General features: G+C 45.0%; 48 protein-coding genes, 1 pseudogene and 2 CRISPR repeat arrays (1 of these 51 running past the window's edge). Of the genes and pseudogenes, 32 read left to right on the forward strand and 17 right to left on the reverse strand.

Annotated elements, in window-relative coordinates:
* Positions 1 to 292, forward strand: partial view of an alpha/beta fold hydrolase gene (locus ACE1CM_RS00615; protein WP_374875465.1) — the 3' end only. The gene continues 587 nt to the left of window position 1, outside the view; only the last 292 of its 879 coding nucleotides appear in the window; its start codon lies off the left edge, out of view; it ends in the stop codon at positions 290 to 292.
* A 370-nt stretch (positions 293 to 662) separates the two neighbouring features.
* On the opposite strand, the gene ACE1CM_RS00620 is transcribed toward ACE1CM_RS00615, so the two are convergent.
* Positions 663 to 2,786, reverse strand: a complete 2,124-nt coding sequence (locus tag ACE1CM_RS00620; protein WP_374875466.1) for a CHAT domain-containing protein — start codon at positions 2,784 to 2,786, stop codon at positions 663 to 665.
* A 594-nt stretch (positions 2,787 to 3,380) separates the two neighbouring features.
* Here ACE1CM_RS00620 and ACE1CM_RS00625 point away from each other — a divergent pair.
* Genes ACE1CM_RS00625 through ACE1CM_RS00635 form a run of 3 tightly spaced genes read left to right on the forward strand, consistent with a single transcriptional unit; the run spans position 3,381 to position 4,451 of the window.
* On the forward strand, positions 3,381 to 3,695 hold the full coding sequence (locus tag ACE1CM_RS00625) for a DUF433 domain-containing protein (protein WP_374875467.1): 315 nt from the start codon (positions 3,381 to 3,383) through the stop codon (positions 3,693 to 3,695).
* Between the two features lie 26 nt (positions 3,696 to 3,721).
* A complete protein-coding gene (locus ACE1CM_RS00630; RefSeq protein ID WP_374875513.1) occupies positions 3,722 to 4,054 on the forward strand; it encodes a DUF5615 family PIN-like protein in 333 nt (110 codons plus the stop codon).
* Between the two features lie 4 nt (positions 4,055 to 4,058).
* The gene (locus ACE1CM_RS00635) at positions 4,059 to 4,451 is read left to right on the forward strand and encodes a hypothetical protein (protein WP_374875468.1); all 393 of its coding nucleotides are present in this window, start codon (positions 4,059 to 4,061) and stop codon (positions 4,449 to 4,451) included.
* Positions 4,452 to 4,610: 159 nt separating this feature from the next.
* Here the strand turns inward: ACE1CM_RS00635 and ACE1CM_RS00640 are convergent, their stop codons facing one another.
* The 6 genes from ACE1CM_RS00640 to ACE1CM_RS00665 all read right to left on the reverse strand — a co-directional run bounded on the left by ACE1CM_RS00640 (position 4,611) and on the right by ACE1CM_RS00665 (position 8,782).
* A complete protein-coding gene (locus ACE1CM_RS00640) occupies positions 4,611 to 5,207 on the reverse strand; it encodes a Uma2 family endonuclease (RefSeq protein WP_374875469.1) in 597 nt (198 codons plus the stop codon).
* Positions 5,208 to 5,218: 11 nt separating this feature from the next.
* Positions 5,219 to 5,455 (reverse strand): hypothetical protein, encoded by a 237-nt coding sequence (locus ACE1CM_RS00645; protein WP_374875470.1) that lies wholly within the window; start codon positions 5,453 to 5,455, stop codon positions 5,219 to 5,221.
* Between the two features lie 81 nt (positions 5,456 to 5,536).
* Positions 5,537 to 5,764: a hypothetical protein gene (locus ACE1CM_RS00650; RefSeq protein ID WP_374875471.1), complete on the reverse strand. Its 228-nt coding sequence runs from the start codon at positions 5,762 to 5,764 to the stop codon at positions 5,537 to 5,539.
* Positions 5,765 to 5,876: 112 nt separating this feature from the next.
* Positions 5,877 to 6,869: a patatin-like phospholipase family protein gene (locus ACE1CM_RS00655; protein WP_374875472.1), complete on the reverse strand. Its 993-nt coding sequence runs from the start codon at positions 6,867 to 6,869 to the stop codon at positions 5,877 to 5,879.
* A gap of 21 nt (positions 6,870 to 6,890) precedes the next feature.
* Positions 6,891 to 7,253, reverse strand: a complete 363-nt coding sequence (gene folB / locus ACE1CM_RS00660) for a dihydroneopterin aldolase (protein ID WP_374875514.1) — start codon at positions 7,251 to 7,253, stop codon at positions 6,891 to 6,893.
* A gap of 212 nt (positions 7,254 to 7,465) precedes the next feature.
* The gene (locus ACE1CM_RS00665) at positions 7,466 to 8,782 is read right to left on the reverse strand and encodes a glutamate-5-semialdehyde dehydrogenase (RefSeq protein ID WP_374875473.1); all 1,317 of its coding nucleotides are present in this window, start codon (positions 8,780 to 8,782) and stop codon (positions 7,466 to 7,468) included.
* A gap of 773 nt (positions 8,783 to 9,555) precedes the next feature.
* On the opposite strand from ACE1CM_RS00665, the gene ACE1CM_RS00670 reads away from it, so the two are divergent.
* On the forward strand, positions 9,556 to 11,028 hold the full coding sequence (locus tag ACE1CM_RS00670; protein WP_374875474.1) for an aldehyde dehydrogenase family protein: 1,473 nt from the start codon (positions 9,556 to 9,558) through the stop codon (positions 11,026 to 11,028).
* A 185-nt stretch (positions 11,029 to 11,213) separates the two neighbouring features.
* Here ACE1CM_RS00670 and ACE1CM_RS00675 read toward each other — a convergent pair whose 3' ends face one another.
* Positions 11,214 to 11,633 (reverse strand): peptidylprolyl isomerase, encoded by a 420-nt coding sequence (locus tag ACE1CM_RS00675; RefSeq protein WP_374875475.1) that lies wholly within the window; start codon positions 11,631 to 11,633, stop codon positions 11,214 to 11,216.
* Positions 11,634 to 12,247: 614 nt separating this feature from the next.
* Between ACE1CM_RS00675 and ACE1CM_RS00680 the strand changes: the two genes are divergently transcribed.
* On the forward strand, positions 12,248 to 14,692 hold the full coding sequence (locus tag ACE1CM_RS00680) for a phosphoketolase (protein ID WP_374875476.1): 2,445 nt from the start codon (positions 12,248 to 12,250) through the stop codon (positions 14,690 to 14,692).
* Between the two features lie 506 nt (positions 14,693 to 15,198).
* Here the strand turns inward: ACE1CM_RS00680 and ACE1CM_RS00685 are convergent.
* Positions 15,199 to 15,594 (reverse strand): low molecular weight protein tyrosine phosphatase family protein, encoded by a 396-nt coding sequence (locus tag ACE1CM_RS00685; RefSeq protein WP_374875477.1) that lies wholly within the window; start codon positions 15,592 to 15,594, stop codon positions 15,199 to 15,201.
* A gap of 131 nt (positions 15,595 to 15,725) precedes the next feature.
* Here ACE1CM_RS00685 and ACE1CM_RS00690 point away from each other — a divergent pair, with 131 nt between their 5' ends.
* Positions 15,726 to 16,742, forward strand: coding sequence for a 2-hydroxyacid dehydrogenase (locus tag ACE1CM_RS00690; RefSeq protein WP_374875478.1), 1,017 nt, complete (start codon positions 15,726 to 15,728; stop codon positions 16,740 to 16,742).
* 95 nt (positions 16,743 to 16,837) lie between these two features.
* Here the strand turns inward: ACE1CM_RS00690 and crn3 (ACE1CM_RS00695) are convergent, their stop codons facing one another.
* Positions 16,838 to 17,779 carry a CRISPR-associated ring nuclease Crn3/Csx3 gene (crn3, locus tag ACE1CM_RS00695; RefSeq protein ID WP_374875479.1) on the reverse strand — a complete coding sequence of 314 codons (942 nt, stop codon included), beginning with the start codon at positions 17,777 to 17,779 and terminating at the stop codon, positions 16,838 to 16,840.
* 39 nt (positions 17,780 to 17,818) lie between these two features.
* Positions 17,819 to 18,184, reverse strand: coding sequence for a CRISPR-associated ring nuclease Crn3/Csx3 (gene crn3 / locus ACE1CM_RS00700; RefSeq protein WP_374875480.1), 366 nt, complete (start codon positions 18,182 to 18,184; stop codon positions 17,819 to 17,821).
* A 175-nt stretch (positions 18,185 to 18,359) separates the two neighbouring features.
* Here crn3 (ACE1CM_RS00700) and ACE1CM_RS00705 point away from each other — a divergent pair, with 175 nt between their 5' ends.
* The 3 genes from ACE1CM_RS00705 (at position 18,360) to ACE1CM_RS00715 (ending at position 21,729) form a co-directional block, all read left to right on the forward strand.
* Positions 18,360 to 18,968, forward strand: a complete 609-nt coding sequence (locus ACE1CM_RS00705) for a Uma2 family endonuclease (protein WP_374875481.1) — start codon at positions 18,360 to 18,362, stop codon at positions 18,966 to 18,968.
* Between the two features lie 281 nt (positions 18,969 to 19,249).
* Positions 19,250 to 19,653: direct repeats of the CRISPR family, unit length 36 nt; unit sequence CTTTCCACTTACATCACCCCGCAAGGGGACGGAAAC.
* 74 nt (positions 19,654 to 19,727) lie between these two features.
* Positions 19,728 to 21,140, forward strand: coding sequence for a TIGR03985 family CRISPR-associated protein (locus tag ACE1CM_RS00710; RefSeq protein WP_374875482.1), 1,413 nt, complete (start codon positions 19,728 to 19,730; stop codon positions 21,138 to 21,140).
* Positions 21,133 to 21,729 carry an HD domain-containing protein gene (locus ACE1CM_RS00715; protein ID WP_374875483.1) on the forward strand — a complete coding sequence of 199 codons (597 nt, stop codon included), beginning with the start codon at positions 21,133 to 21,135 and terminating at the stop codon, positions 21,727 to 21,729. The genes ACE1CM_RS00710 and ACE1CM_RS00715 overlap by 8 nt, the downstream gene beginning before the upstream one ends.
* 38 nt (positions 21,730 to 21,767) lie before the next feature.
* Here ACE1CM_RS00715 and ACE1CM_RS00720 read toward each other — a convergent pair whose 3' ends face one another.
* Together ACE1CM_RS00720 and ACE1CM_RS00725 are read right to left on the reverse strand one after the other, a co-directional pair.
* Complete coding sequence (locus tag ACE1CM_RS00720; protein WP_374875484.1) at positions 21,768 to 22,169, reverse strand: type II toxin-antitoxin system VapC family toxin; 402 nt, start codon at positions 22,167 to 22,169, stop codon at positions 21,768 to 21,770.
* Positions 22,153 to 22,443 (reverse strand): prevent-host-death protein, encoded by a 291-nt coding sequence (locus ACE1CM_RS00725; RefSeq protein ID WP_374875485.1) that lies wholly within the window; start codon positions 22,441 to 22,443, stop codon positions 22,153 to 22,155. Before ACE1CM_RS00725 ends, ACE1CM_RS00720 begins: the two co-directional genes overlap by 17 nt.
* Before the next feature lie 525 nt (positions 22,444 to 22,968).
* Positions 22,969 to 24,177: direct repeats of the CRISPR family, unit length 26 nt; unit sequence ACATCACCCCGCAAGGGGACGGAAAC.
* Between the two features lie 175 nt (positions 24,178 to 24,352).
* On the opposite strand from ACE1CM_RS00725, the gene cas10 reads away from it, so the two are divergent.
* The 17 genes and pseudogenes from cas10 (at position 24,353) to ACE1CM_RS00810 (ending at position 38,594) form a co-directional block, all read left to right on the forward strand.
* Positions 24,353 to 26,704 carry a type III-B CRISPR-associated protein Cas10/Cmr2 gene (gene cas10 / locus ACE1CM_RS00730; RefSeq protein ID WP_374875486.1) on the forward strand — a complete coding sequence of 784 codons (2,352 nt, stop codon included), beginning with the start codon at positions 24,353 to 24,355 and terminating at the stop codon, positions 26,702 to 26,704.
* Positions 26,701 to 27,411, forward strand: coding sequence for an RAMP superfamily CRISPR-associated protein (locus tag ACE1CM_RS00735; protein WP_374875487.1), 711 nt, complete (start codon positions 26,701 to 26,703; stop codon positions 27,409 to 27,411). Before cas10 ends, ACE1CM_RS00735 begins: the two co-directional genes overlap by 4 nt.
* A complete protein-coding gene (gene csx10, locus ACE1CM_RS00740; protein WP_374875488.1) occupies positions 27,408 to 28,652 on the forward strand; it encodes a CRISPR-associated RAMP protein Csx10 in 1,245 nt (414 codons plus the stop codon). The genes ACE1CM_RS00735 and csx10 overlap by 4 nt, the downstream gene beginning before the upstream one ends.
* A gap of 2 nt (positions 28,653 to 28,654) precedes the next feature.
* A complete protein-coding gene (locus ACE1CM_RS00745) occupies positions 28,655 to 29,167 on the forward strand; it encodes a hypothetical protein (protein WP_374875489.1) in 513 nt (170 codons plus the stop codon).
* Between the two features lie 38 nt (positions 29,168 to 29,205).
* A complete protein-coding gene (locus tag ACE1CM_RS00750) occupies positions 29,206 to 30,366 on the forward strand; it encodes a putative CRISPR-associated protein (RefSeq protein ID WP_374875490.1) in 1,161 nt (386 codons plus the stop codon).
* Between the two features lie 57 nt (positions 30,367 to 30,423).
* On the forward strand, positions 30,424 to 30,993 hold the full coding sequence (locus ACE1CM_RS00755) for a Uma2 family endonuclease (protein ID WP_374875491.1): 570 nt from the start codon (positions 30,424 to 30,426) through the stop codon (positions 30,991 to 30,993).
* 21 nt (positions 30,994 to 31,014) lie between these two features.
* Entirely contained in the window at positions 31,015 to 31,875 is an 861-nt protein-coding gene (csx7, locus tag ACE1CM_RS00760) for a CRISPR-associated RAMP protein Csx7 (protein WP_374875492.1), read from the forward strand.
* 28 nt (positions 31,876 to 31,903) lie between these two features.
* A complete protein-coding gene (locus ACE1CM_RS00765; protein ID WP_374875493.1) occupies positions 31,904 to 32,524 on the forward strand; it encodes a hypothetical protein in 621 nt (206 codons plus the stop codon).
* A 27-nt stretch (positions 32,525 to 32,551) separates the two neighbouring features.
* On the forward strand, positions 32,552 to 33,502 hold the full coding sequence (locus ACE1CM_RS00770) for an RAMP superfamily CRISPR-associated protein (protein WP_374875494.1): 951 nt from the start codon (positions 32,552 to 32,554) through the stop codon (positions 33,500 to 33,502).
* Entirely contained in the window at positions 33,499 to 33,987 is a 489-nt protein-coding gene (locus tag ACE1CM_RS00775) for a hypothetical protein (RefSeq protein WP_374875495.1), read from the forward strand. The genes ACE1CM_RS00770 and ACE1CM_RS00775 overlap by 4 nt, the downstream gene beginning before the upstream one ends.
* The gene (locus ACE1CM_RS00780) at positions 33,984 to 35,018 is read left to right on the forward strand and encodes an RAMP superfamily CRISPR-associated protein (RefSeq protein WP_374875496.1); all 1,035 of its coding nucleotides are present in this window, start codon (positions 33,984 to 33,986) and stop codon (positions 35,016 to 35,018) included. Before ACE1CM_RS00775 ends, ACE1CM_RS00780 begins: the two co-directional genes overlap by 4 nt.
* 19 nt (positions 35,019 to 35,037) lie before the next feature.
* Positions 35,038 to 35,673 (forward strand): hypothetical protein, encoded by a 636-nt coding sequence (locus ACE1CM_RS00785; protein ID WP_374875497.1) that lies wholly within the window; start codon positions 35,038 to 35,040, stop codon positions 35,671 to 35,673.
* A gap of 72 nt (positions 35,674 to 35,745) precedes the next feature.
* On the forward strand, positions 35,746 to 36,051 hold the full coding sequence (locus ACE1CM_RS00790; RefSeq protein ID WP_374875498.1) for a transcriptional regulator: 306 nt from the start codon (positions 35,746 to 35,748) through the stop codon (positions 36,049 to 36,051).
* A gap of 350 nt (positions 36,052 to 36,401) precedes the next feature.
* Positions 36,402 to 36,647 carry a helix-turn-helix domain-containing protein gene (locus ACE1CM_RS00795; RefSeq protein ID WP_374875499.1) on the forward strand — a complete coding sequence of 82 codons (246 nt, stop codon included), beginning with the start codon at positions 36,402 to 36,404 and terminating at the stop codon, positions 36,645 to 36,647.
* A 50-nt stretch (positions 36,648 to 36,697) separates the two neighbouring features.
* Positions 36,698 to 37,042, forward strand: a pseudogene (locus ACE1CM_RS00800) (RNA-guided endonuclease InsQ/TnpB family protein); the annotation flags it as partial.
* Positions 37,025 to 37,222 carry an HNH endonuclease gene (locus ACE1CM_RS00805; RefSeq protein ID WP_374875515.1) on the forward strand — a complete coding sequence of 66 codons (198 nt, stop codon included), beginning with the start codon at positions 37,025 to 37,027 and terminating at the stop codon, positions 37,220 to 37,222. The pseudogene ACE1CM_RS00800 and the gene ACE1CM_RS00805, both read left to right, overlap by 18 nt.
* Positions 37,223 to 37,604: 382 nt before the next feature.
* Positions 37,605 to 38,594, forward strand: a complete 990-nt coding sequence (locus ACE1CM_RS00810; RefSeq protein ID WP_374875500.1) for a glycosyltransferase — start codon at positions 37,605 to 37,607, stop codon at positions 38,592 to 38,594.
* 210 nt (positions 38,595 to 38,804) lie between these two features.
* Here ACE1CM_RS00810 and ACE1CM_RS00815 read toward each other — a convergent pair whose 3' ends face one another.
* A complete protein-coding gene (locus tag ACE1CM_RS00815) occupies positions 38,805 to 39,941 on the reverse strand; it encodes a glycosyltransferase (protein ID WP_374875501.1) in 1,137 nt (378 codons plus the stop codon).
* Between the two features lie 490 nt (positions 39,942 to 40,431).
* Here ACE1CM_RS00815 and ACE1CM_RS00820 point away from each other — a divergent pair, with 490 nt between their 5' ends.
* On the forward strand, positions 40,432 to 40,995 hold the full coding sequence (locus ACE1CM_RS00820; RefSeq protein WP_374875502.1) for a DUF4126 domain-containing protein: 564 nt from the start codon (positions 40,432 to 40,434) through the stop codon (positions 40,993 to 40,995).
* 138 nt (positions 40,996 to 41,133) lie between these two features.
* Here ACE1CM_RS00820 and ald read toward each other — a convergent pair whose 3' ends face one another.
* Entirely contained in the window at positions 41,134 to 42,234 is a 1,101-nt protein-coding gene (ald, locus tag ACE1CM_RS00825; protein WP_374875503.1) for an alanine dehydrogenase, read from the reverse strand.
* A 310-nt stretch (positions 42,235 to 42,544) separates the two neighbouring features.
* Here ald and ACE1CM_RS00830 point away from each other — a divergent pair, with 310 nt between their 5' ends.
* The 4 genes from ACE1CM_RS00830 (at position 42,545) to ACE1CM_RS00845 (ending at position 44,812) form a co-directional block, all read left to right on the forward strand.
* Positions 42,545 to 42,736: a hypothetical protein gene (locus ACE1CM_RS00830; protein WP_374875504.1), complete on the forward strand. Its 192-nt coding sequence runs from the start codon at positions 42,545 to 42,547 to the stop codon at positions 42,734 to 42,736.
* Between the two features lie 207 nt (positions 42,737 to 42,943).
* Entirely contained in the window at positions 42,944 to 43,240 is a 297-nt protein-coding gene (locus tag ACE1CM_RS00835) for a hypothetical protein (RefSeq protein ID WP_374875505.1), read from the forward strand.
* Between the two features lie 94 nt (positions 43,241 to 43,334).
* A complete protein-coding gene (locus ACE1CM_RS00840) occupies positions 43,335 to 43,769 on the forward strand; it encodes a heavy metal-responsive transcriptional regulator (protein WP_374875506.1) in 435 nt (144 codons plus the stop codon).
* Complete coding sequence (locus ACE1CM_RS00845; RefSeq protein ID WP_374875507.1) at positions 43,766 to 44,812, forward strand: WD40 repeat domain-containing protein; 1,047 nt, start codon at positions 43,766 to 43,768, stop codon at positions 44,810 to 44,812. Before ACE1CM_RS00840 ends, ACE1CM_RS00845 begins: the two co-directional genes overlap by 4 nt.
* A 52-nt stretch (positions 44,813 to 44,864) precedes the next feature.
* Here ACE1CM_RS00845 and ACE1CM_RS00850 read toward each other — a convergent pair whose 3' ends face one another.
* Positions 44,865 to 45,158 (reverse strand): hypothetical protein, encoded by a 294-nt coding sequence (locus tag ACE1CM_RS00850; protein WP_374875508.1) that lies wholly within the window; start codon positions 45,156 to 45,158, stop codon positions 44,865 to 44,867.
* A gap of 97 nt (positions 45,159 to 45,255) precedes the next feature.
* A complete protein-coding gene (locus tag ACE1CM_RS00855) occupies positions 45,256 to 46,005 on the reverse strand; it encodes an SIMPL domain-containing protein (RefSeq protein WP_374875509.1) in 750 nt (249 codons plus the stop codon).
* Positions 46,006 to 46,489: the final 484 nt, after the last annotated feature.

A 46,489-nucleotide genomic window follows, 5' to 3' on the forward strand; every position in this document is an offset into this window, starting at 1 on the left:
GGCGGCAAAACGCGGGGCAATGACTGCAATGTTGAACTATTACCGCAATGTTTTTCAGCATGGACTCTTAAATCGCTCTTGGGGCGTTCTCGACGTTCCTACTTTGATGATTTGGGGGGAAAAAGATATGGCATTGGGTAAGGAACTCACTTACGGGACAGAAAATTTTGTGCAGGATTTCCAAATTAAATATATTCCTAATTGCAGTCACTGGGTGCAGCAGGAACAGCCGCAAGTGGTCATTCAGTATATGCGGGAATGGCTAATTCAACAGTTGACAGTTGACAGTTGACAGTTGACAGTTGACAGTTGACAGTTGAAAGGTAATATCATGTCCGGTCGATTACCCATAATCGGCTGCCGGGACACGGCATGATTAACGTTATATGTTTGTCCGAAACATCTCTTTAGCCTTAGTCCCTACGCAACGATGGGGTGAGGTTTTTTTATTATGGGAAATTCAACGGATATCCTATAAAATCTATCAAATCATATTATGTTTGCTTGTATGGGCATCGCGCGCGGGGCGGGTTTATCGACACAATTCGCTTGGTATCAAATGTGTCTCGTAAAACCCGCCCCTACAATGCCATTAACCGTACAATTCCGATGGAACCTAACACAATATAACTGTCCACTGTCCACTGTCCACTGTCCACTGCTTACAGTCCATTGCCAATTAAAATAAATGCTGACCAGTAGTAGGGATGAGTAAATTGCGACCGATTGCCTTGCAGTAAACTGAGTTGTGCTTGTCGCAATGCTGCGGTTTTTGTTATATTCCCATTCGCTAAATTGCTGGATAAATTTTGCATTAGCAGACTGGTACTTGCATCGCTTACTTGCCATAGAGATGCCATTACTGCTTTCGCTCCCCGATTGATAAAATAATAGCTAATGCCTGCTATTTCTAAACCATCGGCGTCGGGGCCTCCTAGTGCTGTTTCGCAAGCGGATAAGACGACTAAATGAATGTCGCTTAAATCTTGCAATGTTTCAATTTGGGGAATGGTTAGCTTTTCACCCGTGCCTAATAAAAGAAACGAATCTTCTGGGCGTCCTCGGACGAAATCTCCGTGGGTGGCGATGTGTAATATCTTTTTTCCTAATAAGTTATCGCGCAATGTGGGAAAGTCAAAGGCATTGTTGAGGAACTCTGTACCGGGATATATTCCTTTGGTATCGCCCGGTTGTTTTCGGACGATCGCATCTAATTCTGCTGGTACGTTGGGGAGGGAATTAAAGCCAGCAACGGCATTGGATAATCCTAATGCTAGAACGCGGGTGTTTTGCGTGCCGGGGGGGAGGCGATCGCGCAAATCTGTCAGGTCGGCTGATAGGACTGTGGAAACGCTATAATTTTCAATCAAATATCGTTCGCCATCGAACAAAGCGCCCATCGGTATGTAGCGCGTTACTCGGTCTAATGAAAAGACTAAGTTTTGAACTTTATTCGCTTTTAATTCGGATTCGAGGGGTTTAATTAGCCAGTCGTAAAGTTTTTTCCCGGCTGCCTCTACTTCGTCAATTCCTGAATTAGCATCTTGCACGACTTGGCGAAATTCTAAGACTGCTTCCCCTAGTTGACGCCGAGTGACTGGAACTTCGACGCTTTTGATTATGCCTCCTTGCGATGCCCACAGCAACCAGATTTTGTCATCCAGGACAAAGGGATAAATTAGTACCGTACCGGGTTGAGATTCGACTATTTCTTTGGCTTTGCGACCGGCAAGGGTTTCGGGATTGAGGAAAGCGCGGTCTTGGGCTAGGCGATCGCTTATCGGCTTTTTCAATGCCTGCACGGTCTGATTATACTGCTGGGTCACTGCTTGTAGCTGTTCGTTGAGTTGGCTTAATTGGCTGCACCGGGTTTGCTTGCACTCATCTACCTGCCGTCTAAATGCTATCAAGCTGCCATAGGTTTTAATAATCTGTTCTTCGGTGGGATTTAAGGCAATGCCGGAAGTTTGACCCCCCGCCCTGGCATTGCGGGTGTAGTCGCGTAATTCTTGGATTTTTAGGAGTTCTAAGACTTGTTGGGCTTCTAAAATTCGCCCTTGGGCTATTAATAAATCGGCTAAAGCGCGATAAGTATCTGCAACGGTTTTTGTATAGGATTCCTGTTGTTCCCGTGGTAGGACTCGTAAATCTTGCCGAATTGTTTCTCTCACATTGACCGATTGCTTGTAGAAAACGATCGCTAATTCTGGCTGGTTCTGTTTGGCTAGTAAGAAACCCATGTTGTTGAGGGTCGTGCCTTCCCCCGCCTTGTCGCCTGCTTCTCTGCGAATCGCTAAAGCTTGCTGGTAGAATTCCAACGCTTTGGGATACTGGCTTAGATTGTCGTAAACTGACCCAATATTGTTGAGAGTCTTCCCTTCCCCCGCTTTGTCGCCTGCTTCTCTGCGAATCGCTAAAGCTTGCTGGTAGAATTCCAACGCTTTGGGATACTGGCTTAGATAGTAGTAAACTGCCCCAATGTTGTTGAGTGCAATGGCAGTGAGAGTCTTGTCACCAATTTCGCGGGCTATTACCAGCGCTTGTTGAAATGTTTGGAGGGCTTCTCTAAACTGACTTTGGCGAAACTGCTGTTGACCTTGTTGTAAAAGCCGAGTTGTCTCTGCTTTTCGGTCTTGTAAGGATGAAGCTGGGGATGACTGACCGTTCTGTGCTTGTGCGAGAGCGTTTTTTATTCCCAAGTTGTTCGTTGTGGGTTGTACCGGACAAATCAAGGAAAACAGCAGGGTTGCAGTCACAATGCTGAGGTGGTAAATGCCACGATGCATCGGGCGAGTCCTCCAATAACGGGTTAGCAGATACCTGGTTCAAATATATATATCTCTGGGCGCGCAGAAGGTATGCAATAACCGGGCGTACTGGGTAGGAATCAAGCTGTGTTGAGGTTATGGTAATACGGCGAGTGTTTTGGGAATGCGATCGCCCACAACAGGTTTACCATTTACACAAGATTGCAACTGAGTGACGTACAGCCAAGAGGCTTCGTTTGTGTAGCGGCACCCGTAAGGGTGCCGCTACACAAACGAAGGTGTACCATTAACGGCTGCAATCCGCTGTAATATTTACACAAGCCGGGACACGGCACGATTAACGTTATCCGTTTGTCCGAAGCATCTCTTTAGCCTTAGTCCCTACGCAACGACGGCAAATCAAGACAATCATCATCAGCCGGGACACGGCACGATTAACGTTATCCGTTTGTCCGAAACATCTCTTTAGCCTTAGTCCCTACGCAACGACGGCAAATCAAGACAATCATCATCAGCCGGGACACGGCACGATTAACGTTATCCGTTTGTCCGAAGCATCTCTTTAGCCTTAGTCCCTACGCAACGACGGCGTTCAACCCAACAAAGCTGGCGTTGAGATGCTACCGTGCGATCGCCTCCCCAGGCAGTTATCATTTATTTGAGTCTAATATTTACACAAATCGGGACAAAATATTTATGTTCGATCGCATTACTTTCGATCGGGAAATCATGGGAGGACGCGCCTGCATTCGAGGAATGCGAATTACTGTTTCTCTCGTACTGAGTTTGGTCGCCAACGGGATGAGTGTTGAGGAAATTTTGCAGGAGTATCCAGATTTAGAAGCAGAAGACATCCGCCAATCGCTCTTGTATGCAGCGTTTCTAGCCAGTGAAGAAATCCGTCCTTTCACTGGGAGTGCAGCATGAAGTTTCTGGCTGATATGGGTGTTTCTATGACTGTTATACAAACTCTCCGCCAGAATGGATATGATGCAGTTCACCTGCGCGAACAAGGTTTACAACGTCTCCCCGATGCTGAAATTGTTCTCAAAGCAAGACTTGAGGAACGTATCGTTTTAACCTTTGATTTGGACTTTGGAGATTTATTAGCTGCTAGTGCTGATATTGTGCCAAGCGTTATAATTTTTCGATTGCAGAATACAACGCCGTCTTTTGTAGCGTCGAGGCTGCTTGAGGTTTTATCAGAATGCAGTCAAGATTTGACAACAGGCGCAATTTTAACCGTTCAGGATAATCGTTACCGATTGCGCCGACTTCCCATTTAATCTGTTGAGAATCGATCGATCGCTCCCTTGTAGTACAAAGTATAGTTGTTTTGCGCGATCGCAATTCTCCCATCATTCCCCGACTTTCACGCACCAAGTATTTTGTCTCGTTAGCGAGTCTCCCAGACTCATCGGCGAGTCTTTTTGCGTTGTTGGCGAGTCTCCCAGACTCATCGGCGAGTCTTTTTGCGTTGTTAGCGAGTCTCCCAGACTCATCGGCGAGTGTTTTGACCTCGTGGGCGAGTCTCCCAGACTCGTCAATGAGTATTTTGATCTCGTGTGCGAGTCTCGCAAACTCATCGGCGAGTCTTTTGACCTCGTTAGCGAGTCTCGCAAACACATTGGCGAGTCTTTTTACCTCGTGGACGAGTCTTTTTACCAGAAAAAATGGGTTTAAAGCCCCCCCTTTAAGGGGGAAAGGAAAAATTAATTTCCCTGGTTCGCAATCCTATAAGCTTGAGGGAGAGGTAACTGTCAACTGTCAACTGTCAACTGTCAACTGTCAACTGTTGAACTAGTCGGCGAGTCTAATCACGACGAAGCAGACTGATTTTGCTCAATCGTTGCGGATAACTTGCACAAATTCGTTTACGGCATCGTACTGATCGAGATATCCCATGTATTTCACCAGTAAATCTAAATCTAAATCGGGGAAAAACTGGCTGTGGGAGACTTCTTCATATTCTCCCGACTCCTGCAAATGGAAAACTCGCAGTTGGTCGATTTTCCAAAACCAAACTTCTGGTACTTTTGTGGGTTCGTATAACTCTCGCCGGTCAATCGTGCCGCTGGTCACGATAATTTCAATTGCGATATCGGGAATTTCTTTATCGTTGCCAATACAGTAAGATTCATCGGGCGTACCATAAGCATACCCAAGTTCTTCTAAAGTAAAGCCGCCGCGCTTATAAAACCTGATGTTTTTTGAGCGCATGTAAGCTTCTAGCAGCAATCCAAGGGTGCTTTTGATATACTCGTGGGTCTTGCCGATTGGCGACATAATTTCCATTACTCCAGCTAAGTAGGAAAGTTTGATTTCCCGTTTATCTTCCAACTGTGATTCTATAACTTTAAACTGCTCCCAGTTGATGCCTCGCAGCGTGACTAATTTACATTCTAGTGGATCCTTAGCTGCGTTCTCTGGAGGTTCCATGGGATCTTTAGTTAATTTTGCCATGTTTTATCTATGTTAAATTTGCGGGGATTTTTGAGCATAAAAGTCTTGTTGTCTTTGATTAAGTCTCCCGTACAAATGATGGGACACCGCTCTTGATAAGCTTTGATTGCTATGATATAGTCTCGTTCTACCAGTTCGATGTCAATTTTCCGCAGCCGATCGACTACCACGCCAAGCAGTGTAATTTCTCCGCGTTTGTCAGGATTAGGAGTTTTAATTTGCATCACAACTCCCTGAACGGTAATATTGGGAGCCTTGGTAATTAGTTCGCTAATAATGTCTATTTGAGATCGGTTTTCTGCTTTTTATAAGAGATTCAATAATTCGGATATTCGCCAAGGATAATCGTCAAATTCCATGTCTAAAGGAACTTGTATTTTTAATCTATCTTCTGCGAATGTGTCTCTTTTCCAAATAGAAACTTTATCGGTAATGCGGTTTTTCATTTCCCATCCAGTTGCCTGTAGGTATGCCTCTACAGCGTCAGGTTGCAGATGCTTCAGCACCTTTACATCGGAAACGTTAGCTTTCATAATATCCCTCCTGTTTCAAGGCGCTGCATTAGGGTTTTTAGGGCATCGATTTAACATAAAATAATTCATCGGGTATGGTTTCCTACAATCAGATTTTTCGGAGAGATTCTAATCATTGGCTTTTTTCCAAAAATCTGCCGATCGCATCTCTTTTCCCTTCAATAAATTCTTGCCCAATTCTCGCTAATCTATAGATATTTTCCTGACTGGCGTCGTCGATGCGATCGCGCACAATTTCTGGTTGCAGGCGCAGGTAAGGCGGACTCCCTCTCCCCTCTAGTTCTGGTGGATTCATAACTTGGGTGGTTATATAGTCGTTCACGTTAGCAGAGGCGTCTAATAAGACTCTAATTAAACGTCCTTCCCATATCCATTGAAACACACCCCAGCCACTCGCCCTCGCCCATTTTGTTTGTTCTTGAGGTTTTAGCTTTGGCATTCCCGTTCCAATAGAAAGAACGCTGATATCTTTGATAAAATGTCCTAAATAAAGCGCTTCTGCCACCGCACATGCCGTAGGATTATTTGCTGCAATTCCCCCATCAATAACAACGTAGGTTTTTGACCCTTTTTCTAATTCAACAGTTAGTTTGTGCGCTGGAAAAAAAGTCGGGGCTGAAGCCGAACAAACGCAGGCTTCCCATACAGGAATGTTCGCCCAAGAGTCGAATTTTCTCCAGCTTTTGAACGCGATGAATTGGCGTTCAATTGTATCGTAAGCTGTAATTAAAAGTCGGGGCGATTTATCAATTTCCGATAGTTTTGTCTCACCAAACTCCTCTTGGAGAACTGCAATCAACCCTCGATCTGAAAATTTCGGGGCTGAAACTCCATATTGCATTATCACTTTCAGTCGTTCTAATGAAAAAATGCTGGTATAGGGGAAGATTCTTTTGCCTTTATTTCTGTAGAGTTGAAGAATATTTTCGCTGTTTAATCCTTTGGCGATCGCGGCGGCTAAAATAGACCCGGTGGAAGTTCCGGCAATTAAGTCGAAGTATTGATTTAAAGGAGAATCGACCATTTTTTCTACTTCCGACAAAATCGCTGCCGAAATTACGCCCCGAATACCGCCGCCGTCTAAACTCAAAATCCGAAAAGGCATTGTTTATCTCTTCCCTTACGATTACGGCTGTTTGATTCTGGTGATCTCCACGGCGATTTTACCGCTAAAGTCGGGGATGGGGGGTGCGAGTTTACTGACTTTAACTTTAACTTGCTCGACTCGCTGAAGTTCCAGCAAGCTGGTAGCGATCGTTTCTGCCAATTTTTCTACTAAAGCATATTTAGTCACCTGCACCAATTGTTGCACGGTAGCGATCGCATTGCGATAATCCAAAGTATGTTCTAGGGCGTCGGTTTTTCCCGCCTCGGACAAATCTAGCCATAAAGTCACATCGACTTCAAACCACTGTCCGAGGATTTGCTCTTCTGGTAAAAAACCCGTGTAGCCGTAGCAGCGAATGTTCGACAGGTAAATACAATCCATAGTTGGTAATTGGTAATTGGTAATTGGTAATTGGTCATTGGTAATGGGTAATTGGTAATTGGTAATTGGTGATTGGGAGGGGCTATTCAAATATTTAATTTTGACCTACTCTATAACAGCGATGGCGAATAGCCGTTACAAGTCATTAGTCACAGTCAGACAAACTTTAATTAACTAAAAATTATTACCCATTACCAATTACCAATTACCCATTACCAATTACCCAAATCTTTGTGCGTAAAAGGTTTGGCGTTGGTGCCGGTGTAAGTGGCGACGATATGACCGTTACCAATTACCTGATATTTGTAGGTTACCAGTCCTTCGAGACCAACGGGACCGCGTGGGGGCATTTTTTGGGTGCTAATTCCGACTTCGGCGCCAAAACCGTAGCGGAAACCATCGGCAAAACGGGTGGAACAGTTATGATAAACTCCGGCAGAATCGACATTGGCAAAAAAGCTAGCCGCAGCATCCGCATCTTCGGTGATAATGGCATCAGTGTGACGCGAACCGTAGGTGTTGATGTGAGCGATTGCTTCTGCTGTGGAATCGACTATTTTAATCGCTAACACCAAATCGCAATATTCGGTTGTCCAGTCTGTTTCCGTCGCGGGTTGAATCTGATGTAAAATTTCCCTACTGCGGTCATCTCCCCGCAATTCTACGTGACGATTTTCTAATGCAGCGGCAACCAAAGGCAAGAAATCTGGCGCAATAGCGCGATGGACTAATAAAGTTTCAATTGCATTGCAAGCGGCAGGGTATTGGGTTTTAGAATCAACTGCAATATCGACTGCTTTGGGAATATCTGCTGCTGCATCTATATATAAATGACAAATCCCATCCGCATGTCCTAAAACCGGAATGCGGGTATTTTCTTGTACGTAGCGGACGAAGGAATTGGAACCTCTGGGAATAATCAAATCCACATAGCGATCCAGTTTTAACAGTTCGAGAGTTTCTTCTCTAGTCGTTAACAATTGCACCGCAGCGCTTGGTACTTCTGTTGATGCCAATCCTTGATGAATTGCCTTTACTAAAGCAACGCAAGTTTGTACTGCTTCTTGTCCGCATTTGAGAATAACGCCGTTGCCCGATTTTATTGCCAAACTGGTTATTTGCATCACCGCATCGGGACGTGCTTCAAAAATCACGCCCAAAACCCCCAAGGGACAGGTGATGCGCTTCAATTTAAGTCCTTCATCGAGTTCGCGGTGAATTTCCACTTCACCTACCGGATCGCTTAAGCGTCCCACATCGCGCACACCCGCGATCCCAGCTGCTAGTTTATTCTCGTCTAATTTCAGCCGCGCGATTAGGGGTTTGGGGATGTTATTAGCGATCGCCGCCTCGCAGTCTGCCGCGTTCGCTGCCAGTATATCAGCTGCGGCGGATTCTAGGGAGAGAGCGATCGCCACAAGAGCAGCATTTTTCGACTCAGTTGACAAAATTGCCAAACGCTGTGCTGAAGCGCGAGTTTCTTGCGCGATCGAAGTTAAAGAACGGGAAGCTATCTGCGAAGCGGTCATGGCTTAAGGTTTGGCAGATTGTACTACTTTCCAGCTTATCCTTAATTGTCCTACTCCTGTTCAATCGGTCGCGTCTAACTCGTTGAGTCAAGCACGTGGGATTGTTAGTATCCTCCGTAACTTTACTTATTCTTTGGCGCCACTTAAATTATTAATCGTGCAATAAACCGCTTTAAAGCTTTCAATACAAGGGATTTTTCACATGCTGTTCCGTTTGCTAAAATAGCCCAGAATCACCCTTGCTTTACTCGCGGCAGCCGTAGTATGCTTTACCCCACTGCCAGGTAGGGATAACACCGACGCCCCCGCCTTTCTCTCACCAAAGGTAGATGACAATTTCGCTAATCTTCCGCAGCATGAGAAGCAAACACCAGCCATCCTGCGTACTGTAGCCTCGAGAGGCAGCGGTCGCATAGGACTACCGAAAGCAGAAACCCGGTTTCCCATGAGTTATATCATGTCCTTAGGTATCGGTAGTGTATGGATGGCTAATGGCTAATAGCTAATTGCTAGCTTGTCAATTGCCTCCAAAACAACCATTAGCAATTAGCTATTAGCAGTTACACAACCGTTGCTACTGGACATGATATTACCGGGTTGATCAATCGACGAATATTCGCTTGGCAAACAAAAGCCGCCAGCCAAGGGAAAGATTGTTAAATTGCTTAAAGCAAATAAAAAAAAAATCTAAAGACCCTCGCGATTAACTGTCTGTAGGCGTCAAGCTAATGATCGGTTTAAAAAAAAGTTAATTTAGTGGACGGAGTAAAGTTATGGTCACTGCCACCAGACCAGACCAAAAGGTTAAGATCGGCCCGACTCAGCTATTAATTAATAACGAATGGGTAAACAGCGTCTCTGGGAAGAGATTTCCGACGCTCAACCCCGCGACGGGGGAAGTCATTTGCGAAGTTGCAGAAGCGGATGCTGCGGATGTGGATAAAGCTGTTAAAGCCGCAAGGGCAGCATTTACCAGCGGAGAATGGTCTAAAATGTCGGCAACGCAGCGGGGCGAATTACTTTATAAACTCGCTGACTTAATCGAACAGAATATCGAAGAATTAGCGAGTTTGGAAACCCTAGATAACGGCAAACCGTTAAACGATTCCCTGAATGCAGATTTAGCATTAGTTATCGCTTGTTACCGCTATTATGCCGGTTGGGCAGATAAAATCCAAGGCAAAACAATTCCGATTAATGGACCTTACTTCTGCTACACGCGACACGAACCTGTAGGCGTTGTCGGGCAAATTATTCCTTGGAATTTCCCGTTATTAATGCAAGCGTGGAAATTAGCCCCCGCGTTAGCAACGGGAAACACCGTAGTGTTAAAAACTGCCGAACAAACACCGCTGTCGGCGTTGCGAATTGGGGAATTAATTATCGAAGCGGGGTTCCCTCCCGGTGTCGTTAATATTTTATCCGGTTACGGCCCGACGGCAGGGGCGGCGATTTCCCACCACATGGATATCGATAAGGTAGCATTTACCGGATCGACAGAAGTGGGACATTTAATTATGGAAGCTGCGGCAAAAAGTAACCTAAAACGGGTGACTTTGGAATTAGGCGGGAAGAGTCCAAATATTGTATTTGCCGATGCGGATATGAACGCGGCGATCGCAGGCGCGCACAATGGGTTATTCTTCAACCAAGGCCAGTGCTGCTGCGCCGGATCCCGCTTATTTGTGGAAGAATCTTGCTACGATGAATTTGTCGAAAGAAGCGTCCAACGTGCCAAAGATCGAATTGTCGGAGATCCCTTTGAGGATAAAACAGAACAAGGGCCGCAAGTAGACCAAGAACAATTTAATAAAGTCATGAGTTATATCGAGTCCGGAATGCGAGAAGGCGCGCAAATGTTGTGCGGTGGTTCTCAAATTGGCAATCGAGGATACTTTATCCAACCGACAGTTTTCGCCGATGTTCGGGATGATATGAAGATAGCCCAAGAAGAAATATTTGGCCCGGTGATGAGCATTATCAAGTTTAAAGATATCAACGAAGTCATCGAACGAGCCAATAAAACCATGTACGGACTCGCCGCCGCAGTCTGGACGAAAGATATTAGCAAAGCACACACGATCGCCAACAGCGTCCGCGCTGGTACAGTCTGGGTAAACTGCTACGATGTCTTCGATGCAGCCGCACCCTTCGGCGGTTTCAAACAATCTGGAATCGGTCGCGAATTAGGCGAATATGGATTGCAACAATACACCGAAGTTAAGACCGTAACCATCAAATTGTAGTTAATGGCTAATTGCTAATGGCTAATGGCTAATGGCTAATTGTCAATCTTTTGGGGCGGGTTTTACCAACCATTGTGTGGAACCACGAGATATGCAAGTTAAACCCACCCCTACAACCAATAAATCCAATTACCAATTACCAATTAGCAATTAGCAATTACCAATTAGCAATTAGCAATTAGCCATTACCGCTCAATCTTGACCGAAAGAATCTTATCACCTTGGCGGATAGCGTTGACTACATCCATATCCTCAGTTTTGCCAAAAGTGGTATGCTGTCCATCTAAATGGGGTTGGGGAGAGTGACAAATAAAGAATTGACTCCCACCTGTATCCCGACCAGCATGTGCCATTGACAAAGTTCCCGCTAGATGTTTGTTGGGGTTAATTTCACATTTGATTTTGTAGCCAGGACCGCCCGTTCCAGTCCCCAAAGGACACCCACCTTGAATCATAAAGTTAGAGATGACCCGGTGAAAATTAAGTCCATCGTAAAAACCCTTTTCAGCCAGGTCTACAAAATTTTTCACAGTATTAGGAGCATCCTTATCGAACAATTCCAAGTGGATCGTGCCTTTTTCGGTTTCCATTATAGCGCGGGTCATGATTTCTCCTGTCCTTAATAAAAATTGAATGATTGACAGTTTTTGTGGCTGGTAATAGCCAAGATCCTAACTATAAACCATATTATGTCTCATGCATAGCGGCTAATGGCTAATGGCTAATGGCTGAATCGGGAAAAATGTTATATGACGAGCAGAACGCAATTAGCAATTAGCCATTAGCAATTAGCAATTAGCATTTTACCATTATTATCAATGCTTAAGGGAGTATTGGGAAAATTGCTATGGGTTAGCTGACGGAGCAGGAAATCTAAAATTTTCCTAAAATTTACATGCCGGAAAATTTAATCTTAAATTAACCCAATTTTAAACAAATTAACGCTACAGTTTTTTACTTGTATAAATCTCTTCTTTAAACCTCGGCTATTGGGGCAGGCACGGGGACACTGCCCATACAGATTTGCGGTTCATTAATTAGCAAAAATTAAAAAGGATTGCTATAGTATCCAAGGAAACGTGCGAAGCCTCAAAACCATCAGATTGAAAAGTAAAAATTGTTTTGATAGTTACAAAAACAAAATCTAACCGATGGTAGAGGTTAAATGTGTCAAATTCGCACAACGATTAAGCAACCCTATAAACGGAGATGACAAAAAATGGTAGCAACGCCACCAAAACCAACTTTTGACATCAGTGCATTCGGAAAGGCCAAAGCCACCGTTGACGGGTCGCCCCTGAGTCCTGAAGAACTCCGCAAAATTGATGCCTACTGGCGTGCGTGTAATTACTTAGCCGTCGGCATGATTTATCTGCGGGGAAATCCCCTATTAAAAGAACCCCTCAAACCCGAACATGTGAAAAATCGGCTTTTGGGACACTGGGGTTCCGATCCCGGCATGAGTTTAGCCTACATCCACCTCAACCGGCTGATCAAAAAATATGACCTGAACATGATATTTGTTACAGGTCCCGGTCACGGCGCCCCGGCGATACTAGCACCTGCTTACCTAGAAGGAACCTATTCGGAAATCTATCCCGACAAGAGCGAAGATGAGGAAGGGCTGCAAAAGTTCTTCTTGCAATTCTCCTACCCTGGGGGGATTGGTAGCCATTGCACCCCCGAAACCCCCGGTTCGATCCACGAAGGCGGCGAGTTGGGTTATAGCCTCTCCCACGCCTATGGGGCGGCATTTGACAACCCAGATTTGATTGTGACAGCGATCGTGGGAGATGGGGAAGCCGAAACCGGACCTTTGGCGACTGCTTGGCACTCGAACAAGTTCATCAACCCGATACGGGATGGTGCGGTGTTGCCGATTTTACACCTCAACGGTTATAAAATCGCCAATCCTACCATCCTCGCCCGAGTGAGCCACGAGGAGTTGCAAAAACTGTTTGAGGGTTATGGTTACACGCCCTACTTTGTCGCCGGGGATGACCCGGAAACGATGCACCAGGCAATGGCTGCAACTCTGGAACATTGTATAAAAGAGATCCGCGAGATTCAACAAGAAGCCCGCGCTAGTGGGGTGGCGACTCGTCCGCGTTGGCCTATGATTGTTTTGCGATCGCCCAAAGGTTGGACAGGACCAAAAGAAGTAGACGGACACAAAACCGAGGGATTTTGGCGTAGTCACCAAGTGCCAATGTCAGATGTGCATAAAAATCCCGGTCACTTGAAGATACTAGAAGACTGGCTAAAAAGTTACAAACCAGAAGAACTCTTTGATGACCAAGGTAGACTGATTCCCGAATTAAAAGAATTAGCCCCAACCGGACATCGCCGCATGAGTGCCAACCCAATTACCAACGGCGGACAAGTGCGGAAACAATTGCGGATGCCCGACTTCAAAAAATACGCCGTTGATGTGCCCAAACCCGCCTCAACTGAAACCGAAACTACCAAGCATTTGGGCTTTCTGTTGCGCGACGTGATGCGGCAAAACATGACCACTTTCCGCGTATTTGGCCCCGATGAAACCGCGTCCAATCGCCTCACCGCGATCTACGAAGTCAGCAAAAAAATGTGGCTGGCGGAATACCTGCCCGAAGACTTAGACGGTAGCGAACTATCGCCAGAAGGTCGGGTGATGGAAATGTTGAGCGAACATACTTTAGAAGGTTGGTTAGAAGGATATTTACTAACCGGACGCCACGGCTTTTTCCACACCTACGAAGCCTTTTCCCACGTGATCGACTCGATGTTCAACCAACACGCCAAATGGTTGCACATCAGCAAGCGGCACGTACCCTGGCGATCGCCGATTTCCTCGTTGAATATCCTGCTGTCTTCCACAGTTTGGCGTCAAGACCATAACGGATTTTCGCACCAAGACCCCGGTTTCCTCGATTTGGTGACGAATAAGAGTCCCCTCGTCACGCGGATGTATCTACCTCCAGATGCTAATTGCTTACTTGCGATCGCAGATCGATGCTTGCGGAGTACAGACTGCGTCAATGTCATCGTTGCTGACAAGCAAAAGCACCTCCAATACCTCAACATGAACGAAGCGATTAAACATTGCGCCAAAGGTATTGGAATTTGGGAATGGGCGAGTAACGACGACTGCGGCAAAGAACCCGATGTCCCCGATGCGGTAATCGCTTGCTGTGGCGACGTTCCTACTAAAGAAGCCCTAGCTGCAACTGCTATTTTGCGCGAAGAATTCCCCGACCTCAAGATCCGGTTTATTAACGTGGTTGACTTGTTCAAACTAATGCCAGATACCGAACACCCCCACGGCTTATCAGATACGGATTTTGATACATTATTCACCCCCGATAAGCCGATTATCTTTAACTTCCACGGCTATCCCTGGTTAATTCACAAACTCACCTATCGTCGCACGAACCAGCATCGCATCCACGTGCGAGGGTATAAAGAAAGGGGAAATATCAACACTCCTTTAGAGTTAGCGATCGACAATCAAATCGATCGGTTTAATCTGGTAATTGATGTCATCGATCGCGTTCCTAAATTGCGTTCCGCTGCTGCTTACGTCAAAGAACGGATGAAGAACGAAATTTTGGATAATCTCAATTACGCTTACGAACACGGCATCGATAAGGAAGAAATGCGCGACTGGAAGTGGCCTTATTGACGATCCCCCCCAACCCCCCTTGCCAAGGGGGGCGAACAGAGGTAGTCCTACGCTTGCCAAGGGGGGCGAACAGAGGTAGTCCTACGCTTGCTTGCCAAGGGGGGCGAACAGAGGTAGTCCTACGCTTGCTTGCCAAGGGGGGCGAACAGAGGTAGTCCTACGCTTGCCAAGGGGGGCGAACAGAGGTAGTCCTACGCTTGCCAAGGGGGGCGAACAGAGGTAGTCCTACGCTTGCCAAGGGGGCGAACAGAGGTAGTCCTACGCTTGCCAAGGGGGACTTTCATATCATGTCCGTTGAATTGCCCATAATAAAAAAACATCACTCTGTTGTTGCGTAGGGACTAAGGCTAAAGAGATATCTCCGACAAACAGATAACGTTAATAATGCCGTGTCCCGGCTTCCGATTATGGGTAATCGACAGGACATCATATCAGAGGTAGTCCTACCCTTGCCAAGGTAGAGGTAGGTTGGGTTGAACGCGAGTGTTACCCAACCATTCCTACCCCTAAAAAGTTCCTAGCAGTGGTAATACTTTTTTCTTGAGTAACTCAACCAGAGATGGCTCCATATATTCAAACTCATCGGGAATATCTAGGCAGATTACTCGTTTATTTTTGAGCCAAGGCTGAAACTTTTTTGATAGTTTGCTGCGATGGGTTTTCTCCATCACAAAAATAATATCAGCCCACTGAATGGCCTCAGTAGATAAAGGTATTTCTGCTTCTCGATCCAATCCGGCTGAGTCAACCTCTAATCCCTCGTACTCGGAAAATACTGCTTCGGCTGTAGGACTGCGGAGTCGATTCTGGCTGCAAACAAATAATAATTTCATAAACAACAGTTTAGCAAAGTAGAGAACCATTAGATGTTGATGCGATCGCACATCGTCATGCAGCGTCACCCAGGAGTATAGATCCCCCCAACCCCCCTTGCCAAGGGGGACGAAGAGAGGTAGGTTGGATTGAATGCGAGCCTTAACCAACAAGTTCTACGCAATTAGCAATTACCAATTACCAATTACCAATTACCATAATGAAAGTTGCAGTTTTTAGTACCAAATCCTACGATCGCCAGTTTCTAGAACCAGCAAATGCCAACTTTGGTCACGAGTTGGTGTTTTTTGAACCGCAATTAAATCGGGATACGGCGATTCTCGCTGCTGGATTTCCAGCAATTTGCGCGTTTATCAACGACCAACTCGATGCGCCTACTTTAGAAATTCTCGCCGCACATGGCACTCGCTTGTTAGCCTTGCGATCTGCGGGTTTTAATCATGTAGATTTATCTGTCGCCGCCGATTTGGGTTTTACCGTGGTGCGGGTTCCTGCTTATTCGCCTTATGCGGTGGCGGAACATACGGTAGGATTAATGCTAACTCTCAATCGCAAGTTTCATCGCGCTTACTATCGAGTGCGGGAAGGGGATTTTTCCATCAATGGATTGATGGGTTTCGATCTGCACGATCGCACGGTTGGAATTGTCGGTACGGGAAAAATTGGTCAAGTGGTGGGGCAGATTTTGAAGGGATTCGGCTGTCATATACTTGGCTATGATGTCTATCCCAACGAGGAGTTTAAGGCGTTGGGAGGGAAGTACGTGGAATTGGCACAATTGTTTGCCGAATCTGATATTATTACCTTGCATTGTCCGCTGACGCACGAAACGCACCATTTGATCGATGAGAGTGCGATCGCGCAAATGAAACCCGGTGTGATGCTAATTAATACCAGTCGCGGTGCGCTAGTTGATACGAATGCGGCGATCGAAGGTCTAAAATCTCGTAAAATCGGTTATTTGGGTTTGGATGTATACGAAAGAGAATCGGATCTGTTTTTTGAAGATATGTCCGATGAAATTATCCAAGACGACGAATTCGAGCGTTTGCTGACCTTTCCCAACGTGATTGTTACCGCGCATCAAGCATTTTTTACCTCAAACGCCTTGCAGAACATCGCCGAAACGACTTTATCAAATATTAGCGATTTCGAGCAAGGTCGTCATTGTCCGAATGAGATTAGCGCCAAACAGAAAACGAAAACACCTGCTTAAGGAATTGGGGGAAAAACGCCTTTCATATCATTTCCGGTTGTGTCTGAATGATTAAACCGCAGAGGCGCAGAGGACGCAGAGAAAGAGAAAAGAGATTAGTAATTCCGATGCCAACGGATTTCCCTTAGAACTGGTTCCAACAACACATCCGGGACGGTTAACATTTCTCCTTCCCGCCAAATACCCGCAACTATTTCTAGGAAAGGATTTGTTGATAAAACCTCTATTGTTTTTTCTAAAACGCTGTGAATGACTGCCAATGGCTGCAATTTTGGTCGGCAAAGTTCGTGCCATTCTCCAATCTTTTCAGGAGATTTGCTGATGATGATATAATGGGTGCATTGCTCTACCAGAGGTATCTTTTCTAGTTGTGGCTTTCCTCCCACATCGACTATTACTAAATCAACTAACTCGCGTAAATTTTTGACATCTCGACTATTTTTTTCAAAATAATCTGGGATTAAATGACGAGTCAGGTCATTTTCATGGATGCGGAATTCATTCTCTCGCACCAGTCTTTCAACTAGCTGTCGATTGGCAGTTTCGTATGCCCAATTTCCTTGTCCATCCCAGTTGGATCGATGCAGAAAGATTTGTTTGTTGAGGTTTTTTTTGAGTAAATCCCAGCGCAATGTATTGGCTAAAACGCTCTTACCGCTATCGGGAAGACCACCGATTAAAATAGCAGGACAAGGGGTTTGGTTGAGCGAGGCAGATATGGTATCTCCGGGTGCTTTTTCTGCTACTTGACTTTGGACGATAACGGCTAGGTTCTTTCGGGCATCATAACAAGCTAACCAAGGAACAGATCGACATCGTTTGGTTAAATTTACGTATAACCAAATCGGTGCTTGACCAAACAGTATTACCTCTCGATTTAAATCTAGTTCTCCCGGTAGTTCTAAGTGAGGTAAAATATCTGGGGCGATCAGTTCTCTTGGTGGAAGTAAGTTGATTAATAGGGTTTGGTAATTTCCCTCGGTTGTTTTTAGTTGGGTTACTTCCAAACTAACTTGTTTTTGCCAGTCCAGATTCATATTGTCCTCGCGCGTTGCTGTGGCGCGAAAAAGCCATCTTTACTTTTGAAATATGGCATCAGGTAAGTCAACTGGCAATACCTGTCCGACTACAACTTCGCGGGTGTGGGCGGCGACGACTATTGCACCTCCAGATTGTGGTTTTGCTTCTCCTAAACGAGGATCGAAGCAAGCTACCCAAGCGGCGGGATGGCAGGCGTGAACGAGATAGGCGTATAACCATATTGGCGCTTTTCCTTCGATGACTACGCCTTGACTCCAAACCATATTTTCAGGTAGGAATAAGGTTTTGAGATCGGCGGGTTCGATTAGTCCATCGGGCGCTGTCATCTGGATGTGCAGGTGTTGGTAGTTGATTCCCGATTCGGTTCGATTGGGGATGAGTTTTAGTTCGATGGCTGTCATTGTATAGGTGCGTTTTTGAGTATGCTGTTACTTTAGCAAGGCGTTGGAAGGATGCTCTTCCAAAGATGGGAGCGATCGCGCTCCGAGATCGCATCCCTTCACGCAATGCTAGACTAACAGCACCAGCAAAGAAACTGGGTTTGTTTCCTCGTTCACCCATCACCCAATAGCGGCAATGGTTCAAGCTATTCCAAAATCGCTCAGTTTTGAGGAGTTTATCGCGGATTATGGCGATCGCGATCGCTATGAGTTGATTGATGGAGAATTAATTGATATGGAACCAACTGGCCCCCATGAGGAGGTTGCAGCTTTTCTGATTCGCAAATTCAATGTAGAAATAGACCGCCTCTGCGTCCGTTGGTTTACACCCACCCGCTGTTTGATTAAACCCCTCGGACAATCTACCGCTTTGGGTCCCGATGTGGCGATTTTGGATAAAGCTGCGATCGCTAACGAACCACTTTGGCAACAGGAACCTATTATTACACTGGGAAGTTCTGTCAAATTGGTGGCAGAAGTTGTCAGCACTAACTGGTCAAATGACTATGCTCGCAAAGTCGAGGATTACGCCGCACTGGGTATTCCGGAATATTGGATTGTAGACTATCTCGGACTTGGCGGACGGCAATTTATCGGTATAGATAAACCGCCGACGATTACCGTTCTCCAGTTAGTTGAAGGGGTGTATCAAGGACAGCTTTTTCGTGGTGGAGAACGCATTATTTCTCCAACTTTCCCAAACTTAGAAATAACCGCAGAGCAAGTTTTTGCCGCTGCGGGGTAGGCGATCGCACCCGAATCTGAAACTAAACTTTCTCTCTTATGGGGGTTGACAAATTTTTGTTGTTTACCTTAACTTGTTTTGTGTAGTGTCATCGACACCACTCGCCAGATCCTTGAAAACCGCATAACTTCGTTGACTGGTGTCGATTGCTTACACAGTCTGGGTTTCAAGCTTTTAATTTTCCGTTTATTGCAAATGACCCCCCCTTTATTGACAGGTAAATTTTCTGGTGTCGATTTGCAGTCTGAAACCCAGTCCTGGTAAGGCTTCCTGGACGAACTCTTTCCACTTACATCACCCCGCAAGGGGACGGAAACTGATTGCATCGTTGATAAAGCCGGATACATCCTTTACTTTCCACTTACATCACCCCGCAAGGGGACGGAAACACGGTCAGGGCCATGATGGCCCAGCCGTGGAATACACCGCTTTCCACTTACATCACCCCGCAAGGGGACGGAAACCTTGAGCAAGAGCCACTAGAAATGCTTGCCGGGGGCAAACCTTTCCACTTACATCACCCCGCAAGGGGACGGAAACTCGTCCCGGAAACGGCGAACCCGGAGATATTTGATCTTTCCACTGACATCACCCCGCAAGGGGACGGAAACCGATAAATGCTCTCGAGACCGGGGTGACAATCCCAGTACTTTACATTCACATCTCCCCGCAAGGGGACGAAAAGCCTAACGAGAAAAATTTGGAATCGCAAACTTCCAACATAAGCGATATTAGAAAAACGATCGCACGAATCCACAAATGCTCAACCAACCTTGGAGCGACCCACCCAGCGTAGAATTGTTGCAATCGTTGGCGCGGGGAAATTTAAAACAACAACTGCTACAGGCGTTGCGCTTGTGGGTGTGGCTGCATTTTCTGTATGGGGAAGCAGCAACAAAGCTCAATTTGCCAGAACCGTTTGGCTATGCGGATTGGCGGAATGCTTTCTTCAGCGAGACGCACCCCAAGGGAGAGGAAAAACCCGGACTGCATGAGAGGGAATGTTTCTGCGGAAAAACCGTTGCGGCATGGTTATTTAGTCCGCATCTCAGTTTCACTCAGTTGGAATGGGAAACTTGGTTGCGAGATTCCACCTTTGCTTCCGCAGTCGAACAACAGCAGCAGCAATTTGCAGACATACTCCGACGACACCACCTTTGTCCGGATAACCTGGAAAAATTGTGGGAAACTCGTCTGTTTAATTTGACTCGCCGCGCCTTGGCGGCGGATTTGCCAGTTTTGGCTGAACTGCAATGGCTCAAACGCAGCGGTCATCTATATTATCGGGTGAGCGATCGCCCTTTCACACCCGGTGCGATCGCACAAGCGGATGCAGGTTTAAGCACCTACAATCTCGAGTTTCTCACGCAACCGGATTTGGCAGCGATCGCAGATAATCTTTCTGCACGTCTCCAAGGACAACAACGCTTTTTCGTCCACGTCGAATATGTCATCACTAAAATAGATCGCGTCGATGAATGGCAAGCACAACTCCGCACCCTCTGGGAACAAAAAGTCATCCCGCCGATTTTGCTAACTTACTGGAATGCTTCGCAGCAAAAAACCCTCGCCGCCGTTGTCTATCCCGTGTGTATCTATTACTACCAGCGCGGCCCCTATCTCTGTGGATTTGGGGAACTGCCGCCGGGAGAAGCCAAACAACTCGACTGGCGCAACTATCGCCTCGACCGCATTGAGAACATCGAACCCCTGAGTTGGGACGCGGCGCGGGTTCCCCCGGCGCTGAAACAGCGGTATAGCACGGGGACATTGCCCACACCAGACGAAATCGAACTGGCAATGGCAGAAGCTTGGGGTTTTGATTATTACCAACCGGCTCTGATGTTATTACTGAGATTTGACCGGGAGTGGGATGACCGTTATATCCGCAACACCTATCGTCACGCCACGTTTAAAGCGGTGGACTATCAAACCGTGGGAAAGCTGATTCGCCAGAGTTTAAACGGAGAACAGCGATCAGCGATGCTGAAAGTGTGGCGCGCGCGATCGCCTAGTGATGCATACTACCGCGCCACCTATCGCCAAAACGACCCCAACGTGATGCAGCGATTGCGGGCGTGGCGACCCCGCGTAGAAATTTTGCTACCCGTGGAACTGCGAGAACGGGCAGCAAGGGAAGTACAACAAGAATGGAAACTTTATCATGAATGAAGGCTCGGTAACAAATTTAACCTCGCGCTTTGAGGCGGCGCTGACTTATGCAACGCAACTCCACGCAAAGCAACGTCGCAAAGTCACGGGCATACCCTACATCGCCCATTTATTGGGAGTAGCGGCGTTGGTATTGGAAGATGGCGGAGATGAAGATGAAGCAATTTCAGCTTTGTTGCACGACGCGGTGGAAGACCAAGGCGGGGCGGCAACCAGGTTAGAAATTTTACATCGGTTTGGGCAAAAGGTGGTGGAAATTGTCGATGGTTGCACCGAACCAGATGCGAGTTTATTCGCGAGTTGGAAAGAACATAAGTTGCAATATTTAGCACAGTTGCGTTGCGCCTCTCCATCGGTGCAGCGAGTGATGCTAGCAGATAAATTGAACAATATTCGCGGGATGTTAATCAATTTGCGGTTAAAAGGAGAGGCGATTTGGAGTCAGTTTCGCGGGAGTAAAGAAGATATTTTATGGTTGCAGCAAGCGCAATTGGAAGTTTATCGTCAGGTAAGTAAGAGTTGGATGGTTGAAGAATTGGAAAAGAGTGTGAGAGAGTTGGGTGGTTGGTTTGAGGGTAGTGGGAGGTAGGTTGGGTCTTTTGATCTTGAGATGCTTGCGGTTCTTTTTTAAGGTTCAGCGAACGGATTTAGCAGCGAAATATTGCAATCGTCAAAATCACGGGTGTTTCGCGTTACCAAAGTGAGTTGATGCAAGTGGGCAGTAGCTGCAATTAGCATATCTGCTTGGGTACGAGGTTTCCCCTGAGTTCGCAAGCGATCTCGCAATTCGCCGGAAAACTGGGCAATTTCAGCAGTAATGGGGATGATTTGGCAATAAGTTTTGAGGAATTGCTCAAACCAGTTTTGCACTCTGGCATTCGGTTTTGAGGCTAAACCGTAAGCGATTTCTTCTACGGTAATTACACTCAATGAAATAGATGAAACTTGGGTACTCCACGCTAATACTCCTGGGTTGGGTTGGGGGCGTGATAGTTCGCTGATAATATTGGTGTCACAAAGAAATGTCACAGAGACTATCTAGAAACGAATTGGCACGATCTTCACGAGCAGGAACTTCTAGATTATAATTTTCCTCTGCACAAATCTGACGCAATTGGGCAAAAGCATCTGCCAGGGAAGGTTTACGGTGCTGTTGCTGCCAAACTAAGAATTCCTGAAAGATTTCAGCTTCTACCACGGCTGCTACCAGTTTGTCTCGATCGTAAATCAGTTGAGGTTCTGCAACTGAGGCATCGATAAGTTCAGAAAATTTCTGTTTTGCTTCGTAAATTTTCCAGTTCATGGATTTCTAAAAAATTGTCAGTTATTAATCTTTATAGCATTTCTGTTCCCATGTATCAGAACTAGCGATCGCTATAGATGCGTTTTTCACTATGCTGTTACTTATTTCTCTAACTTTCCCAAGCTTAGAAATAACCGCAGAGCAAGTCTTTGCCGTAGCGGGGTAGGAGATGCGATCGCAATGGTGCGATCGCACAGTTCGTAGTAGGCACTTCAGTGCCGCACAGTTCGTAGTAGGCACTTCAGTGCCGCGCCCCAAACTGCCACCAAACTTTCTCTCTTCCGGGGGTTGACAAATTTCTCTTGTTTACCCTAACTTATTTGGTATCGTGTCATCGACACACCTCCCCCGATCCTTGAAAACTGCATAACTTCGTTGAAGTGTGTCGATTGCTTACACAGTCTGGGTTTCAAGCTTTGATTTTTCCGTTTATTGCAAATGACCCCGCAATAATTGACATGGTAAATATACCTGTGTCGATTTGCAGCCTGAAACCCAGTCCTGGTAAGGCTTCCTGGACGAAATCTTTACATCCACATCACCCCGTAAGGGGACGGAAACGGTAAAAAACTAACCTAGCGTTATAACAATAAAGTACTTTACATCCACATCACCCCGTAAGGGGACGGAAACACCACGCCGTGCTGGCAAAAATCTTGAGCCATGTTTTTCTTTACATCCACATCACCCCGTAAGGGGACGGAAACGGTTTCTTCTACTTGAATACCTTCAAAATTAAACACTTTACATCCACATCACCCCGCAAGGGGACGGAAACGAGATCCCAAGTTTGCCGGTTTGCGGCTCGGGCTTGGGTGCCTTTACATCCACATCACCCCGCAAGGGGACGGAAACTTGGGCGGCGCTTTTTGCAACAGGAGACAAATTGCGCTTTACATCCACATCACCCCGCAAGGGGACGGAAACAGAATGAAACCCTTTGAGGAGTCATATGGTATCCTTTACATCCACATCACCCCGCAAGGGGACGGAAACCGCAGGAGACTTCAAACCGCACCCCTGCGTTGGTCGCAACCTTTACATCCACATCACCCCGCAAGGGGACGGAAACCAACGGATGTCGGCCAGATCCAGGATGCGGTTGGTCACTTTACATCCACATCACCCCGCAAGGGGACGGAAACGATACCCAGGTGCTGACTTTGGCACATCCGTGCAAAATCGGCTTTACATCCACATCACCCCGCAAGGGGACGGAAACGGCTCGCTTGACACGTGGCAAAGCACTGTTAGCACTTTACATCCACATCACCCCGCAAGGGGACGGAAACGGATGAGCCATTCAGGCGTTCCGGAATGCTCCAGCAGATCGACTTTACATCCACATCACCCCGCAAGGGGACGGAAACGAGCCACCGGCATGGCCGCATAATGCTGGCTGGACTTTACATCCACATCACCCCGCAAGGGGACGAAAACACGCGCTCATCGAAATGGAACGCAAAATATTGCGGCCTTTCCACTTAGATCACCCCGCAAGGGGACGGAAACTGGCGGAGCTTCTGGTACAGGTGGAGCTTGTCCCTGAGCTTTACATTTACATCACCCCGCAAGGGGACGGAAACCTTTTTCGCAGCTTTCTTAACGGTCATTAAATATCACCTTTCCACTTACATCACCCCGCAAGGGGACGGAAACGTGAGGGTGTAGCTGATCGCGTCAAACTGGCTGAAGGTAGTTTGCATTAACATCACCCCGCAAGGGGACGAAAACACTGTTCAGGCGTTGCGTCTATCAAATTCATCCAGGCGATCCAAACATCATTCTGTTTTTGGAAGAGTCTACTTCCAGGGCTATGCCATAATGGCACAACACTAAAAAGAGTGATGGGACGCCTACTCTAACTCAAACTAGCCGCAACCCTAATATGATTGACTCAGACAAATCGATGACAATTGCGCTTTCCTGGTGTCTTGCTTGGGGAGAACAGCGTCAACCTCAATTTGAACTAGCTGTGTTGCAGCAAATGCGAGATGCTTTGCATAATGACGCACAAGTTCCAGAGAACGTAAAAGCAATTGTTGAGCAAGTACGGCAACTGCAAGCTATTCCCAAAGATTACTTCCCTAAAACCCTAACTGAACTCAAAGATAAATATCAAAATTTATGGCAGCAAACCACCCGTATCGGTTTAGTTTATGGTGGAGCAACCAAAATTAAGCAATATGTATTTGAGTCCGCCAAAATCCAGGATGTTCGCGGTGCATCTGCCTTACTAGACAGAATCAATTTAATTGATTTGCCAGCTTTTTTCAACAAAAATCCCCAACCAAACTCAAACACCTACAACGCTCAGTGCATTGATGTTAAAAACTGGCTTAATAATACCATTCCCAACCAGCCCCAAATTTCAGAAGCACTAATTCCAGAACTGGTGATTTATTCAACCGGCGGTAATATACTGGCATTTTGTCCGGCGGCATTTGTTGATGACCTAGCTAATGCGATTGAAAAACGCTACACAGAAGAAACTTTGACGGCAAACTCCTGTGCAGTGGGAGATACATTTAGACTGCTAGAAATCCGCTTTGGATTGTTAAAAGAGTCAATAGAAGAAACCCTTTGGCTAGATTGGTATCGCCAGAACTATCAAAAACCGCTGGTTCAGGCTTACTTTGGCAATATAGACAATAGTAAAACTGAGAAAGATAGTGAATCACCTGTATCGGTTGAAGAAGCTTTCGCAGATAGAAAGAGCTTTAACGAAATCGCCACTAAATTAGCGGTTCTTTTTAATCAAAGGCGGAGTGGCAACAATCGCAACAATCGTCCTAGCCGTCGCTATCCACCCATGTTTGAAACCCATCCTTACCTGATGCGAGATGGAAGCGATCGCCGTTCAGCAGTAAGATTAGTTCAACCGCCAGAATTACCCAGAGAAACGCATTTTTCCGAAACATCGGCGCGGAAACATTTAGTGGGTTACAGAGCCAAAAAAGGTTCGCCTCAAGTTCCTAATTGGTACGAAAACGCTCAATTAGAGTGGCAAAGTATTAGAGTAGAAGGCTGGGTAGATAGATTCGATCGCTTTCTGCAAAAAAATCCCACTTTACAACAGAAATACTATCAAAGTTTTAACCCCAACAAAGTTGAAATTGCCGAAACCCTCAGCCATATAGCAAATGCTAGTAAAGGGTTTATTGCCTATATCTATGCCGACGGCAACAATATGGGCGGCTATATTCAAAAGATTCGCACTCCCCAAGAATATCAGCAGTTTAGTAGAGATGTCGAATTAGCGACAGAGTATGCTGTTTACCAAGCATTAGCAGAGAGTTTGCATCCCCACAAATTGCAAAACTTTAACGATGAAGACTCTACACTTGATAACGGCGATCTAGTCCATCCGTTTGAGATTATTACGATTGGAGGGGATGATATTTTCCTGATTGTACCAGCAGATAAAGCGTTGGCGATCGCTCAACTAATCGGCGAAAGATTTGAACAAATTTTACTCAAGCAACAGCCATTAGTAGAAAATCCAACCCCCGCAGAACAAATCAAGGGAAACTATCAAATCAAACGATCTAATAAACCCATCGATCCGAAAAAAATCCATCGCTACAAACCTACAGACGCTCCCCCTTCCAAATGCCAACTCAGCACCTCCAGCGGCGTACTGATTGCGGCATCTAATACCCCTATATACTACGCCAAAGATTTCGTCGATCAATTACTGAAATCAGCCAAAGAACGAGCCAAAAAGCTCAAAAAAGCAGGATATTGTGGGGGAACGGTAGATGTAATGGCACTAAAATCTGTGACGATGATTTCATCGGATGTGAAAGCATTTCGCCAAGAAGCATTGTTCAAAAAAATCAAACCCAACCTCAAACTTTATGCTACTCCTTATACATTGCACGAACTAGGAGGATTAATCGCCTCCATCGAAGCTTTGAAAACCGCTAAATTTCCCAAATCGCAACTCTACCAAATTCGCAGTTTATTAGAACGAGGAAAGCATACAGCTATTCTCAACTATCGCTATTTCCGCACGCGATTGAAACAAGGAAAACAAGAATTGCAAACACAGTTTGAAGAAGCTTGGTGTCAAGCGAAAAGTAATGAAGGCAATCTTGCTCCTTGGATGTACGACGATGGCAAATTAGATCCAAAAAATCCTGAAGATCCATTTTACGAAACCATTTGGCGAGACATGGTAGATTTATATGAATTTGTTGCCACTGAAGATGACAATATCTTAGAATCAGAGCCAGCGAAAATGGAGGTTAAATCGTGATTTATCTTGACGAATTATCAAACTCTAAGCTGACATCGTACAAAATTACTGCTATAATAGATTCAGCTTTGTGCGTTGGTGCAGGTGGCTCTTCTGGTTCCCTAGCTGATAAACCAATTGTTCGCAATTCAGAAGGAAATTTACTAATTCCTGCCTCTCAAATTAAAGGTCGATTGCGCCACGAGTGCGAAAAGATTGCCAGAGGTTTGCGTTGGGCGGTTTGTTATTCTCCCAATCCTCAAACCATGTGTCCTCAAAGAGCAGGTTTAACCGAAAACTTCGATCGCCCGGAATATCAAGTACCAGGTTACGAGGGGAAACATTGCCTAATTTGTCAAATATTCGGCAATCCAGTTTTGCCTTCTCGCATCTTATTTGATGACTTAATCTGTACCGAAGATCCAGAAAACTTACCAGAAGTATTGCGCCCAGGTGTCACAATCAATCGCCGCCGTCGCGTAGCTGAAGAACAAAAACTTTACCTTCTAGAAACTTCACCAGCAAATGCCCAACTAAACTTTACAGGACACATTCACCTATCTGATACGCCAGATTACGCCGGAGCATTAATTTTAGCTGGATTGCGACATATTCATGCTTTAGGTGGTAGTAAATCTGCTGGTTTAGGATGGCTGCATTGGGAATTTCCTGACATAACTTTGTCACAAGCAGCATGGGATTTTCTAGCAAAAGGAGATGAGAAATGAAAAAGATTAATTTAGAAATTAAAGCCCTATCTCCTTTAGCAATTGGCAGACAAAAACCAGGTGGATCGATAAGTGAAGCAGAAAGCTACATTCCCGGTACAGTGATTCGAGGAGCAGTTGCAGATTACATACTAAAACGAGCTAATACACCTATTACTGCTAGCGACAATTTTCACAGTTTGTTTTTGGGAGATAATCCAGCAATTTTCCAAAATGCCTATCCTGCAAGTTTGAATATTGATGATGATATTGTCATTCATAACAATATCAAAGTCTTACCTAATACTGCACTCAGTTCCAAAAGAAAGCCGGGATTTACGCCCGAAAAAAATGGTGTTTTCGATACACTAATAGATCGATTCTGTGCTGAAAGGTTTGGTCAGCTTTACGATCCCAATTGTCCAAATGATGGAGATCGAGTTGACGCTTTCACTGGCTTTTACAGCGAATATAATGAAGAATACTACAGTTTTTATGCAACTACTCGTTTGCTCACAAGAGTTGGTATTAATCGCCGCAGAGCAACATCAGAAGAAAGGGTACTTTACAGTATTGAAGTTTTGAATGAGTCTAAGAGTAAAGGCAAGAAAGAAAAACCTGTTGTCTATTCTGGGGCAATTATAGTCGCTGATGAACTCGCCAATTCTCTACAAAACTTTATCAATAATCACCAGGAAGATTTGCGATTAGGAGGTTCAATTTCACGGGGATTAGGGCGAGTTAAAATTACAGCCAAGTCGCCTGTAGAGGCAAAAGCTGTTAAGCCATTGGTAGAAGATAGACTCAAGGAGTTTCATGATAAATTGGCTCGGCGATGGAATGAATGGAAAGAAATTTATAAACAACCTCTAGAAGATTTACTACAAAATCGCACTTATTTCACTATCGATCTACAATCTGATGCTATATTAAAAGAAAATTGGCGACGCACTACTGTTATTTCAGAAGATATGCTTCAGGAGTTTGCCGGAGTCAGCGATTCATCTTTGAAACTCCACGCTGCTTACAGTAGTTATGACTATCTATCTGGTTGGAATTCTGCTTGGGGATTGATGAAGGATGTGGAGTTGATTACAAATAAGGGAGGAGTTTATTTATTTAGTACAGCTCAGGCGAAACTATGGATGGAAAAATTAGGAGATTTGGAAGTTAGGGGAGTAGGCGATCGCACTTGTGAAGGCTTTGGTCAGATTCGAGTTTGTGATGAATTTCATTTAATTATGCGTGAGGAGGCAGTTTAGAAATGGATGAACTTCTAGATCTCTTCTTAAGAGAACAATTAGCATTAAGACTTGAACGGGAACTTAGTAACCAAATGGATGATATAATATGCGAAAAAGTAATACCGATAGCTAAAAAATTCTCAATTGCCAGCAAAGATAAAAAATCTCCCTTTAGAAATGTTCTTGCTGTTGCTACTGAACCTAGCTCCTCACTTGAGGTGCTCAAAAACTATATTCGTTATCAAGTCGGGCGTAAAGAGTCAAGTCCAATTTGGAAAAATTCCAAGGATAATGAACTATTTGCGAAAGCAGTAGTTGATGACCTAAATAACTTGAGCCAAGATGCTCGTGAAATTGTGGAACGATTGAGAAGGGCTATTCCAAAAGGTAATTCTTTAGCTCCTTATTTGGAAGATCATCAAAATAGAGAGAAGCTCGAAAAAAATATTCACCTTAAACTTGCCCAACTCTATCTAGGCTATCTGGCGCGTGAGCATACAGCTTTAGTAGGTGAAAGTAAGCCAAATCAATAAATATCAAGAGCGACCAAGTATCAAAAAGGAGATAAATTATGCCTCGTCTAGTTATTTCAACTGTTGGCACGAGTTTACTAACCAATGAAATCCGCGAGCGACGCGATCCAAAAGGTTGGGAAGATATGTTAAAAAAAACTGCTAATCTTACTCACAAACAGATTAGTCAATCTTACCCTGAAGTTTTAGATATAATTCAGGAATTAAAGCACAGGGCTGAAGACAAGCTTAATAATGCTAATACCATCGAAATCAGAGATGCTAGCGCTGAATTGAATGGCATCTATGGCTTATACAAAGAACAATTAAGTCAAGGTAGTCAAGATATTCATTGGTTAATTGCTAGCGACACAGCACAAGACCAAGTTACCGCAAAAATGCTAGAAGAGTTTCTGCGTAAACAGGGTTTAAATGTTAATATATATATACCCAAAGGTTTCTCAGCAAGCAGCACTGAAGTTTTTACCAACGGTATTGATGAACTTTTGAACTGGATTGATAATATTGTTCCTGGTTATAAAGATAGTGGTTATCAAATTTGTTTTAACTTAGTTGGTGGCTTCAAAGCGATTCAAGGATTCGCTAACACCATTGGCATGTTTTACGCTCATGAAATTATTTACATTTTTGAAGGGAATCGAGACATTATTACAATTCCTCGTTTACCGATACAAGTTGATAAATCAGCAATCAAGCCAGTTGAATTTGCTCTGATGGCTTCAGAAGTAGGCGTTTCGGTTAAACTATCAGAACTTCAGAATGTCCCTGAAACTTTGATATTTGTAGTTGGCGAAGAAGTAACGCTGAGCAACTGGGGAAAACTGACTTGGAATAACTGTAAACGGGAACTTCTCGCCCAAGATTTATTAGAATTTCCTTGCTTGGTTTATGAAAAGTCTTTTGTCAAAGACTATCAAAAAAATAATGTCAACGCTCAAAAAAAGTTTGAATTGCACGAGGTACTTGCTGAAGTATCTGGTTCAATGCTCAAATTTAATGGAGACACCACTCGGTTTGATTCTAGGTTGCACTTTACTAGATATGAAGGAGGACAAAAATGTGAAGGAGGAGTAAAAAAGAATCAAATCGATCACTTTTACATAAAAAATACTGGTTGGCGAGTCAGTTGTATTACCAAAGACCGCAAGCTATACCTGCGCCATTATGGAGAACATGATTATGTCAATGACAACCCCTAATTATTGCGATCGCTTCTCCATTCTCCAAAATACCGTTAGTTAAAATTACTCACAACTATGACCTCAATCCAATCTCCGCCTAAACTATCCTTATCAGAATTTCTGGAACTGCCAGAAACCAAACCTGCTAGTGAATACATCAACGGAAACATATACCAAAAACCCATGCCAAAAGGAAAACATAGTGCCGTCCAAACTTTTTTAGCACCGACAATCAATCAAGTTGCTATTCCTCAACGTATAGCTCGTGCTTTTACAGAGTTGCGCTGTACCTTTGGCGGCAGATCAATTATCCCAGATATAACTGTTTTTTCCTGGCAGCGAATTCCTCTAGATGCTAATGGAGAAATTGAGAATAGCTTTGAAATCCATCCAGATTGGACGATAGAAATATTATCGCCAGAACAAAGCCCAACCCGCGTCATTGATAATATTTTATTCTGTTTAGATCGCGGTACAGAATTGGGATGGTTAATCGATCCTCAAGAGAAACTGGTAATGATATTTAAACCAGGAAAACAACCGGAAATTAAGCAAGATGGCGATATGCTGCCTGTTTTGAGTTCTTTGGAAAATACGCTACAGCTATCTGCACAAGATGTGTTTAGCTGGTTAATGTTGAATTAATTTAATTATTTGGGTAAGTTTATGTTTGACACATTCAAAAATAGACTGGAGATCGCAGGAACTCTCTGGACTGTAACTGCACTCCGCATCAGTGCAGGTCGTTCTACTGAACCAATTGGATCGGATTTACCTGTGATTAAAGATGCTTTGGGTAGACCTTTGATACCGGGGTCGAGTTTTAAGGGTGCGTTGCGATCGCGCGTAGAAAGCTTTCTACGTGGTATTGTGGGAAGCGATCGCAAACTCGTCGCTAACCCCGCAATTGAGGATGAGTGGTCGATTACTTCCAAGGAAATGAAAGAACTGAAAGAGCAAAATACTAACGATCTCGATCTCACAAAAGCGATTCTGAACCAAACAGATTTGGTTTCTTGTTTATTTGGTTCTCCTTGGGTAGCAAGTAAATTTCAAGTACGAGATTTAACTGTACAACCTGATGCTTGGTTCGGACAATATCAAGAAAGAGATGGGGTTTCTATCGATCGAGATACCGAAACTGCTGCTGATGGGAAATTATATGATTTCCAAGTTGTGCCAGCAGGAACGCCTTTTGAATTTAAAGCTGTTGTGGAAAATGCTGAGGATTGGGAACTGGGTTTATTAACAATCGGATTGCACCAATTTGAGACAGAACAAATACCATTGGGTGGCGGGCGATCGCGCGGTTTAGGCGTTGTTAAACTGGAAATTGACAAAATGCGCTGGATTGATGTTGAAGGCAATCCAAAATTTTTGTTAGAATACCTACAAAAGCTAGTCAGAGAAGATGAAACCGCCTACGAAGATGCTGCTGACTACAAAGATGAATGGGTAGGAAAACTCATCGAGCATCTGAACAATAAAATCTCTCAAGTATCTAACACTCAAACAACTCAAGCATAAAACACGAACTTGCTTATAGGAGGTAAATATGGGTTTCAGTAATTACAAAGATATCGGTGAAGTTCTACAAGAATTTCAGGTAACTTACACCGAAGGTAATTTTATGGGAGAAGCCGAATTTAGTATTTCTGACTATTTTCGGCAAGACTTACAATTTATGATGCGAGAAGCAGTTGTAGACAATTCAGAGTTTGCTGTTTGCGAAAATTTGATATATCCAGTTCTCAAAGAAGTTTGGAAACTTTATTATAGTAAGTTTGTTTTATGGAGCCATAAGTCTCTTACCTACGACCAGAATCTTTGTGGTTTTCCTGAATATATTTTGGCTAAACGTTCTCCTTTGGGAAAATTCGTTTTTGACAAGCCATATTTCTTGTTAGTTGAGGCTAAGCAAGACAAATTCGACGAAGGCTGGGCGCAGTGTCTAGCTGAAATGATTGCAGCCCAAAAATTGAATGATGAACTAAAAGTTACTATTTTTGGGATTGTTTCTAATGGTAAAGGATGGGAGTTTGGCAAACTTGAAAATCAGAAGTTTACGCATCAACAGGCTTTATATTCTATTCAGGAAATAGATCGCCTATTTGCTCTTGTCAACTATATTTTCCAACAATGTGAAATGCAGCTAAATCAATTAGCAGCTGCTTAATTACTAACAATCGAGCCAACTTAAATCATGCACAAACGATTTGTTAACCAATGCACAATCGATATTAGCATCTTACCTTGTGGCCCCATTTTAATTAAATCGGGCAAAGAAGGAGCAGATCCGACTAAACCCGATATGGAATTTGTCGAAACTTACCACGCGGGGGGACGTTCGATTTATTTGCCGGGAAGTTCTTTGAAAGGAGCAATTCGCGCTCATGCTGAGAGAATTGTTAGGACTGTAGGACGCGATCGCAAACCAAACAATCCTAACACTCTTTGGGCAAGTAACCCGCTCAATCTTGACGAACTGAAATATCTCGATAGCATTACAGATCCCAGAGAAATTTATCGGCAATCTTCCTTTACAGACCAAATGTTTGGCAATACTGCTATTGCTAGTCGGATTAGAATTGAAGATGCTTATCCAGTTGACTCCAAACAGTTGAAATTGGAAGAACGCAATGGCGTAGCAATTGACCGGGTATTTGGTTCGGTTATACCAGGGGCATTATTTAACTACCAAGTTTGCACGAGTGGCGAATTTAAGACCAAAATTCACCTGAAGAATTTCTCTTTAGCTCAATTAGGATTAATTGGTTTAGTATTGCGAGATTTAAATGAAGGTTGGTTTGGTTTAGGGTTTGCTAAATCTCGCGGTTTAGGAATGGTTGAAATCAAACTTAATTCAGCCCTGGTGCGATATCCCGGTTGCGTGTTAGAAAACGAACAAATTTGCAGCATCGGCGCACAAAAACAATGGCCTAATAATCTGCTGTTAGGTGCGGGAGTTTTTCTAGAACCAGACGAACGAGAACGTTACGGTTTTCCTGCTGATGATGAACAAGAAACCCCCGTTATTGCTAACTCAATGCCTCTCGGTTGTGGGGTAGAGTTGCAATGGCAAGGAGATGTACAAGTGCAAGATTTATTTATGAGATCGGTTCGTTCTTGGCGTCGGAGGTTAGAAGTTGTATGAATGCTTTTGTTGGTGTTAGCGAACAACTTTTTACACAGGAAGAGTTGAGAGAACTGTTGCAATCAATGTCTCATCAACCTGGCTATTATTTTTTGAGATGGCCTCACGCAGTTAGCGGAATTTTGGAGAAATTGCCGGAAGAGTTTCCAAGTCCAGAAGGACAGATGTTTAATTTTGATCGCGAACTACGCTGGAAACAACAAAAACCTGGTTTATACACCGTTCTAATCCTATCAAACAACGGAGAAACAGCGGGATTTACTGCGATTGATGGTAACTGGAAAACCCAACAGCGAGACGCTTATGGCTATCGTACCGATGAAACTCGCTTTCCGCGATCGCTCATTTACCCCGAAAGTCTCGCTCCCAGATTTTCCGAAGATAAAACCCAAACAAACAAACCTAAATTAGCGCAACGCTATTTTATTGATGCCAATACTTCAACCGTGCATTTTGTTGCTCTAACTGTGGAAATGCCGCAATGACAACTCAACGACCTCGCCCGTTTAATCAATCCTCTGAAACGCCTGCGCCCAAACCCTACGCAATGGTTTCTTTCCCGAAGGAAAGACCGCAATTACAGCAACCTATTGGGCAGGATAAATATCATGAAAACCGCTGTCACGGAATTTTACACCTGACTTTAAAAGTGCAAACAGCACTCCACGTTGCAACGGGTGTTGTGGTGATGGGAAGCGATGTGGGACAAAAAAGTATTCCCTTGATTAAAACAATGATGCAGGGAACTGAGGGACAATTAATTATTCCCGGTAGTTCGCTTAAGGGTGTGGTGCGGTCGGTGTATGAAGCGATTACAAATAGTACCTTGGCAGTGATTACGCCAAGATACAAAAACGACATTCCGCCCGAACGTTTACCCTGTAGAGATAAACAGCGTTTGTGTCCTGCAAGTCGGGTATTTGGGGCGATGGATTGGCAAGGATTAATTCATTTTACCGATGCTCGCTGCAAATCGGCGGGTTTTCGGGCGGGTTTTATACCTTCTTTATATCGTCCGCGTTCTGAAGCTAAGCATAACTATTTTAAGCAAGGTAAAGTAGCAGGGCGCAAGTTTTATTACCATACAATTAAAGCGGTTGATAAAGGACAGCAACAAGGGTTTCCCATCCAACAAGCGGTGAAGGAATTTGTTTTTACGACTCGATTGCATTATCGAAATTTAACCCAAGCTGAACTCGGAACGCTGTTGATTGTATTAGGACAAGATCAACCAAAATATCCTATTGCTTTAAAAGTGGGAGGCGGTAAACCGATTGGAATGGGAACGATGACGGTAGAAATAACGCTGCTAGAACAACCTCCTAATTTGCGCGAGCGCTATTTATCCTACGAGTCAAAACCAACTCAACTTGCAGGAAACCAACTGCAACAGATGATGCAAAAAGCAATCGCAGAAGCACACCGACAACAGTTAGTTCAATCTCAGCAGTTGCAGGAGTTAGCTGCGGTGCTGAAATATCCCACAGATCGAGAACCTCCAGAAAATATGTACTAACCCTGAGAGATGCCCAACTATGACAGTTGAATTTTTTGCCCAATCTCTGACAGAAGTGCAATGGCAAATTGCTCATGCGATCGCGCAAACTCTGGTTAAAGAGAATGCCGATGCGAACGAATTGGGGAAAGCGATCGCTTACCTTCGCGCTTTTGTTCATCAAGAAAATGCTGGAACCAAATTTTTTGATTATCTCAAAACCCTGGTAAAGAATGGCAGACACATCGGACATAGCAAGCGAACTTCTGAATATTACGAAAGCATGGAAAAAGCTTGCAGCCAATACCTAAAAGCTTATCAAAATGATGCCCCCATGATGCTGCAAATTTTGGGTTGGGCATCTCGTTTAATGCGCTATTACCAACAAAATGCCGAACCAATTGGAGAAATTACCGCCCCAGTCATCGAGTCAGCACGTCAAGCAGAAATCGCTGAAGTCATTAGCGCTCATAATTTTACCATTGGTCAAATCTTAGAAGCCAAGGTTACTGCCGTAAAAGGGAATAAGGTGACATATGAAATTCTGGGAACGATTAAATTGACTGAAAAAGAACCAAAAAAGGCACAATTTCTCTCCGAAGGTCAAGTAGTCAAGGTGGAAGTTTTAGACCTTAAGGAAGACGGCAGCATCAGAAAGGTTAAATGCACTGACTGAAACAACTCTATTTTTTGTTGCTACTTCCTTGCTTCAGAGAATAATAAAGATATTTTAAAATGAAGGATTGATATGAAAACAAAGCCTTTTAGTGAATTGCGAAATCGGATGACACCAGAGCGAAGAGCAAGAAACAAAATTCGCGATCAACTCGCGTTACTCCATCTTACCCTTTTGGAACAGCGAAAGTCTTTGGGTTATACAGATGAGGATTTGGAAAAAGACCTCAGCACTTTTGAGTCTGCTTTTTCTGACCTGGATAACCCAGAAGATATTCAAGTCTCTACCCTCTCTCGCTACATCCAGGATCTTGGTGGCAGTCTAAAATTAGTAGCTAATTTCCCTGACAAGGAAATCGTTCTTGCTCAGTTCGATTAACTGCAACTCAGTAGTATCCAGAAACAAAAGACAAGGGGCAGGAAACTATAATATTCCTGCCCCTTGTCTTTTGCTAATAATGGCTTGACTTTTCTCAAAATGACAGCTATGATTTAAAAGACTAGAGAGTTTAAGTTTCTCAACGACTTTTAGCAGTTTTTAAACTTACCCCGCAAGGGGATGGAAACACGCCTCTAGTATGGTGATTGAACAGTTGATTCAGTTCTCACCACTTCCCCGCAAGGGGACTAAAACAAACCTTCATCCTGTGAGTCAGCGCAAAGCCGACTCGCCCGATTACGGAGCGAGAACAACGAATCATTCAGCTTTACGCTTACTGCGAACTGGCGATGACTCCGCAGGAATTCTACGCCAAATGGGATGTGCCACAAGAAGCGATTGCTCTCATTTGCTCTCGTTCCGTTACTACTGTGCGTCGCTGGTTTGCCCTTGGAGACAACCACCGCCATCCCCAACCGCACGACTTGCGTCACCTCGCGTTGATGAATTTTTTCTTAGAACATTTTGAAGCCATTCCCCCAGAACTTCGGCAACAACTTTGCTTACCTAGTTCGTCATCTGCCATTTTTTACTAGCCACCTGACAAAGCAGGTGGCTTTATGACTTGTACAATATCTAAGTTGACCAGATTAAGCGTGTCAGAGTTGTGAGTCGTAGCGATGGATATTACATTCAGTTGGTGATAGATTCAGAACGTAATATCAGCATTCAACCTACTGGTAAAACAATTGGGTCCGACGTCGGATTGTCAGCTTTCTACACCGATTCTCAAGGTTGGAAGGTAGAGAATCCCCGTCACCTGCGTCAGTCCGAAAAAGCTTGTGATACGTTGCAGCGCCGTGTTTCCAAAAGGAAAAAAGGTTCAAACAACCGCAAAAAAGCAGTTGGCTTACTAGGACGACTGCATCTAAAAGTTTCCCGCCAGCGTAAAGACTTCGCCATTAAAACGGCGTTGTGCGTAGTAAAATCTAAATGCGATTCGTTCTCGCTACAAAAACTTGCCCAAATCCAAAACCATGTCTGCCGATCCGGCGGAGAATCCTTAGACAACGGGGAAGAACTGCACAAGCACGACAAAATACCGAGAAGTCAGGGTGGACTTGATACAGACAAAAACCTAGAATTATTCCACGCATACTGCCATCAGTAAATTCACGCAAATGCCTTGTAGATAGCTATAGCGGCTGGAAGGGAAACTTTCACGAGCCGTTCTTAGGGGGTTCTGGGGCAGCAATGCCCCAGAACTACCCGACAAAGGCTGTCAAAGACAGGACTTACGCACGCGGGGCCAAAAACAAAGGTGATGCGTCAATCGAGCGCCTCTAAACCCACGATTTTTCCTATCACCCTTGTTTTTTTGCCTGGGTCCTGTTTGAGCAGGAAACGCTTGGGGAGAGGAAACCGCTATCTTGATTGCCTCATGCCTGTGAGGACAAGTTTTCTCTTGGAACCAAGAATCCCACGGATGACCGCGAAGCCTAGCCGTGGCAGTATCAAATTTGGCCTATCGTGCTTGCGAGCAAAAGTAACATATGGAACAAATACAAACACCGCTAAACACACAGTTACCCAGTTTTTCGCTGATCTTAGAGACGGAAAATTTAGCAAATGCCGATCTTAAGGGTTTATTTAAGTCTTTAGAAACGCTGGCAAATCAAGACATTTCGCCCACTTGTGCGAATGAGGTTTTGCTGATCGATAGCGGTGACACTCCCACCCACATACTAGAGCATCTATGCGAACAGTATCCTTGGATTAAAGTTCACCACACTCAATTAGCGACTGGCTATTACAAAGCCAAGATGCTGGGTGCCGAATTAGTGACAGGGGAAATCGTAGTTTATTTTGATTCAGACTGCATTTACCAACCTAACTGGTTGAGAAGTATCCTCACTGCATTTACCGCAGGAGAGGATATCCAAATTGTTGCCGGAGAAACAATGACGCTCTCTAAAGGTGCTTACGGCACTGCCATGGCGCTGACCTATATTTTCCCCCAACATTCCGGACACAAAACCCTCACCCCAACTTCTCAATATTTCCTCAATAATGTAGCTTTTCGCCGCGAATTTCTCCTGAGTAATCCCATTCCTACCGATTTACCCCTTTATCGCGGTAACTGCGTCATTCATGCCCGCAACTTGCAAAATGCTGGTTACATTATTTGGAACCAATCGCAAGCGAGGGCAACTCACGCCCCGCCTAATGGCTTATCTCACTTTTTCTGGCGTTTTTTGTTAATCGGACACGATTATTACTGGCAAAATCGCTTGTTAGCTAAAGCAAAAGCTGCGGCCCAAACAAGAGAGCGCGACCCCATGACCAGCTTCAATGGCAAGTTAGAAGTTTTCTCAGATCGAGTCAAGAAAATGTGGGCAAATAACCCCCGTCAATTCATTTATCTACCCCTTGCCATTCCCATCGTTATCAGCGCCTTGGCACTGATTTTTACAGGTTACGTCATAACCGTTTTCCAGCCAAAATACTTGCTGGAGGTCTATAACGATATCCTGGGAGATTGAGGAAATTTAAGATTGCAGATTGCAGATTTCAGATTTATTACCTACCCCCTAGAACATTACCAATATTGTCTCTCTCTTCTTTCTTGGCGTCCTTGGCTTCTACCCTACGGGAAGCCGCTGCGCGTCTATGGCGGTTCATTTAATAGGTATTCTTCCGGCGGGAAACGAGTAGTTAAAATCTGAAATCTCAAATCTAAAATCTGCAATATCTTATTCCCATTGCGTTAAAAGACCATCCTCAATCACTCGCAGTCGCCTTCCCCGCCAGTATACGCCTTGTCCAAATGCACCCATTGCCCAAACGGCAAAGCTGAGTAAGTCCCGCAAAGGTAGCAACCACAGCCAAGGTATAAGTTTAGAACATCCTATACTGAAAATTGCTGCCAGAGATTGGGTATAACGGATAACCAGTGTAACTAGGGTTAGCGCGATTGCCCACTCAGCAAATCCCGACACAATCAACAGGGGCAAGCAATACACTGTCCCGTAACAGAACGCCATCGTATAGTACTGAGAACCGCGATTGTAGCGAATTGTTCTTGCCCAGCGCAACTCTCGCTGAAACACCTCGCCGATACTCTCGCGTCCTGTATCCGACTCCAGAACATAGCGGCAGAATTCCACTCGATACCCTGCCATTGCAGCCCGCTTCCCCAAGTTATAATCTGACCCGATGCGGTTGAGGTGTAACCCGCCAAAGTTAGCCAGGGTTGATTTACGGGTAGCTATTGTTGCACCGACGGCGAACCGAAAACCCCCATCTAAGACCCTTGCGAGCAAAGCACTGGGTATAAAATCAACACAGCGACCGAAGGATGCGATTGCAGCACCCACAGACTGAGGATCGTACCCGACAAAAGCACAACTCACCAAACCAACTTCCGGATCGGCTAAAGGCGCAGTCACGGTACGAATATAATCGGGATTGACGCGAATGTCGCTATCGGCAAAAATAATAATTTCGTGGTTCGATTCCTCTAACAGATAGCTCAAGTTGCTATCCTTATGGTTAATTCCGCGAGGTGCCAACCCGACAAAAAGTTGCGCACGGTCGGGAAACGTCTGCACGAGTTGTTTGAGGACAAAGACAGCAGGGTCTTGGACATCCATCACCCCAAACAGTACCTCGTAATCTGGATAATTCTGCTGACAAAAAGCTGACCAATTTTCCCACGCCCCTTCATCCAAGCCACACACCGGCACTAAAATCGATACAGGTGCATCCTGATTTTCCGTCACTGACTCGGTAGGGGCAAAAAACTGGCGGGTACATACAGCACAGGCCAGATAAAAGATGATAGAACCAATAATTAGGATAAGTACCAGTATTTGTATAGCGATAATCATTAAAAACCTCTGGGACGGTATCCCAGTTTCATACCATATGTGGGGGCGATATGGAAGATATCTAAGATGGAAAAGCTATGCTAAAGATAAGAGAGAAGCAGCCTTAAGTTAAAAACTGAGGGTACCCTTGCCAATCGTTGAAACGTAAAGCGATCGCAACGCCTCTAATTGCTGAAAAATGGGACAACAGTGGAAAATGCGTACATATATCTATCGGTTAAGAGCAGGCTTTTGATGGAAACCTGCTCTCACCAACTCCCATTTCTGGGGTAAAGTTTTCCTCGCTAATGTTAAGAGGGCTTTTTAGGCTAGAAGCACTGACTTAACCAAATACGTCTGTTTAACTTCTAACGACAGAAGCTCTAAACTGGAAAGCACCTAGAGGTGTCATGAACGTCTTAACGTAGTCCATATAGGACTGAAGCTGGCTATCTATCCAGTGAATGTCCTAGTTGTCTAGTGTCCACTGTTTGGTTGATAGCGCACAACTATGATTGAACTTTTAGCCGCCCTTTCTGCTGCTGCTGCGGTAGGAGTGGGGAGAATTGCCCTACCCCTACTGTTGATTGGGCTGTTACAGAACGAGCTTTGGTCTAAAGTACCAATTTTATCTCAGATTCATCCACAAGTCCTTGTAGGAGTCCTCACCAGTTGGTCGTTCTTGGAACTGGTTGCTTCCAAAAAGCTATTGGGACAGCGGATACTGCAAACGGTTGAATTATTGTTCAGCCCGATTGTGGGAGCAATGATGGGGATTACTATTGCCGAAGTTAAGGACTTAGCTGCTTGGTTAATCCCATTAATTGGGATAACTGGTGGTTTATTAGCTTTAGTACTACAGCTAGTTCAAGTCGGCTGGTTTTTTAGACTGCGGGGTTTGCCCCTATGGTTGGTGTTTGCCCAAGACGGTTTATGCATAGCCCTTGTTTTTTTCGCTTTTGATGCCCCCAGACAGGGAGGATTAATTGCCTTATTTTTACTATGGCTAGCTGTCCGCAGTTCGAGTGATTGGTATCAGTGGTACTGGCAACAGCGGCGTCAAAAGGAATTTTAGATTTTGCTAATTGCTAATGGCTAATTGCTAATTGCTAATTGCTCTTTGTTGACTGTAAGCTGGCAAAAAAGCCTTTTTACTATTACCCATTAGCCATTAGCCATTAGCCATTAGCCATTAGCCATTAGCCATTAGCCATTAGCCATTAGCTGATTTGGCTAAATCTGGAAATACTTCTCGGACTGCTGGATGAACTAGCTGGTGGTTTTGAACGTTTAACCCTTTGCCTAAAGCAGGTTCCATTTCTAATGCTTTTATGCCGTAATTAGCCAACTTGAGGACATAGGGTAGAGTACTGTTATTCAGTGCCTGCGTTGCCGTCCAAGGGACTGCTCCCGGCATATTGGGGACGCCGTAATGCACGACGCCTTCCTCGATGTAGGTGGGGTTGGTGTGGGATGTGGGATGCATGGTTTCGATACAACCACCCTGATCGACTGCTACATCGACGATTACCGATCCGGGACGCATTTTTTGCACAAATGCTCGCGTAACTAGGATCGGCGCGCGGCGTGCGGGGACTAAAACCGCACCGATGAGCAAGTCGGTATCTGGAACGAGTGCTTCGATCGTGGTAGGGTTGCTGTAAAGTAGTTCGACTCTGGAGCCAAATAGGGTTTCCAGATATGCCAAACGATCCACGTTTACGTCTAAAATCTCGACTCTGGCACCCATACCGACGGCAATGCGAGCAGCTTCCGTCCCGACAACGCCGCCGCCTAAAATCGTCACTTTTCCAGGACTAACACCGGGAACGCCGCCTAAAAGCACGCCGCGTCCTCCTTGCTGGCGTTCTAGAAACCGGGCGCCAAATTGCACCGCTAGGCGTCCGGCGATGATGCTCATGGGGGTGAGGAGGGGGAGTTTGCCGTCTGGCAGTTCTACGGTTTCGTAAGCGATCGCCGTCACGCCACAATCGATCAGATGCTCGGTAAGGCTGCGAACTGCTGCCAGGTGCAGGTATGTAAATAATAACTGCCCTTTTTGCAGAAACTGATACTCTGGAGCGAGCGGTTCTTTTACCTTCACTACCAGTTCTCGGTTCCAAGCATCCGCTGCTGTAGGGACAATTTCCGCCCCTGCCTGGATATAATCTTCATCGCTAAAACCAGCACCGACACCGGCACTTGTTTCTACTTTGATTGAATGTCCGCGATCGTGCAGCACCCTCACGCTGGAAGGACTCAACCCAACCCGAAACTCTTGATCCTTTGTTTCTTTCGGAACGCCAATTTCCATCTGTAACCTCTACCAAACCCCTACTTCTAGCTTAAGACCGATTTCTTTTAGGTGGCAGACAAGGGGGAATCCGGGAGCAGGAGAGCAGGGGAGCTTCAGGAGAATGCAAATTCCCCTCTTCCCCCTTTTCCCCTTTTCCCCCTTTTCCCCCTTTTCCCCACCTTGCCTGTACAATAAATGTTGTAAAGAATTGTAAATAGGCGAGGCTAAGTAAACCCCAAGAGGACAGGTAAAACTTAACACCCGCCAGTGCCTCTTGTCGGTAGCTTAACCGACCAAATTAGTTAATTTTGTGGAGAGGGCTTTAAAAATGGCACAAGGATTTCAACCAACGACTAAACCGCAACCAACCGTCACTCCTAAACTGGAAGAGCCGAAGTTTGGTTTCAACGAGTACGCAGAGCGATTAAATGGTAGAGCAGCGATGATCGGCTTTGCGCTGACTTTGCTGATCGAATATGTCACTGGACAAGGCGTGCTATCCTGGCTGGGGTTAAATTAGCGCCATACGCAAAGAAACCGGGTTTCTATAAGAGATCGCAGCAAGAAACCCGGTTTCTAGGTCGCCCAAGTACAAGGCAGTATTATATTGTTGATCAGCCCCCTAAGGGTTGATAGGCGTTTCATCCTAGCGGCAGAGGTTGCTGGGGTTTTCGCCTTTTTTTGCAAGCGCTAAGATTGAATCAAAACGAGAGTAGAATTAACGCTGATGAATGCTGCATTTGTTCGGATTTTAAGGTCAGCCTACCGCAAAGAACCGATTTCGAGTTTTATTTTGATTGTGGGAGCAGTTGATGCTGTAATAGGTGGAGTCGGCGATCGCGGGTCTTTACTCGCCTTCGGAATCGGCACGGTAGGGTTAGCGATCGTGCTGCGTTGGTTGATAATGGGGCGCCACACCGAGGAAACACCCGCCGAGGCTCCTCAATATTATCTACCACCCCAACCAAATCGCCCTCCCCTCCCCACCTTGAACGCTTCTAATAAGAAAAATCGTCCTTACTAACAAGCAGATGTTAGATTTTAGATTTCAGATTTAATCCCAATCTAAAATCTGCAATCTGCAATCTGCAATTTGCAATTCTACTGCCCTATAACCCATGACCCATATTGTTGCAGGCAAGCTGCTCAAAATTGGCGAAGTGGCGCACAAAAGCGGGTTGCCGGTGAAGACTATACGGTATTATGAAGACCTTGGGCTGCTATCGCCAGTGGTAGCACGCTCCGAGTCTGGTTATCGGTTGTTTCAGATGGGGGTAATGAAGCGGCTGGATTTTATCAAGCGATCGCAGGCGCTAGGGCTGAAATTAAGCGAAATTAAACTAATTTTAGAGACATACGACCGGGGTCAGCTACCCTGCGGGGAAGTTAAGCAAATACTGGAAGGGAAAGTACAAGCGATCGCCGCACAAATTGCCGCACTGGAAATGCTGCAACACCAGTTGCAAACTTTACTCTCTGACTGGCAAGAAAAACCCCCAAAACATCGCCAAGCTAGTACAATTTGTCCGAACATTCAATCTGAGACGGGATGAAACGCTTCGCTTTTTGGGTAATATTTGTAACTGTTTTTATCAGTATAACTACGAGCGCGGCACTGAGTCAGCGATCGCCATTGACCAACGGAACCACCGAAGAGTCGCCCCCGGTTGTCGTTCCCACCTTGCCCAGGGCTAGACCCTGGCAAGATGTAAAACTGCTACACACCCTGCAATACGCCCATTGGGGTCCCGTATGGTCTTTGACCTTCAGTCGAGATGGAAACTTTCTTGCCAGCGGCGGTGGCGAAATTGACAACAGGATCAGGATATGGAACCCCAAAACGGGTAAAAGAAGAAGTTCCTTCCAGGCGCACAGCATCCGCGTCATGGGACTTGCCTTTACTCCCGATAGTCGCACCATCGCCAGCGGTAGCGATGACAAGAATATAATTTTTTGGAACGTCAAAGATGGCAAGTTAATCCGTAGATTTATCGATCCGATCACCAACATTCTTTCCCTGGCAATTACACCAGATGGCGAAACTTTAATCAGCGGCGGTTTGGACGGAATTAGACTTTGGGAAATCAAGACGCAACGACTGCTTTACACGCTTGCACCTTTAGCACAACCGATGGTTTACTCACTTGCAGTAAGTCCAAATCAACCCTTATTTGTCAGTGGCGGAAGGGCAGGCGTTGTGCAATTGTGGAATATTACCAACGGTCAATCAATTGGTATTATTGGCAGGCACGAAGGTGCGATTAGTTCTGTCGCATTTAGTCCAGATGGAGACAGCATAGTTAGTGCTAGCTACGACCACACAGTTAAAGTTTGGAATTTATCAACAAGAAGGTCTTTCACCCTGACTGGACATAATAACGTAGTCAACGCTGTTGCAGTTAATCCCGATGGGCGAACTTTAGCGAGTGCAGGAAGAGATGGAGTGAGATTGTGGGATATCAGAACCGGACAGCAAATTGGTGCAATTCCCGGTTATTCAGATTGGGTACAAACACTTGCTTTTAGTCCCGATGGGCAATTACTAGCGACTGGCGGATACGATGGAACGATTCGGATTTGGCAGGCAGTGTATTAAATTGGCTAATGGCTAATTGCTAATTGCTAATTGGTAAGAGGTAGAAGATTATCTATTTCTTTCTTCTTCTTTCTTCCTTCGCGTTTTTCGTGTCTTCGCGGTTTATTAAATTAGTAAATAAACCTGGGTGAGTGGGAGCGCAATACATCTTAAAAAAATAGAGGAGGGAATTAATTTTCCCTCCCCTTGAATTTTTCTTGCCTTCGCCGTTGGACTCTTCTTTGAGCTTCTTGAGCAACATCTTTTGCTGCTTCTTCAGTTGTCTTGCTCTTGCCGATCCGCCTCTGCCTTTGTCGTTCTTGCCTTCGCGGCGGGGAGACTCCCAGCGCTTGAGTAGTCGAGCCATTGTTTTTACCTTTTTATTCACTTATTACAAGTGTAACACAACTCGACTAAAGCTGCAATATTAAGCGGTACGGATATCACCCCAATCTGAAATATTCTCACTCCATACCGAAACTGACCGAGACAACAGCGGTGATATCTTTTTCCAGGGAAGTTGTATCGTAAACGCCGGAATCGCTGACTTCAGTTGAGTATCTGGGAGTAATTTGAAAAACGCCGGTTCTGGCGTTGCGAATGGCGCCGACGCGGTTGCCGGTGCTGCTGGCGATCGCTTCTGCACGCGCCTTGGCATCTTTTGTTGCTTCGGCTAACATTTCTACGCGCACTTGAGCCAATTGAGTGTATAAATATTCCGGTGGATTTGATTGCAGGGGAATCCCTTCATTAATCAAATCGTTTGCTTGACGGGAAAGTGCCGTAATTTGATCGACTTGATCCGAACGAACTTCTAAGCGCTGGACGACTCGGTAAGCGAGTGTGTTTCCAGATTCGCGACCATTGGGTAAAATTTCTGGGACAGAAGAAGTTTCAATGGAAGTGAAGCTAATTGCCTCATTCGCAACTTTCTTTTGTTTCAAATAACTTTGGATTCTAGCGTTATAGCGCTTAGTTTCCTGATAAGCTGCTGCCAAAGTTGGTTGCTGACTCGATACCGAAGCACGCCAGATAATATAGTCTGAACGAATAGGTCTTTTAGCCGAACCCGTAACGGTGAGGACATCGTTAGCGCTTTTAACCTCTCGAATCGCGCCAGCACCGATAAAAGAACCGATCACAATAGCAGCAGATAAAGCAAATAATCCCCCAAAGAGTTGAGGGAAACGGTTCAATACAGAATCTCCGTTCATCGTTTTTATTTAGGGTGATGGTCTATTGATTGCCACAATGGGGAGGAAGGGGATTTCGGACAAGACTTGCGTAAAGAAACCGGGTTTCTATGAAGAAACCCGGTTTCTGGTTTCGGTTGGACAAACATGCGGACGATTAAAATCGCGCCTACACAAACAAAACCTGCCTACGCAGGTTGCAAAACTTTGTATTTTTTTCAGTCCGCGCAGGCGGACTTTGTTTGTGTAGCCCCACCCTTGCAGGGTGAGAGATTTCGGACAAAAATGCGGACGATTAAAATCGCGCCTACACAAACAAAACCTGCCTTCGCGGGTTTCAAAACTTTGAATAGACCTCTTGCAAAAGCCCCTTCAAACGGAAATCTATGGCGGGGCACAATGCCCCCCCCCCACAAAATTTTTTGTTTTTTGGGGGGGGCAAAATAACCCCCCCACCAAAATTTTTTAGAAAAAAAACCCAACCAAAAAAAAGAAACAAAAAAAA

It is taken from the genome of Microseira sp. BLCC-F43 (assembly GCF_041929235.1).
GTDB lineage: Bacteria > Cyanobacteriota > Cyanobacteriia > Cyanobacteriales > Aerosakkonemataceae > Microseira.

Coding starts and splice junctions, on each gene's coding strand:
- ACE1CM_RS00705 (WP_374875481.1), top strand. CDS start 18,360: ATGGTTCAAGCTATTCCAAAATCGCTCAGTTTTGAGGAGTTTATCGCG.
- ACE1CM_RS00840 (WP_374875506.1), top strand. CDS start 43,335: ATGACCCATATTGTTGCAGGCAAGCTGCTCAAAATTGGCGAAGTGGCG.
- ACE1CM_RS00630 (WP_374875513.1), top strand. CDS start 3,722: ATGACTGTTATACAAACTCTCCGCCAGAATGGATATGATGCAGTTCAC.
- ACE1CM_RS00710 (WP_374875482.1), top strand. CDS start 19,728: ATGCTCAACCAACCTTGGAGCGACCCACCCAGCGTAGAATTGTTGCAA.
- ACE1CM_RS00795 (WP_374875499.1), top strand. CDS start 36,402: ATGACTCCGCAGGAATTCTACGCCAAATGGGATGTGCCACAAGAAGCG.
- ACE1CM_RS00850 (WP_374875508.1), bottom strand. CDS start 45,158: ATGGCTCGACTACTCAAGCGCTGGGAGTCTCCCCGCCGCGAAGGCAAG.
- ACE1CM_RS00665 (WP_374875473.1), bottom strand. CDS start 8,782: ATGACCGCTTCGCAGATAGCTTCCCGTTCTTTAACTTCGATCGCGCAA.
- ACE1CM_RS00690 (WP_374875478.1), top strand. CDS start 15,726: ATGAAAGTTGCAGTTTTTAGTACCAAATCCTACGATCGCCAGTTTCTA.
- csx10 (WP_374875488.1), top strand. CDS start 27,408: ATGAAAAAGATTAATTTAGAAATTAAAGCCCTATCTCCTTTAGCAATT.
- folB (WP_374875514.1), bottom strand. CDS start 7,253: ATGGATTGTATTTACCTGTCGAACATTCGCTGCTACGGCTACACGGGT.
- ACE1CM_RS00670 (WP_374875474.1), top strand. CDS start 9,556: ATGGTCACTGCCACCAGACCAGACCAAAAGGTTAAGATCGGCCCGACT.
- ACE1CM_RS00810 (WP_374875500.1), top strand. CDS start 37,605: ATGGAACAAATACAAACACCGCTAAACACACAGTTACCCAGTTTTTCG.
- ACE1CM_RS00620 (WP_374875466.1), bottom strand. CDS start 2,786: ATGCATCGTGGCATTTACCACCTCAGCATTGTGACTGCAACCCTGCTG.
- ACE1CM_RS00640 (WP_374875469.1), bottom strand. CDS start 5,207: ATGGAACCTCCAGAGAACGCAGCTAAGGATCCACTAGAATGTAAATTA.
- ACE1CM_RS00855 (WP_374875509.1), bottom strand. CDS start 46,005: ATGAACGGAGATTCTGTATTGAACCGTTTCCCTCAACTCTTTGGGGGA.
- ACE1CM_RS00770 (WP_374875494.1), top strand. CDS start 32,552: ATGCACAAACGATTTGTTAACCAATGCACAATCGATATTAGCATCTTA.
- ACE1CM_RS00765 (WP_374875493.1), top strand. CDS start 31,904: ATGGGTTTCAGTAATTACAAAGATATCGGTGAAGTTCTACAAGAATTT.
- ACE1CM_RS00790 (WP_374875498.1), top strand. CDS start 35,746: ATGAAAACAAAGCCTTTTAGTGAATTGCGAAATCGGATGACACCAGAG.
- ACE1CM_RS00820 (WP_374875502.1), top strand. CDS start 40,432: ATGATTGAACTTTTAGCCGCCCTTTCTGCTGCTGCTGCGGTAGGAGTG.
- ACE1CM_RS00815 (WP_374875501.1), bottom strand. CDS start 39,941: ATGATTATCGCTATACAAATACTGGTACTTATCCTAATTATTGGTTCT.
- ACE1CM_RS00755 (WP_374875491.1), top strand. CDS start 30,424: ATGACCTCAATCCAATCTCCGCCTAAACTATCCTTATCAGAATTTCTG.
- ACE1CM_RS00655 (WP_374875472.1), bottom strand. CDS start 6,869: ATGCCTTTTCGGATTTTGAGTTTAGACGGCGGCGGTATTCGGGGCGTA.
- ACE1CM_RS00835 (WP_374875505.1), top strand. CDS start 42,944: ATGAATGCTGCATTTGTTCGGATTTTAAGGTCAGCCTACCGCAAAGAA.
- ACE1CM_RS00845 (WP_374875507.1), top strand. CDS start 43,766: ATGAAACGCTTCGCTTTTTGGGTAATATTTGTAACTGTTTTTATCAGT.
- ald (WP_374875503.1), bottom strand. CDS start 42,234: ATGGAAATTGGCGTTCCGAAAGAAACAAAGGATCAAGAGTTTCGGGTT.
- crn3 (WP_374875479.1), bottom strand. CDS start 17,779: ATGAATCTGGACTGGCAAAAACAAGTTAGTTTGGAAGTAACCCAACTA.
- ACE1CM_RS00745 (WP_374875489.1), top strand. CDS start 28,655: ATGGATGAACTTCTAGATCTCTTCTTAAGAGAACAATTAGCATTAAGA.
- ACE1CM_RS00775 (WP_374875495.1), top strand. CDS start 33,499: ATGAATGCTTTTGTTGGTGTTAGCGAACAACTTTTTACACAGGAAGAG.
- cas10 (WP_374875486.1), top strand. CDS start 24,353: ATGACAATTGCGCTTTCCTGGTGTCTTGCTTGGGGAGAACAGCGTCAA.
- ACE1CM_RS00725 (WP_374875485.1), bottom strand. CDS start 22,443: ATGAACTGGAAAATTTACGAAGCAAAACAGAAATTTTCTGAACTTATC.
- ACE1CM_RS00780 (WP_374875496.1), top strand. CDS start 33,984: ATGACAACTCAACGACCTCGCCCGTTTAATCAATCCTCTGAAACGCCT.
- ACE1CM_RS00785 (WP_374875497.1), top strand. CDS start 35,038: ATGACAGTTGAATTTTTTGCCCAATCTCTGACAGAAGTGCAATGGCAA.
- crn3 (WP_374875480.1), bottom strand. CDS start 18,184: ATGACAGCCATCGAACTAAAACTCATCCCCAATCGAACCGAATCGGGA.
- ACE1CM_RS00680 (WP_374875476.1), top strand. CDS start 12,248: ATGGTAGCAACGCCACCAAAACCAACTTTTGACATCAGTGCATTCGGA.
- ACE1CM_RS00645 (WP_374875470.1), bottom strand. CDS start 5,455: ATGCAAATTAAAACTCCTAATCCTGACAAACGCGGAGAAATTACACTG.
- ACE1CM_RS00650 (WP_374875471.1), bottom strand. CDS start 5,764: ATGAAAGCTAACGTTTCCGATGTAAAGGTGCTGAAGCATCTGCAACCT.
- ACE1CM_RS00830 (WP_374875504.1), top strand. CDS start 42,545: ATGGCACAAGGATTTCAACCAACGACTAAACCGCAACCAACCGTCACT.
- ACE1CM_RS00715 (WP_374875483.1), top strand. CDS start 21,133: ATGAATGAAGGCTCGGTAACAAATTTAACCTCGCGCTTTGAGGCGGCG.
- csx7 (WP_374875492.1), top strand. CDS start 31,015: ATGTTTGACACATTCAAAAATAGACTGGAGATCGCAGGAACTCTCTGG.
- ACE1CM_RS00675 (WP_374875475.1), bottom strand. CDS start 11,633: ATGACCCGCGCTATAATGGAAACCGAAAAAGGCACGATCCACTTGGAA.
- ACE1CM_RS00750 (WP_374875490.1), top strand. CDS start 29,206: ATGCCTCGTCTAGTTATTTCAACTGTTGGCACGAGTTTACTAACCAAT.